Origin of the sequence: Yersinia hibernica, from assembly GCF_004124235.1 — a bacterium.
In the GTDB taxonomy this organism is placed as follows: Bacteria; Pseudomonadota; Gammaproteobacteria; order Enterobacterales; family Enterobacteriaceae; genus Yersinia; species Yersinia hibernica.
Window position 1 is genome coordinate 2,245,570 of sequence record NZ_CP032487.1, and the last position, 57,671, is coordinate 2,303,240.

Genomic DNA, 57,671 nt, shown 5'->3' on the forward strand with positions numbered 1-57,671 from the left:
ACCCCCGTAACGACACTTGAATATTAAGGATTAGAAATGGCAAGTATCAGTTCGCTGGGTATCGGTTCAAATTTGGAACTAGGCACTTTATTAGATAAATTAAGTGCTTCGGAGCAGACTCGTTTAACTCCACTAACCAACCAGCAGACCAGTTATAAGGGTAAACTCACCGCCTATGGTGTATTACAGAGCGCATTGGCTAAATTAGAAACTGCATCCGCTGCCCTAAAAAAAGCAGATACCCTAGCCACCACTTCTGTTACCAGCACCAATACAGCATTCGCCGCAACCACCGGCAGTGGTGCAACAGCGGGCAGTTACACCGTCGAGGTCACTAATCTGGCTAAAGCGCAATCACTGCTTTCTGGTGAGGTGCCCAACGCAACAGATAAACTGGGCAATAGCAACGACAGCCGTACTATAACAATAAAACAACCAGGCCAAACCAAGCCATTGGAAGTTAAGCTGACCAGCGAACAGACCTCTTTGACCGGAATTCGTGATGCGATTAATAAGCAAGAAGGTAGTGTTACTGCCAGTATCATGAAAGCGGATGATGACACTTATTATCTGGCCCTGACATCAAAGGAGACAGGGACTAAATCAGAAATGACTGTCAGTGTCAGTGGTGATGATACTTTAAATAATTTCCTAAATTATACGCCAAGCACTAGCGGTGGCAGCGGTGCAATGACACAGAAAGTGAAAGCAGAAGATGCCGCACTGACTGTTAATGGCGTGGCAATTACCCGTCAAAGCAACACCATTACCGACGCCCCACAAGGTGTAACCCTGACCTTAAAAGCAGTAACCAAGAAAGATGAACCTGAACAGCTGACAATTACTCGTGACTCCACAGCAACCAAAGCAGCGATTCAAACATTTGTCGATTCTTATAATTCACTGCAAACAACATTTGCCTCTTTAACTAAATATACCGCTGTTGAGGCAGGTAAAGATCAATCAACCAGCAATGGCGCATTAGTCGGCGATGGCACATTGCGCAGTATTCAGACCCAGCTAAAAAGTCAGTTGGCCTCAGCCCAGGCAGGGGATGTAAAAACGCTGGCGGCGATGGGTATAACTCAAGACCTTGATGGAAAATTAGTCATCGACGACAAAAAACTGGATAAGGCGTTGACTGACCAACCTAATAGTGTGACTGCATTTTTTGTCGGTGACGGTAAATCCACAGGTTTCGCCACTCAAGTAGATAACTTGTTAAACACCGCGCTCGATACCACTAAAGGCTCATTAAAAACAGCCACCGATGGGATAAACAAGTCACTCAAATCATTAGAAAAACAGGTTACATCGACCACTGATAGCATTAACGCCACCATTGAGCGATATAAAGCACAATTTACCCAATTAGATAAATTGGTGAGTTCATTAACCAATACAGGTAATTTCTTAACTCAGCAATTTTCTTCATAAGGGATAGGACATGTACAATCGGTCAGGGGTTCAAGCTTACGCCCAAGTGAGCATGGAAAGTGGTGTAATGAGTGCAAGCCCTCATCAATTGATCGTGATGTTGTTCGACGGGGCGCAAAGCGCCCTGGTTCGTGCCCGCATCTTGATGAATCAAGGAGATATACCCGCTAAAGGCGCTGCATTATCCAAAGCCATTAATATCATTGATAATGGACTAAGTGCTGGGCTGGATATGGAGAAAGGTGGTGAGCTGGCCGAGAACTTATCAGCCTTGTATGACTATATGACACGGCGCCTACTGCATGCCAACTTGCATAATGACGAACAGGCAATTACTGAAGTGCTCGCTTTGCTCGAAAATATTGCGGATGCCTGGCGGCAAATAGGCCCCAATTACCAACCTGATTAGGACCCCATTTAATGGAACGTCACCAGCACCTTTTGTCCGATTATCAACAAATCCTAACTCTCAGCGAGCAAATGTTAGTGCTGGCGACTGAGGGCCACTGGGATGCGCTGGTTGATCTAGAAATGACTTATCTTAAAGCGGTTGAAAATACCGCTAAAATCACTATTTCTTCATGCTCATCACTCGTGCTACAAGAGCTATTACGGGAGAAGCTAAGAGCGATTTTGGATAATGAAATTGAGATTAAACGTTTATTACAACTGCGCCTTGATGCATTGAGTACTTTGGTTGGGCAATCTTCCCGACAACAAGCAGTTAATAATACTTATGGTCAGTTTCCTGACCATGCATTGCTGCTAGGTGAAACACAATAATCTTCAGCAAGCGAAATCACCAAATATCGATGTGTTACTGAGTAGTCGCATGCAATTGCAATTATTAACGTGGCAATCTATTTTTATTGTCATTATTTTTAACATGGGATTATATTGACAGTAACAATTGCTCATATCTAACTGGCTATTATTCTCACTCCTAATACTTTTCGCAAAAATAGTCAGTTATAGTAAATTTTCTATTAAAATAAGTTGCTAGTCTGCTATTCAAAGCGTAAAGATATTCTCAGGCCAAAATTGTGAAATGAATATCGATGGAACGTACAATTAATTTTTGCCCCGGAGTGGGTAGCTCTGCACATGTTATTCAGCACACAGAGCTACTACTCACTTCAGTCTATATTGAGCATCCTTTGCTCATTATGGTCAATCGTGGGCATAAAATCATTCGCTGGGATAATCAAGAGTGTGTTATTCGAACGGGTGAAATAGTTGCAGTCAGCAGTGGCCAAACGGTTGATATAATTAATGGCTTATCTGATGAGGGGTTATTCTTTAGTCATCAACTCCGCTGTGACCCTCACCTGATTGCCACCTTTGCCAATCATCCTGCATCAGCGGCTCTTGGGGGGATTCCTGGGGTATTACCCATGCGTGATTTGGCACCTGAATTTATTAATACATATGGGAATACATTTAAAGCAATATCTGACTCTGGTGATATTCCCCCGAGTATCATTAGGCACCGTATGCTTGAACTGTTACTTTGGCTCGCTCAGCGCGGTGTTAAATTTAGAATCAAAGAGAGTCATTCATTAAGTGAAAAAGTACGGCGCTGTTTGGCCATTGATCCGCATAAAATATGGTCTGCAGCTGAAGTTGCCGAGCATATGGCAATGAGTGAAGTGGTATTGCGGCGAAAATTAGCAGCCGAAAATATACTCTTACGTGACTTGATGATTGATGTACGCATGACCAGCGCACTACGTTTATTGCAAGGTACTGATTGGCCTATTTCATTAATTGCCAATCAGGTGGGCTATGAAAGTGCATCACGTTTTGCCGAGCGTTTTCGTAAACGTTTTGGCTTTGTTCCGACTGCGATACGTGGGCATCATCGTTTACAACCTACCGATAATGATCCCGCACCGGTAAGCTATCATAACTATTTAAACCTAATTTAGGCCGATATGAACTCATTCAGCCTCTGTTACGGCCATCTTCTATATAGTTTGTTTATTTTTGCTCACCCATGCAGCCCTGCTCTATTCAGATATTCCACATCTTTTGTCGACAATCATCCGTACTGCTAAATACTGCTTTTAGATTTTCTGCGCGTTAAAACATTACATTTAACTCTATCACTAGTTTTTTCCTCCAACGATATTGGCTTAATATCAACAAAAGTAATCACAATCATAGAGTTAACTATAACTCACTGAAAGCAAGGAGAATATGTCACTTAGCCTAGTACATCCTATGATTAAAATTGATTAAATAATAATCTCGCGGGGTGACCATAATGCCCAGTAACCTGTTCGGACTAAAAAGTCGCTATCCATTGCATATCCAGATTGCGGCTCTCTTTACTTTGCTGATTATCTCAATCGGGACAGTCATTATTATTTTCGGTCATAGCCAACTGACTAAATTGACTGAGATTAGCACCAATAGGCAATACCAAAAAACCGGGGAAGCTATTGCAGCAGAATTGGAGGCGGTAACTCGCCCCATGATGATGTCTGTTAACATCCTCTCCAGTATGCAAATCACAGAATTATCGACACTGGAACAGCGCATGTCTTTTGTCGGTAAATTCATTGAAATTCTGCAACAGAATGACTACGCCAGCGCCGTCTATAGCGCCTATCCTAACGGCGATTTATTTATGCTACGCCGCCTGACAGACACTAACCGTAAATTATTTCATGCACCGACAGAAGCTGAATGGATGGTTCAAAGTAATCGTTTTCTCGATAGTATTCCGGAAAAAAGATTTATATATCTTAATGAAAAACAGCAAGTGATAGCTGTTATGCCCCGTGATAATGATAACTATGATCCGAGAAAACGGGATTGGTTTATTCTGGCCTCGGCAAGCCCGACACTCATCACCTCCCCTATCTATATTTTCAAAGGAACAGGTGAAGCTGGTTTTACCTATAGCCGCCGTTCTGAAAATAATCAGGCCGTCATTGGGCTAGATGTTTCACTGGCCTCGCTGTCACAGTTTTTAATAAGGCAAAATCTTCCTCCTGGTAGCCAAGCTATTATTATCAACTCACTTGGTGAAGTTATTGCGAGCCTACCTAAGACTAAAGATAATACTGCCGCATCAGTCAACATGGAGAAACAAACTCCGGTATTACAAACATTATTGAACACTCAGGAGAGCAGCCATAATAGCAATAATCTGGAAGGGAGTGGTAACAATCACAGCACCCTATTTGAAGCACAAAATAAGCGCTGGTATGGCTCAATTGTCGATATTAATAATGGTAGTAACAAATATCAGTTGGTTATTGCCACACCAGCCAGTTACCTTACTGCCGATGCGGACTCCATCCGTAATCATTCTACTTTTATTGCATTTATCCTCTTGATACTCAGTTTTCCGCTGGTTTGGTATTTCTCACGGAAAATATCTAATCCGCTGATTCGTCTTCGCCAAGATGCCGACGCCATAAGCCACTTGCATTTCGAGGATCGCGAGTCTGAAAACTCGATGATTGAAGAAGTCGATGAACTACACAAATCGATGTCAAAAATGAAATCGACACTGAAGCAGTTTATTTCAATGGGCAATATGCTGACGGCAGAAAATAACTTCTTTCGTCAGATGCAGGGGTTATTAAGTGAAACGACTGAAATTGCGGCGATGAACGGGGGGATTATCTTCCTCGCCAATAAAGATGAGGGGGGCTTCACACCAACAGCATTTCGCTGGAATGGCGAAAACATCTCTGTGGCAGAAATGTCTTCATTAGAAATAAAAGAAAATAACTTCGCGACCTTCCAGCCCGTGCTCGAGGGAAAAACTATTGCCGGCACACTAAATAAAGAAAATATATTCAGTCAATTACAAGAGTTTTTACAACCTTATTTACCTTTGCGGTTTGTTGCAGTACCGATGAAAACTCACGATAAACAACTCTTAGGGTTTTTACTGCTTTTTAGCCCCTATCAATTAAACGCTGAACGTGAACACTCAAAAATTCAGCTAGTTAACGCGCTGGTCGGCAGCTTATCCGTTTCAGTAGAAACGCAACAATTATTACAAGAGCAAAAAAACCTACTCAATGCCTTTATAGAGCTGATTGCGGGTGCCATCGATGCCAAAAGTGCGTATACCGGCGGGCACTGTCAAAGAGTGCCAGAAATAACCAAAATGCTTGCCAGAGCCGCAGTTAATACCAAAGAAGGGCCTTTCGCTGACTTTAGTTTATCTGAAAATGAGTGGGAAGAACTGCATACAGCATGCTGGTTACATGACTGTGGCAAGATAACGACACCTGAATTTGTCGTGGATAAATCAACAAAACTGGAATTAATCTATGACCGTATCCATGAAATACGGATGCGGTTTGAGGTCTTAAAACGTGAAAAAGAAATTGCTTTCTTGCGCCACCATACCACACTCAATGCCAATGAAGCCGAGCAGCAATTATTGGCGACTGAATTAAGTCAATTGGATGATGATTTTTACTTTATTGCACATTGCAATGTCGGCGGTGAATTTATGACCGATGAAGCAATTGCTCGTATCCATCGTATTGCCGAATATCACTGGACTCGCACATTGGACGATACTGCAGGGATTGCTCATGAAGAACAAGAACGTAAAGCACGACAACCCACCGCTTCATTACCAGTGCAAGAACCAATGCTAGCTGATAAAAAAGAGCATCTTATTTATCGTGATGATAAAAATAAGCGCCCAGAATATTATGATTTTAAAATCCCCGAGCCAACTTTGCTCTATAACCGAGGGGAGATTTATAACCTCAGCATTCGGCGTGGAACATTGACTGAAGAAGACCGTTATAAAATAAATGAACATATTATGCAGACCATTGTGATGCTAAAAAAACTCCCCTTCCCGCGCACAATGGCCAATGTACCCACTATTGCAGGTGGGCATCATGAGCGCATGGACGGTAAGGGATATCCTTATCAACTCACTTATAAACAGATGAGTATTCCTGTTAGGATGATGGCTATCGCCGATGTGTTTGAAGCATTAACAGCAGCTGACCGCCCTTATAAACCTGGCAAACGGCTGTCCGAAGCGCTAAATATCATGCTGAATATGGTGAATGAAAATCATCTGGACAGAGAACTATTTATTTTATTCCTGCAATCCGGTATCTGGCATGAATATGCCCTAGCTCATTTACAGGCAGACAAAGTGGATAATATTGATGTTTCAGTTTTACTGCAAAAAATTGGTCATCAAGAAATTTTGTTAGCAGAAACTGCATAGATACCGTTTCTTATTAAGCGGTGAGTGTTATTGTTGACTCACCGCTTTCTTTCCGATTCTTACTCTAACTTTACACCAGCACCACCATAGGATTCTCAGGCATGTTCTATCACTACGGCGAAACCGAAATTAATCATCTTAAACGGAGAGATAAAAAGATGGCAGCCGCTATAGAACGGCTAGGAATGATAACCCGCCCATTATCACCCGATTTGTTTGCTGCCCTGATAAGAAACATTGTTGACCAACAAATTTCAGTTAAAGCGGCGCTGACTGTCAATGCACGTTTGGTGGCATTATTAGGCCACGTGACACCACTAACCGTTGCGGCAGCACCGATAGAAGCCATCCAAGGGTGTGGGATGACCATGAGAAAAGCTGGATATATTAAAGGTGCAGCGGATGTCGCGCTTAATGGCTCACTCGATTTAGCGGCTATTTCTCAATTGCCAGATAATGAGGTGATTTCCCAACTATCGAGTCTTAATGGCGTGGGTATTTGGACCGCAGAAATGTTGCTTATCTCCTCATTATCCCGCCCAGATATTCTCAGTTGGGGAGATTTAGCAATCCGCCGCGGTATGATGAATTTATACCGCCATAAGATACTAACGCGAGAACGTTTTGAACGATATCGCCGCCGCTATACACCTTATGGCACAACGGCATCACTGTATTTATGGGCATTATCGCATGAAGAAATCGTGTGACACACTCGATAAAGATTATGTATATCTGGCCCTATCCTTCAAGATATTAACTGCCTATTCTCGCTACAGTGTTTAGCGACCTTTTACTATTAATAGCTGCTGGGTTTAGGCCGCCAAATTTAAAACACAGCTGTTTTTATTTGTTCAGCCTAATAAGCCTAAGAATCGATATATCGACTCATTTCATAGCGCGATCTGCTCTTTCATAACATATCAGTGTATTAATTATTGCTTATACACCCATATTCATCATGTGAAGTGGTTATTTTAAAGTTCGAGTAACTTTGCGGCAATTTTGCCCCATTCACTATTCCCACCTTAGAGGGCATCCCTGCCCTCTCATAAAATCTATATATCTTTAGTTCCAACTATGAAATGAAGTACTGAGTTGTACCAATCAATATATCGCGGATCATCACCTTCAACTTCTATAATTCATGGGAATATTTCCTCATCTTGAAAACAAGATAATTCAGCGATAACTTTTCCGCTCACGATTTGTATATATTTCATATTGAATACCCCGACGAATAAAAGTAACAACTGAAAGTAGAGGTGGTGCTACTCACTGCAATAGTCACTGAATTCGGCGTAGTGATTGGTACATTACTGAATGTTTGCGTTATGGGTTTCTGATGTTCCTAACTTAATAGATATCTACTCGCAATTTTATCCAGCATAACACCAAACTCAACAGGAGAAATGAACCCGTTGTCTTTACATATTTTTCCCACTTCACATGAAATCTTTTTTTCAGCGTATTGCTTAAAAAATCCCTGTTGGTTTTTGTTTAAAAAAACACGAGGAAACTTTAGTTGAGCGGATGAAATAACTGCAGTTACAAATGGATTTGCTCCAGCCCCGGTTGGAATAAAAGTATCGTTATTATCTATTTTACCTTCGAGACCCGCTTGCAGCGCTGCGGCCCCAACATCCTTAAGATAACCTGAAATATCAATGCCTTTTGAAATCATTTCTTTGCAAAAGACATCTTTTTTATTGCTATATACCGACGACAGCACGGCGTCACACGCCTGTTTGGCGTAAACAGGATCTTCTTTTGCCTTTCCTGGCAAATTTAACTCTAGTAACTTTTTGGTGATGAAATCCCTCGTAACTTTAGAGTCGATTACGTTATTCCTAATATCATTGTGGAATAATCCCATATTATTTAAGTTGTCTTTGCATGATGCTCCACCAAATAAATTGGCTTTAAGTTTAGTGCTACTATTTATTATTTTTTTCAACATCTTAATTAAAGTGGCTTTATTACCCCTATTACTTTTAGCATCAGTTGTTTTTATCTCGAAGGGCGTTTTGATAGTTTTTTGATATGATGTAATTTTAGTCATAGTTACTCTCTATTTCATGTTCGTTATATATATAATAAAATAAATAGCACACTGACTATATCAAGAAACACTTAAAATCATCACTGTAGAAGAATTTCAGGTAACGTTTTATTACGAAAAGATGAGTATACCATCATGAACTTCCCATAATGATTGGGGAAGCCCCATGGATATACAGTTTATTGATTGGGTATATTCTTGGGACGTGGGATTTCTATGATTTTTGCTAAGAAGCTGGGTAGGTTTTGTCGCATTAAGAAAGCGAGGTCGGCAAAATAGCCCTGCCTATTTTTTAAGTGGTCAACAGATAAAACTGTTCTGCCGGTGATAATCCGTCGCCTGCAGAATGATGAAGTTGTCCTTTGCGTATTATGTGTACCAGTTCGATGCCTGCCAACAGCGTCTGCGCTCGTCGGAACGAATTGAATCCCAGCATCGGACGTGTCCTTCTTTTGATATTTCGGTGTTCCTGTTCCACAAGGTTATTCAGGTACTTACTCTGCCTGATAGTGATGCTTTCTTCACGTTTGGCGGTCAGCAGGGAATCGATAGTTTGACCAGCAGTATCAGCGGCTCGGTACAGCTATCTCCAGTGATCTTTGATTTTTATGTAGGTTTCGTCCATGCGCCACCGACGTCCCGCGGGGCGTTTATGCCGGCGACAGGCCTTATCCAGCAACGGTACTAGGCGGATAACCCCAAATGCCCCACTCATGCCCTATAAGAAAGTCGTGTGACTGTTTTTATTATGTAATTCAATAACATTAACAACCTAAACACCCATATTCATCACGTCTTGATACGCCGCTACCAGCTTATTACGTACTTGGATCCCAAGCTGTAATGATACTGATGATTTCTGCATATTCACCATCACATCATTAAGGCCAACACCGGGCACACCTAATTCAAAATTTTGTGCCAAAGTACGGGCTGTCTGCTGGTTTTCACTGATTTTACCAATAGCCGCTTTTAATTCGCTGGCAAAACCGGCCTCAGCGGGCAGCGTTTTCGCTGAACCAGATGCTTGCAAGGCGGTGACCTGCAACTGCTGTAAAACCCCTTCAATACCTTGAACAGACATGCTCATCCCCAGAATGATTCAGTTGGTCAATAACTGTTTGGCACATAACGCAGTTACTGCGGTTATTTGCCATCAAATAAGTATCACTTTTTTCAGGATGACACCCTAACACATCATTTTTGCGCCAAAGCGGCTAAATAGAGACAAAAATACCGGCTTATTGAGCCATCAAATTCCCTACTTACAGCAAATAATGGCGTGCCCACAAAAGGGGATATCAGCTATTGATGCTTTATCGCTCACAGCATTTGGGAGTCTGTTTTGTTCCAACACATCAGTTACATAAAAAATACTAACTCAAACGCTATTCAGCTTGGCCAAGGACGTGTATGAATGCCTCGATAACTGGCGGTGAAAATCGTGAAAATACCTTTACGACGACGCTGGCACGCCTACGCGCGAATCCAAAAATCCCGCTACTGATTGCTGCGGCTGCGGCTGTTGCTATTATTGTCGCGCTGATGTTATGGGCTAAAAGCCCGGATTACCGCGTCCTTTATAGCAACCTGAGTGATCGTGATGGTGGCGATATCGTCACCCAATTAACACAACTGAATATTCCCTATCGCTTCGCTGATAATGGCGGAGCGTTGTTGATCCCGGCCGATAAAGTGCACGAAACCCGTCTACGTCTGGCGCAACAAGGTTTACCTAAAGGCGGTGCGGTAGGTTTTGAGCTGCTGGATCAGGAAAAATTTGGCATCAGCCAATTTAGTGAGCAAGTTAACTACCAGCGGGCCTTAGAGGGCGAACTTGCTCGAACTATCGGCACACTGGGCCCGGTGCTGAATGTACGCGTTCACCTGGCCATGCCGAAACCCTCGTTGTTTGTGCGTGAACAAAAATCGCCAACAGCCTCCGTCACACTCGCCTTGCAACCTGGCCGCACACTCGATGATGGTCAAATCAACGCTATCGTCTACATGGTTTCCAGCAGTGTCGCGGGCTTGCCGCCTGCAAATGTGACGGTGGTAGACCAAACTGGCCGCTTATTGACTCAATCTGATAGCGCTGGCCGCGACTTAAATGCGGCACAACTTAAATTTACCAATGAAGTTGAGAACCGCTTCCAACGTCGTATTGAGACTATCCTCGCCCCAATGGTCGGGAATGGTAATGTTCATGCGCAGGTCACCGCACAGGTTGATTTTGCCAGCCGCGAACAAACTGATGAAGAGTACAAGCCGAATCAAGCTGCCAACCAAGGCGCGGTACGTTCTCAGCAAGTCAGTACCAGTGAGCAACTGGGGGGGAACAATGTTGGTGGTGTCCCTGGCGCATTGTCCAATCAGCCATCAGCAACCCCAGTCGCGCCAATTGAAGTGCCGCAACCGGCTCCAGCCGCGGGTGCGGCAGCGAATACGGCCAATACCGCGAACCGCCCAGCGGCCACTACCGCCGCCAGGCAGACGGCAACCTCAAGCAATAGCCGCCATGACCAAACCACCAACTTTGAAGTTGACCGCACTATTCGCCACACCCAACAACAAGCCGGTATGGTGCAGCGCCTTTCTGTCGCGGTGGTCGTCAATTACGCTAGCGATAAAGCGGGTAAACCTATCGCGTTGACTAAAGATCAATTGGCGCAAGTGGAATCCCTGACGCGCGAAGCCATGGGCTTCTCTACGGTACGTGGAGATACGCTCAATGTGGTGAACACACCGTTTAATGCCACTAATGATGCTAGCGGTAATAGCCTGCCGTTCTGGCAGCAACCGTCATTCTTTGATCAGTTACTTAATATGGGCCGCTACCTACTCATCTTACTGGTGGCGTGGATCTTATGGCGCAAACTGGTACGCCCACTTATAGCCAAAAAACAAGTGGCGGATAAAGCCGCAGCGACGGTCAATAACATTGTACAGACCGCACAAGCGACTGAAACCGCAAAACAAAGCAAAGAAGAGCTGGCCCTACGTAAGAAAAATCAGCAGCGAGTGAGTGCTGAAGTTCAGGCCCAGCGTATACGCGAACTAGCGGATAAAGACCCACGTGTTGTCGCGCTGGTTATCCGTCAATGGATGAGTAATGACCAATGAGCCTGACCGGAACTGAAAAAAGCGCCATCATGCTGATGACTCTGGGTGAAGACCACGCGGCAGAGGTGTTTAAGCACCTTTCCTCACGGGAAGTACAGCAACTCAGTACCACCATGGCAAGTATGCGTCAGGTTTCTCACCAACAGCTGGTTGATGTATTGGCTGAGTTTGAAGACGATGCTGAGCAATATGCGGCCCTGAGTGTGAATGCCAGCGATTATCTGCGCACGGTGCTAATAAAAGCATTGGGCGAAGAGCGGGCCTCCAGTCTATTGGAAGATATTCTGGAATCGCGCGAAACCACCAGTGGTATGGAAACGCTCAACTTTATGGAGCCGCAAATGGCGGCCGACCTGATCCGCGACGAACACCCGCAGATTATCGCCACAATTCTGGTTCATCTAAAACGCGCTCAAGCAGCCGATATTCTGGCGCTGTTCGACGAGCGCCTGCGCAACGATGTCATGCTGCGTATCGCCACCTTTGGTGGGGTTCAACCTGCGGCATTGGCTGAATTGACTGAAGTGCTAAATAACCTGCTCGACGGTCAAAACCTCAAACGCAGCAAAATGGGCGGTATCCGCACTGCGGCTGAGATTATCAACCTGATGAAAACCCAGCAGGAAGAAACCGTCATGGACGCGGTTCGCGAATACGACGGCGAACTGGCACAGAAAATCATCGACGAAATGTTCCTGTTCGAGAATCTGGTCAGTGTCGACGACCGCAGCATCCAGCGTTTACTGCAAGAGATCGACAACGAATCGCTGTTGATTGCCTTGAAAGGTGCCGATCAGGCGCTGCGCGAGCGCTTCCTCAGCAATATGTCCCTGCGTGCCGCAGAGATTCTGCGCGACGACCTGGCCACCCGTGGCCCGGTACGAATGTCACTGGTCGAAAACGAGCAGAAAGCCATCCTGCTTATCGTCCGTCGATTGGCGGAAAGCGGCGAGATAGTCATCGGCGGCGGCGAGGATATTTATGTCTGATAGGATTAATGCCCTGCCCTGGCAACCTTGGTCACTGAATGATTTTGCCAGCCAATCTGAGCCGAGCGCTGCCACAGTGCCGCCGGATATCAGTGTGTTATTTACTGATGAGCCAGGCGTGCAGCCAGAACCAACGGAGGGGGATGAACAACAGGCGCTGATGAATCTGCAACTCGAAGCCGAGAAACAAGGCCGCCAGCAAGGATTTGCCAAAGGGTTGCAAGAAGGTCTGGATAAAGGTTACCAAACCGGTTTAGAAGAGGGGCATCAGCAGGCACTGGCCGATGCTGAAAAACAGTTGGCCCCGATCACCGCACACTGGCAAAGCCTGGTCGATGATTTTCAGCACACCCTTGATGCGCTCGACAGTGTGATTGCTTCAAGGTTAATGCAAATGGCATTGGCGGCAGCAAAACAAATTTTGGGGCAACCGGCAATTTGCGATGGCACTGCGCTGCTGACCCAAATCCAGCAAATGATTCAGCAAGAGCCGATGTTTGCCGGTAAACCGCAATTGCGCGTGAATCCGAATGATTTAGCCGTGGTTGAACAGCGCCTGGGTTCGACCTTGAGTTTGCACGGCTGGCGCTTACTGGGCGATAGCCAAATTCATCCCGGTGGTTGCAAAGTCAGTGCTGAAGAGGGCGACCTGGATGCCAGCCTAGCGACGCGCTGGCATGAATTGTGCCGTCTGGCAGCTCCGGGAGAATTATGATGACCGCCCGCCTTGGCCGCTGGCTCACCTCTTTAGATAAGTTCGAAGAGCGCATTAGCCAATCAACCACCATCCGCCGCTATGGGCGGTTGACGCGCGCCACGGGCTTGGTCTTGGAAGCCACTGGCCTGCAATTACCCCTCGGTGCAACCTGCTTGATTGAACGCCATGATAATGGCGAGGTGCAAGAAGTTGAGAGCGAAGTGGTCGGCTTTAACGGCCAGCGCCTGTTCCTGATGCCACTGGAAGAGGTGGAGGGCATTGTGCCCGGCGCGCGCGTTTATGCTCGCATCACCACCGGCGGTGCTTCCGCCAGCAAACAATTGCCACTTGGCCCAGAATTACTCGGCCGGGTATTGGACGGCAGCGCCAAGCCCCTTGATGGTTTACCCGCACCGGAAACCGGCTACCGGGCCCCACTGATAACCCCGCCCATCAACCCATTACAACGCACTGCGATTGAGCAGGTGTTGGATGTCGGCGTGCGCACCATTAATGCTCTGCTGACCGTAGGCCGTGGGCAGCGTATGGGGCTGTTCGCCGGCTCTGGCGTGGGGAAAAGTGTGTTATTGGGCATGATGGCCCGTTACACCCAGGCTGATGTGATTGTCGTCGGGCTAATTGGTGAACGTGGCCGTGAAGTCAAAGATTTTATCGAGAATATTTTAGGTGCCGAAGGGCGCGCCCGCTCGGTGGTCATCGCCGCCCCTGCTGACGTGTCGCCGCTTTTGCGTATGCAGGGCGCGGCTTATGCCACGCGAATTGCGGAAGATTTCCGTGACCGCGGTCAGCATGTGTTGCTGATAATGGACTCCCTGACCCGCTATGCCATGGCGCAACGTGAGATAGCGCTGGCCATCGGCGAGCCGCCGGCGACCAAAGGGTATCCACCGTCGGTGTTCGCCAAATTACCGGCGCTGGTGGAGCGAGCGGGTAACGGTGTTTCCGGTGGCGGCTCAATTACCGCATTTTATACGGTACTGACTGAGGGTGATGACCAGCAAGACCCCATTGCCGACTCGGCTCGCGCCATTCTCGATGGGCACGTGGTGCTATCACGCCGTCTGGCTGAATCTGGCCACTATCCTGCCATTGATATTGAAGCGTCTATCAGCCGGGCGATGACCTCGCTGATAGATGAAAACCACTACAGTAAAGTTCGCCAATTTAAACAGCTACTTGCCAGTTTCCAACGCAACCGCGATTTGGTTAGCGTCGGTGCTTATGCCGCCGGCAGTGACCCCTTACTGGATAAGGCCATTGCGTTATATCCGCAAATGGAAATCTTTTTGCAGCAAGGCATGTTTGAACGCAGCAGTTACGCAGATGCCTGCCAGCATCTGAAAAGCCTGTTTCCGGGGTAATCAGCCGTTATCTGGCTGGGTATAGCAGAACTCAGATGATGCCGACTCGACGACATGGCGGCCATCTTGTTATCAATGAGGAATACGATGAAAAGTCAGTCACCTCTCGTCACCCTGCGCGACTTGGCCCAAAAGGCAGTCGAACAGGCAAGTACCCAGTTGGGGCAGGTGCGCTTGTCCTATCAGAATGCTGAACAGCAACTCAGCATGTTGCTGTCCTATCAGGATGAATACCGGGTGCGGCTGAATGACACACTGAGTAACGGCATGGCCTCGTCGAGTTGGCAAAATTATCAGCAATTTATTCAAACCTTAGAGCAAGCCATTGAACAGCACCGAAATCAGTTGGCACAGTGGAATGTCAAAGTTGAGCAAGCTGTACAGCATTGGCAGGAAAAGCAACAGCGGTTAAATGCATTTGAAACGTTGCAAGAGCGGGCTGAAACCACGGCGCGTCTGCAAGAAAACCGCTTGGATCAAAAATTGATGGATGAGTTCGCCCAGCGCGCCTCACAAAGGAGTCTAAATTCATGAATCTGTCTCTATTGCCTGCTGTTGCAACCGCCGGTGAAGCTGAAGGCGCAGCAGCATCCTCGTCGATTGCGGCGCTGTTTACCGACGCAGGGCTGCCAGCTGATTTCGCCAAACTCTTGGGCGATCAACTGGGGAAAGAACTCACGGCCATGGATGCATCAACCCTGAAATCATCTTTGGCTGTGACGAGCGACCTCACGGCCGATGTTGATAGCGGTAAATCTGCCACCGGTAATAGCAAGTTGAATCAGCTGTTGGCTGCATTAGGGGATATCAGCGCCACACTGCCGGCCGGTTTAACTCATGCGGGGCAAACCGGTGATGCCGCAGGTATCAAAAAAACCACAGTGAATGATGACAGCCAACTGGACAGTTCCACGGATAAAACTGCCCCCACCGCATGGCAAACATTACTGGCAATGCTACCGCATCAGGTGGCTAATACTCTGGCTAGCGCCAATAATGGGCAAAAGACTCCGTTGGCGCAGGGCAAAGGCCTGACTGACACGACAAGCGCCCGACAAGATATTGCCACTCTCAACAGCCTCACTTCGCAAGATAAAGGTTTAGCTGCGCTGATTGGCGGCACCGTTGGCAGTGCAAAGAGTGATAAAACGGCGACCCGTGCTGACGCGCTTCCAGGCACCGCCACGAAAAGCAAAACCACTGGACAAGATAAGCTGGCACTGTCGAGCGCGAAAGAGACCGACAGCAGCGCCCTCAGTGCCAAAGTCGCGCCACTCGCGGCCAGCGCGGAGACCACACTGACAGCCGCAGCGGCGGATAAAACGCAGCTTAACTCTGGAACCGTGGCCCCCTCTTTGCCCCCAGTTTCCAGCCCGACCTTATCAACAACGATCAGCGCTCATTTCAGTGCCCCCGTCAGTGGCTATCTCAGTGCTCAATTGGGCAGTCAGGAATGGCAACAATCTCTGGGGCAACAAATGATTATGTTCAGCCGCAATGGCCAGCAAAACGCCGAGTTGCGGCTCAACCCCCAGGAATTGGGTGCCTTGCAGATTAGCCTGAAGATAGAAGATAACCAGGCGCAATTGCACTTTGCATCGGCCCATAGCCAAGTTCGGGCGGCGATTGAAGCTGCCATGCCAAGCTTGCGTACCGCTCTGGCTGAAAGTGGTATTGAGCTAGGCCAAAGTAGTGTTGGTAGTGAAGGCCAATGGCAGCAAGCGCAGCAACAGAGCCAGCAAAATCAGCAAGATTTCGCCTCTCGCGGCCAGTCGGGATACAGTGAAATCGCCGCAGGAGATGAAAGAGTTAACACGCCACTAGTCACGCCGGCTTCATTGCAAGCACTGGCTAACGGCAATGGCGGCGTTGATATTTTCGCCTAAAGTGGCGGTTAATTTCGCCAAACGGTGACAAACGGGCAAGTTAGGCCGTTTTTCTCCACCTATTCTGCCTATTGGGATTAAGGATACGCGGGATAATCATCAGTAATAATTCGGATAGCTTGGGGTCAGTTGCTCCAAGCTATTATCGTGATTCACCGGTTTGATACCGAAACAGGAATTTGCCTTCTCCATGTCTCAAAATACCTTCCCGGCCAAGCGTAAGAGTTCGATCTGGGTGATCCTGCTGGTGCTGATTGCTGTGGCAGCCACTGCGGGTGGTGGTTACAGCTGGTGGATACTCAATAAGAGTAAGCCGACCACTGCGAAAGCCGTTCCCGTGATCCCGGTGTTCATGCCACTGGAGACCTTCACGGTCAACCTGATTACGCCAGATAATAATCTGGATCGTGTGCTTTATATCGGATTAACGTTAAGACTCCCCGACGACAGCACGCGCGCTAAGCTCAATGACTATCTACCGGAAGTTCGTAGCCGCTTGCTGTTACTGCTCTCCCGTCAGTCTGCTGATAGCCTTGCTAATGAAGAGGGCAAACAGCGGTTAGTGGGTGAAATTAAAAACGTTCTTAGCCCGCCTATGGTTAAAGGTCAACCTAATCAGGTAGTCAGCGATGTGCTGTTTACCGCATTTATATTGCGATAATCATTATGGGCGATAGTATTCTTTCACAAGCAGAGATTGACGCACTGTTAAACGGTGACAGCGGGGGCGATGAGCCAGAAGCTGTTACCGGCAATGAAACAGACGTCAAACCTTATGATCCGACGACTCAGCGACGTGTGGTGCGCGAACGCCTGCATGCGCTGGAGATAATCAATGAGCGGTTCGCCCGTCAGTTCCGCATGGGGTTGTTTAACCTGTTGCGCCGCAGCCCTGACATTACGGTCGGCCCGATAAAAATACAGCCATATCATGATTTTGCACGCAACTTGCCGGTACCGACCAACCTCAATCTGATCCATTTAAAACCGCTGCGCGGCACGGCGCTATTCGTGTTCGCCCCCAGTTTGGTGTTTATCGCCGTTGATAACTTATTTGGTGGTGATGGCCGCTTCCCGACGAAAGTGGAAGGCCGTGAGTTTACCCACACCGAACAACGAGTGATTAACCGGATGTTGCGCTTGGCACTGGATGCCTACCGCGATGCTTGGGCGCCTATCTATAAAATAGATGTGGAATATGTCCGCTCTGAAATACAGGTGAAATTTACCAATATCACCACCTCCCCTAACGATATCGTGGTCACGACACCTTTCCATGTAGAAATCGGTGCGTTGAGTGGTGAATTTAACATCTGTATTCCGTTTGCCATGATTGAGCCACTGCGCGAGCTGCTGACCAATCCACCACTGGAAAACTCCCGTCAGGAAGACAGTCATTGGCGTGAAACACTGGTCAAGCAAGTTCAGCATTCTGAGTTGGAATTAGTCGCTAATTTCGTTGATATCCCACTAAGATTGTCGCAGATACTCAAGCTGCAACCGGGGGATGTCTTACCGATAGATAAACCGGACCGACTGATTGCTCATGTCGACGGCGTACCGGTACTGACCAGTCAGTACGGCACATTAAACGGGCAATATGCCCTACGTGTTGAACATTTGATTAACCCTATTTTGAATGCTCTGAATGAGGAACAGCCCAATGAGTGACCCTAAGCTTCCGTCTGATGATGGAAAGGAATCCGTGGATGACCTGTGGGCTGATGCGTTTAATGAGCAGCAAGCAGCGGATAAGCCCGCCGCCACCACCGAAGGTGTATTTAAATCACTGGAAGCACCAGACGCACTGGGTAACCTGCAAGATATCGACTTGATTCTTGATATCCCGGTAAAACTGACCGTTGAACTGGGCCGCACCAAAATGACCATCAAAGAATTGCTGCGCTTGTCCCAAGGCTCGGTGGTTTCCCTCGATGGCTTGGCGGGTGAACCTTTGGATATTCTGATTAACGGTTATCTGATTGCCCAAGGTGAAGTGGTGGTGGTCGCGGATAAATACGGCGTGCGCATCACTGACATTATTACCCCGTCTGAACGCATGCGTCGCCTGAGCCGCTAATGATGGCAACTGCATCTACTGACAGCACACCGGCGGCCGATGCTGCGCTGACCATCAGCCCTCAGGTGAGTGCGGTGCAAGCGCCCGTGACGGGGTTTGCGGCCAGTCACCCGGGGGCCACTTTGCAATCGGCGGCTCCAGCGCTGCCCGCAGGCTCCGTATTAACCCAAGTCGGTAGTGTGCTCGGCGGCATTTTACTGCTGATCTTGTTCGCCGCCTGGTTGGTTCGTCGTTTAGGTTTTGCACCGCAGGCCCGCAACAATAAGTTATTGAATGTACGAGCCAGTTGCCAGGTTGGGCAGCGGGAGCGGGTGGTGATTGTTGAGGTGGATAACACTTGGCTGGTATTGGGTGTTACCGCGCAACAAGTGACCCAACTCCAGACTCTGCCACGCCCAGCAGTTGACGAGACAAGCACTGATTTATCATCCGACCCTGCCAAACCGGCTGATTTTCGTCAGATACTGAATACCTATCTATTAAACAAGAAATCGAAACACCCGGAAAAATCGGCATGATGTCTCTGCGTCCACTCATCAATAAAGCCCCGTTGCTGCTCCTCGCCCTGCTCTGTGCGCCAGCAGCATGGGCTCAATTGCCCGGTATTATTAGCCAACCGTTGGCGAATGGCGGGCAAAGTTGGTCTTTGCCGGTACAAACGCTGGTGTTTATCACCACACTGAGTTTCCTGCCAGCCGCCTTGCTCATGATGACCAGCTTTACCCGCATCATTATTGTGCTGGGCTTGCTGCGCAACGCGTTAGGGACACCCTCCGCCCCCCCGAATCAGGTGATGCTCGGTTTGGCGCTGTTTCTAACTTTTTTCATCATGTCGCCGGTGTTTGACAAAGTTTATCAAGATGCTTATCTGCCCTTTAGTCAGGACAAAATAAGTATGGAAGTGGCCATGGATAAAGGCTCGCAACCCCTGCGTGAGTTTATGTTACGCCAAACCCGTGAATCTGACTTAGCACTGTATGCCCGCTTAGCCAACCTGCCGCCATTGGAAGGGCCAGAAGTGGTGCCGATGCGCATTCTGTTACCGGCTTATGTTACCAGTGAGCTGAAAACCGCTTTCCAAATTGGTTTTACGGTGTTTATTCCATTTTTAATTATCGATTTGGTGGTAGCCAGTGTGCTGATGGCGCTGGGTATGATGATGGTTCCCCCCGCCAGTATCTCGCTGCCTTTTAAGTTAATGCTGTTTGTCTTGGTTGATGGCTGGCAGTTGCTACTGGGCTCTCTGGCACAAAGCTTTTATAGCTGAGGTAGATACATCATGACACCCGAATCGGTAATGGCCCTTGGTGTTGAGGCAATGAAGATAGCCCTTGCACTGGCCGCGCCATTGTTACTGGCGGCCTTGGTCAGTGGTTTGATTGTCAGCCTGCTGCAAGCGGCAACACAGATTAACGAAATGACACTGTCATTCATCCCCAAAATACTGGCGGTGTTCGCCACTTTGGTCATCGCTGGCCCGTGGATGTTAAGCCTGATCCTGGACTACATGCGCAATTTATTCACCAGCTTGCCGACGTTGATTGGTTAAGCATGCTTTCTGTTGATACCACTCAACTTAGCGTCTGGGTCAGCCAGTATTTCTGGCCATTGATTCGCATTCTGGCACTGATAACCACCGCTCCGGTATTAAGTGAAAAACAGATAAACCGCAAAGTTAAAGTCGGTTTAGCAGTATTAATTACCTTTCTCGTGGCCCCGTCCTTACCTCCCGTCAATATTCCGCTCGTCTCGACCGGTGCCCTGTGGGTTGCGGGCCAGCAGATATTGATTGGGGTCGCTATCGGTTTAACTATGCAGTTTGCTTTCGCTGCTATCCGCCTGTCTGGCGAAGTGATTGGTTTGCAAATGGGATTATCATTCGCCACCTTCTTTGACCCCTCTGGCGGGCCAAATATGCCGGTTCTTGCTCGGCTATTAAACTTGCTGGCGATGCTGCTATTTCTGACATTCGATGGTCATTTATGGCTAATCTCGTTACTGGCCGACAGTTTTCATACCTTGCCCATCCAGTTCGAGCCCCTTAATGGCAATGGTTTCCTGGCATTAACTCAGGCCGGCTCATTAATCTTTATGAATGGCCTGATGTTGGCATTGCCGCTGATTACTTTGCTACTCACTCTCAACATGGCACTGGGTATGCTTAACCGCATGACACCGCAACTTTCGGTGTTCGTTATCGGTTTCCCACTGACATTGACGGTTGGTATCATTTCTTTGGGACTGATCATGCCGCTATTGGCGCCTTTTGCCGAGCACCTGTTTGGCGAATTGTTTGATAAGCTGGCTGGCGTCATCAGTGGCCTGGCAAGTTAATACCTCGGTACTGCTTGAGGATTGGCGGGTATCAGGTAAAAAAAGGTATGTCACCCCAAACCTTAGTGGGAAAAGGTGACACACCAAAAAGTGTACCCGGTTTAAGTACACTTAAGAGGGAACCTGCGGGCTGCCCCACAAGATTATTTATTCAGTTGGAACAGAGACAAGCCCTGCATATTGGTGAATGTGGTGTAAGAAGCCTGTAATGCGGCCTGCTGCATGACATATGAAGAGATGGCGGCGTTCCAATCCACATCTTGTAAGTCACTCAAGCGCTGTTTGTTGATTAAAGTACGATCAGCGCCCTGACTATCGAGGCTGTCTAACTCTTGTAACTGAGTCCCAATTTCGGCCTGCACTGACAACACATTATTCAGTGAATTAGCCATACCGCGAATCCCTTTATCCATATCATCCGAAGCCTGCGCTTTCACATCATCAGTTGCGCCTTGCAAAGGGGTCTTCAATGAATTTAATACGGTATCAATGGTATTGAAGATATTGGCTTCAGAGGCCACCGGAGCGCCATTGATATCATCAGGTTCTGGTTTCGCATTACTGGTCAAGGCCATAAAAACACTGGAACCGGTATGCCCAACCGTCATCGTACGGTTAGTGTCGACCCGCTGCTCAATCGCCACATCGCCCCCAGTATAGGTCACTTGGCCGCTACTGCTGACGGTGAACGGAGGTTTATCACTTTGAAAACCTGCAAAAATATAGCGGCCATTACCATCAGTGGTGTTCGCCTGGTTGATCAGTTGGTCTTTTAAACCCTGTAACTGAGTGGCATAAGAAGCACGATCATCATCACTTAAGATATCGCTTTTGGCACTGATAACTAGGCTTTGAATTGACTGAATGGTGGTGGTTGCCTGTTGCAGAACCGTGGTTTCTAATGACGAACTTTGGCGAGCATAGCTGCGGGCCAACGTGTATTGACCATTTTCGGCTTCAGATTGCGACACCATCACCGCTTGAGATGCCGCCATCGGGTCATCCGAGGGGTTAATGACCCGTTTACCCGTCGAAAGTTGTTGCCCTGACTGCATCCAAAGCGATTGAGCATTCGTGATGCCCTGCATATTTTGCTGATACAGCATGCTGGTACTTAAGCGCACGATGTCAGTTCCTTTTAGCAACAGTTTAGTCAGTCAATGCACATTAGCGGCAATACTGACTAAACCTAGAATGAGATAAGCAGCGGCACCGAGACCTGACCGCTGACCAAAACTTAACCGCGCAGGCTCAACAACGCATTAAACAGTGTCGAAGCCGTCTGAATCACTTGCGCATTCGCCAGGTAATATTGCTGGAAACGCTGTAAGTCGCCGTATTCTTCATCCAGATTCACTCCGGAAATAGACTGCTGCTCTGCGGTTAACTGTGTCACGATATTCGCCTGCGCCGTACTGTTGGTTTTGGCCGTCGCTGTCTGGTTACCGACATTACTGACCAGCCCGGCATAAGCTCCCGAAAACGTCGCCTTGCTATCGACCAGTTTCTTAGTTTGCAGATCCAATAATGCTTGTGCATTGACGTTGTCACTCGCACCGCCATCCTTGGTTCCGGCGGCAGCAATCATGCTGGAGTCTTTAATCGCAACCTGCAAATTGGCCGCAACATTAGAAACCGTTTTGATGGTAAATTTATCTTTGGCTTCAGGCCCTTGCGTACCGTTTGTGATACTAACTGCCACGCCGTCGAAATTCAGAGTCGGCTTACCATTGGCATCGGTACCGGCGGTGACCGGTATTTTGGTGTTATCCGACAAGCGCGTGACCTGCCAGTCAGTCCCGTCAAACTCCACGGTATAATCACTGGCTTTCACTTTAGAGGTATCGGTGTAAGCAACACTTAAGCTAGCATCACCTTGATTTTTAGAGTTTTTCACCACTGAAGGGTCAGCAAAGCTAAAGAAATCGGTGCCTGCATCGCCATTAGCATCAAACCCGGCTTTGTGCTGAGTATTAAAACTGTCGGCCATCACCAACGCTAATTGGCCCAATTGGTTACGTGCGCTGTCCAAGGCTTCACTGCGAAATTTCAAGGTTCCACCAAGCGAACCACTCGTCAGGCGGCTCTCGTCAATCTCGGTGGTATCACTGCTGCCATGCTTGTAGCCCAGTGTCAGGCGCGTTGCATCAGCGCTCGATGGAATGGCTTCAACTTTATAAGCATTCGGCCCCTGCACCAAAGAGAGACCACCAGCAAATGACACATTGTATGTATCACCGTCTTGCTGCGTCACTGTCACCGCCACAATCTGGTTTAACTCAGTCACCAATTGGTCACGTTGGTCGAGCAAAGCATTTGGCTCGCTGCCACCACTGCTACCCCGCAGGCGGGTAATTTGATCATTGAGCTTGGCGATTTGTTCGGCATAGTTATTAATCTGTGTCGCGCTGTCGCTTATTTTTTGATTAACACCGTTATCCATATCGCGCAGATATTTATCCGCGTTCTGGAATTGGTTAACTAGCCCCTCACCCTTGCCCAATACTGTTTTACGCGCCGCATCATCGCTGGCATTGCTCACCAAATTTTGCAAGTTACTGAAGAAGTCCTGCATGGTGGTTGAGATGTTATTGGAGGTGTTGGACAGTAAATTATCAATTTGCGAAATTTGTTGATAATAAGTCGTCAGGCCACTACTTTGTGTTTGTGAGGCACGTAACTGGTTGGTAATAAAGGCATTATACTCACGGTTAACCCCGGTCACTGTCACGCCATTACCAATAAAACCCGCCGGGCTTAAGGTGCCGCCGTTTTGGGCAAAAATTGTGTTCTGGCGGTTATAGCCGGCTACCTGAAAATTAGTGATGTTGTTACTCACGGTGCTCAGGGCATATTGTGCTGCGCTCAGACCACTCATCGCAGTATTCATTAAACTATTGGACATGAAGAAATCCTTTTACAGCAGGTGATAAATCACGCGAACCTGCATTTATTAATATTGGGATACTGCCTGAGGAAACCGAAGCTCCTGCACAGCTTGTAATGATTATCGGCCCGACATTGAGAAACTTGAGTGAAAATATGGGCATAACACAGTTCAATTCCCAAAATAATTGGCGTCATAGTTAGGCAACTAGCAAACGAATCCCGATGAGCTTACACAAGTAAGTGATTCGGGTTCGCGCGCAGCTAGCCCCCAGTGGCTTCAAGCACGAAGGGGATTTAGAACAATTGACTGAGGTCGCTGCTGTATGCTTTGACTGCTTGCTCCCCGGCGCTTTTCATTTGCTGGATAACACTGACCAATTTTTGAGCATATTGTGGGTCGGTCGCATAACCGGCTCGTTGCAGAGCATGTGCGCCTTGTTCAGGGCTTTGGGCCGTGGCCACATTGGCGTAGCGCGGATTTTGGGTCAGTAATTTGACATAATCACTGACGGCCTCGACGTAGGAGCCATAGACCCGGAAGCGGGCTTTGGTTTTCTTCGCCACCCCTTGCTCATATTCCGTGGTGGTGATTTCACTGACCGGCCCATCCCAGTTGCTGCCCGCTTTAATGCCAAACACGTTATAGCTGCTTTTACCCTCGGCGGTGGGGATCTCACGTTGGCCCCAGCCGGATTCCAGTGCGGCCTGCGCCATAATAAGCTGATGCGGAATACCGCTTTGCTGGCTAGCAATTTGTGCCGGAATTGACATCCGTGCCACGAAATTACCGGTGCTTTGCGCCAATGCTGCTGAACTGTTCGCCGATGGCGTCGGCATTGCTCGACGCACCATTTGCGCCAAAGCTTGCGCCGGCAGGGTTTGCAGGATGTCATTATCCAGCATCATTGGCTTTGTCCCGGCCGTTTCACTCGGTGACGTGGTACCGGAAAGCTGCTCCACCATCATGTCCGCCAGGCCTAGCCCCTTGACCGACATTTGCTGGGCAATCTGCTGGTCATACATTGAGGTATAGAGCCGGGTTTGATCACTGTTCATCACGCCATCTTGCGGCAAAGCAGAGCGCATGCTTTTTAGCATCATCTGCACAAACATCCCCTCCACCTGCTGGGCAACCTGCTTTAGGTTGCCATCGGGATCTCTTGCCGCATCGCGCTTTAAGCTATTCAGTGATTGGGCGTCATAAGCCGCCCCGGACATCGCCATCAAATCACTCATCAGATAATTTCCAATTTAGCCCGTAAGCAGCCAGCACTTTGCATCGCCTGCAAAATAGACATCAAATCAATCGGTGTTGCACCCAGTGAATTCAAGGCGCGCACCACATTATTCAGATTCGGGCTGGCATTAACGCGCTGCAATACGCCACCTTGTTGCTGCACGGAAATCTGGGTGTTCGGTGTCACCACTGTCTGGCCACCACCAAAAGGTGTATCCGGCTGGCTAACCGTATTTTGCTTATCCACCACCACGGACAGGTTCCCCTGCGCTACTGCACAAGAGTCAAGCATCACATTGCGGTTCATCACCACCGACCCCGTGCGCGAGTTAATAATCACCTTGGCGTCACCAGCATCAATATTCACCGGAATATTTTGAATATCCGCCAGGAAACGGACTTGTGAACTATTGCCGCGCGGCACCAAAACCTGAATGGTGCGGGCGTCGATGGCTGTCGCCGATCCAAAGCCGCGTTGGCGGTTAATGGCGTCACTGACCTGCTGTGCAGTGGTAAAATCTTCGGTATTCAATTGAAGATTAATCACACCATCAGTGCCGAAAGTGGTCGGTAATTCGCGCTCAATTGTGGCGCCATTGCTAATCCGTCCACCGGTCAATTGGTTGACCTGAACACTGCTACCACCGGCAGAAGCCCCAGCCCCGCCCACTAATACGTTGCCCTGTGCCAGCGCATAGACCTGATTATCGACCCCTTTTAACGGCGTCATGAGCAATGTACCGCCACGAATACTTTTGGCATTACCCATTGAGGACACCACCACATCGATGGTTTGCCCGGCCCGGGAAAATGCCGGTAATTTGGCCGTCACCATCACCGCGGCCACGTTTTTGAGCTGCATATTAGTGCCCGGCGGTACGGTAATCCCCAATTGCGACAACATGTTACTCAAGCTTTGTGTGGTAAATGGCGTCTGCATGGTTTGGTCACCAGAGCCATCCAACCCCACGACCAGGCCATAGCCAATTAATGCGTTATCGCGCACTCCCTGAACGGTCACCAAATCACGGATACGCTCGGCTGACGCCGGTGATGACACCAGCGTGAACAGCGCAATAAGCTGGATGATAAATAGGGTAATAAGTGACTGTTTACGCATTAATGGGCCTCTTAGTATGGCGAAACATTAAGGAAGAACCGCTGCAACCAGCCCATGGTTTGCGCTTCATTGATATAGCCGTTACCCACATACTCGATGCGCGCATCAGCCACTTGTGTTGACGTCACGGTGTTGCTGCCGCTGATAGTGCGCGGGTTGACGACCCCAGAGAAGCGAATGAATTCGGTTCCCTGATTAATGGCAATCTGTTTCTCACCCACCACATGCAAGTTGCCATTTGCCAACACTTGATTAACCGTCACTGTGATAGTGCCACTGAAAGTGTTGTTCGCGTTGGCCCCACCCTTACCACCAAAGGTGCTATCTCCCGATATATCTAAATCAGCACGGGCATTACCCAGTGGCCCCTCCAGATAGCGCGGTGCCGTTGCCACACCAAACTTGCTGGAGCCATTACGGCTGGCATTGGCGGAAGAACTTTTACTGGCACTGACATTTTCCTGCAAAGTAATGGTCAGCGTGTCGCCAACATTACGTGGGCGACGGTCTTCGAACAGCGGCTGATAACCATAGTTCATCGGCTGAGCAGCTTGGAAAATAGAGCCATTCGGCAGTGGCGCACTGGCGGGAGCGGGCTGCGCAGACGTCGAGCCATCCACCAGCGATTTATGCGGAATATACGCACAACCATTGAGCAGCAGCATCGCCATCAGCGGCGCTACCCCCCATCTCAACTCACCTAATTTTCGCAGCGGCGATGTATCCATCTCTGATTATCAATCCTGTAACCGGTTAGAGGCTGGCAAGGTCAGCCCCGAAACTCATTATTCTGCGCCTTTCAGGGGGCACCATTGCCCCCCGAGAGCGGATTTACAGCTGTGTCAGTTTTTGCAGCATCTGGTCTGAAGTTGAAACCGCTTTACTGTTGATTTCATAGGCACGTTGCGTCTGGATCATATTGACTAATTCTTCCGCCACATTGACGTTAGAAGTCTCCACATATCCCTGATACAACAACCCTCCGCCGTTCAAGCCCGGCGTCGTTTCATTTGGTGCACCGGAGCTGGCGGTTTCCTGATACAGGTTTTCACCCATGCTTTCCAGACCACTATTATTGATGAACGTGGTCAAGGTCAGTTGCCCCACTTGCTGTGTGGCGGTTTGCCCTTGCAAGGTCACACTCACTATCCCATCGCGGCCTACCGTCATGCTCAAGGCATTCGCCGGAATGGTAATAGCGGGCTGTACTTGGAAGCCGCCGGCGGTCACCAACTGACCATTTTGGTCGACCTGGAAAGAGCCGTCGCGAGTATAAGCATTGGTGCCATCAGGCATTTGCACCTGAAAGAACCCTTCGCCTTTGATAGCAACATCTTTGGTGTTATCGGTTTTGGACAGATTGCCCTGACTGTGCAAACGCTCAGTGGCGACCGGGCGCACCCCCGTACCAATCTGTAAACCCGATGGCAAAGTGGTCTGCTCGGAAGATTGAGCGCCTGGCTGACGCATGGTCTGGTACAACAAATCCTCAAAAACTGCCCGCTGGCGTTTAAAGCCATTGGTGCTGACGTTCGCCAGGTTGTTGGCGATGACATCCATATTGGTCTGCTGTGCATCCAAGCCGGTTTTGGCAATCCATAGTGATCGGATCATCAGTTTATTCCTCTGCGCCTGTGCGCTTAGCCCATTGCTAACAGCTGATTAGCGCGCTGTTCATTTTCATCCACACTGTGGATAACTTTCATCTGCATTTCGAAACTGCGAGCATTGGCAATCATGTCGGCCATGGCTTCAACCGCTTTGACGTTACTGCCCTCCAGCACACCCGGCATAATCTTGATAAGCGGGTCATTGGCCAACTGAGCACCACGCGCCTGCTGTGTTGCCGGTGTCAGATGAAATAACCCATCGTCACCGTGCATCACTTCGCCCGCCGTGGCCCTGACCCGTTTAATCTGGCCAAGCTGAGCAATGGTATTCGGTGAGTCACCAGCGTTCAGCGCCGAAATAGTGCCATCCGCCGCAATAGTCACCGCCGCTTGAGGGGGGACTTCAATCGGGCCGTTGTCACCCATTAACGGATAACCCTGCACGGTCATTTGTCCATCAGCCGAAACCTGAATATTCCCGTTACGGGTATAGGCCTCAGTCCCATCGGGCAGTTGCACTGCCAGATAGCCATCTTGCTGCAAGGCAACATCCAACGGGCGGCCGCTATAGTTCATCGTCCCTTGGCTGATATCCACGCCAGGGGTCGATGCCGTGACCATGGTGCGAGTGGCCATGCTTGGCCCATCAATAGGCACGGCCCGCATCGCCGCCAACTGCGCGCGGAAACCCGGCGTCGAGGCATTAGCCAGGTTATTAGCGGTGACCGCTTGCAGTTCAAGGGACTGCCTTGCAGCCCCCATTGCGGTATATATTGCGTGATCCATGAGCGAGTCCCGTCAGTTCGATTAACGCAGGTTAACCAGAGTCTGTAAGATCTGATCCTGAGTTTTGATAGTCTGCGCGTTAGACTGATAGTTACGCTGCGCCACAATCATGTTCACCAGTTCTTTACTCAAATCCACATTAGAGGATTCCAGTGCGCCACTGGTCAATGTACCAAAACCACCGCCGCCCGCCGTCCCGAGGATAGGGTTGCCGGAGGCGAGAGTTTCTTTCCAAACGTTATCGCCCTCCGATGACAAACCTTCAGGGTTAGCGAAGTTAACCATCACAATTTGGCCCAGCAATTGAGTCTGTTGGTTGGAGTAGGTTCCGACCACAGAGCCATCATTGTTGATTTGGAAGCCCGTGAATTCACCTGCTGCGTAACCGGTTTGATTCTGTGCGGTGATACTGTCAGTGCCGGTATTTTGTTGTTTGCTGCCCGCCACATTCAGCGCGAAAGTTTGCGCTGGAGCACCATTAACCACCCCCATTGGGATGGTCAGTGTAAAAGGCGTCGCGGTCGGGGTATCCACTGGCGTAGTGGCTGGCGGTGTTATCAGTGGGTAAGTGGTTTCAATCAGCGCACCATTGGTATCAAAACGCATCGAACCACGTTTCTCAGCAATTTGCGCTGGGTTGGCGCTGCTGTCGCGGGTGTAAACATCCCAAGAGTTGCCATTCACCGGGTCTTCAGAACGTTTAACATAGAACACGTTGATTTCATGGCGGTTACCCAAGCTATCAAAGGTGGTCATGTTATTCACAAAGCTGTAGGTATCTGGCTTATCGGGATCGAAAGTCGGAGTGACAACACCGGTGCTGCTGGTGGTGGTCGCAGGAATGATATCGTGGGTCGACGTCAAGTTAGCCACCATATTACCGGAGGTGGTCGCCTTCGCGGGGATCATGTCCTGCGGGATAGATAAAGGAACCGGGTTGGCCCCTTGCTGTACCGTCGGAGGCGTGCCTGTTGCCGGGTAGCCGGTCAGGTTCAGGCCCTGCATGTTAACAATATTGCGGTTCTCATCCAGTTTAAACTGACCATTACGCGCAAAGTAGATACCGCCACTGCTGTCTTGCATGCGAAAGAAACCGTTCTGGCTGATAGCTAAATCCAGGCGGCGGTTAGTGGTCGTTGCGGTGCCGTCATTAAAGTCCTGAGTAATCCCCGCAACCTTAACGCCCATACCGGTCTGAGAGCCTGCAAACATATCGGCAAAAGAAACTGAGCCGGATTTGAAACCTGAGGTCGCCGAGTTGGCGATGTTGTTACCGATCACATCCAGATTGCTGGATGCTGCGTTCAAACCGCTGACTGCTTGAGAAAAGCCCATTTTCTTCTCCGTTAAATTCGGGGTCTGTGTAAGACCTTGAGCATTGATGACATATCAAACGCGTTTAAAAATGATGGCGAGTCAGTCTGACTGATTGGCTCACCGTAATGTTGTGCTTACTGCATCAGCCCTATGACCGGCTTACAAAATCTGACGAACTTTATCCATCGTGATAGTACCCGCCAGCCCGAGATCCAGTTTGGAACCATCACTGCCACGGGTCACACCATTAACAATGGCATAGCTCAATGGTGTGGCGACCACTGAAGCGCCCCCATTGGTGGCGGTAATTGCCACGGTATAAGCACCATCTGGCGCATTGCCACCGGCGTCCAGCGAACCATCCCAGGTAAAGGCATGCACACCCGCCGTCAAACCGCCAATCTCAATGGTGCGAATGGCCACGCCATTACTGTCGCTGATAGTGGCCGTCACTTTGTCTGCGGCGCGCTCCAGCTCAACACCAAATGGTGTGGTAGTCACAACCCCATCTTTGCTGCCAGCCAGCACATTGGTGCCTGGAATCATCACACCGCGCCCAATCAGACTGCTGGCTTGCAGGGATTGGCTGCTATCAATCTGGCCGGAGATAGACCCCAGTGTCGTATTCAACTTCTCAATGCCGCTGACGGTGTTGATCTGCGCCAATTGCGTAGTCAACTCGTTGTTTTGCATTGGATTAGTCGGATCCTGATTTTTTAACTGCGCCACCAACAACGTCAGGAAACTGTTTTGCAAGTCTTGACTGCTACTGCCGGTCGTCGAGCTGGTACCGGTGGTGCTGTTAATTCCGTAATCGCTATCGGTCAGGGAATTGGTAATGGCCATTTATGCAGGCTCCTGTTATTGACCCAGTGTCAGCGTCTTGAGCATCAGAGATTTAGTCGTGTTCAGCACTTCAACATTGGCCTGGTAGCTGCGCGAAGCTGAAATGGTGTTCACCATTTCGCCGGTGACATCAACATTTGGCATCCGAACATAGCCCTTGGCATCAGCCAGTGGGTTACCGGGTTGAAAAACCAAACGATCTGGCGCGGGGTCATCAACTATTTGGGCGACACGTACACCGCCAGTTTCTTGCCCCGGCTGAGCCGCAACCTGAAATACCACTTGTTTAGCGCGATAGGGTTGACCATCCGGGCCGGTCACACTGTCGGCATTCGCCATGTTACTGGCACTGACGTTCATCCGCTGCGACTGAGCTGATAATGCTGAACCGGCAATATCAAAAATATTCAGTAAAGACATACGTCTTATCCTTGTTGTAACACTGAAATCATCCCTTTAATCTGACTGCCAAGAACGGTCAAATCGGTCTGATATTTCAGGCTGTTATCGGCAAAATTCGTACGTTCACGATCCATATCCACGGTGTTGCCATCCATGGATGGCTGGTCTGGAACACGGAATAACAGATCAAGATCAGGTGGGGCAACGGTACTTGCCGGGATATGACGGGCTGACGTTAAACTGAGCGACACCCCTGTACCACTGGCACGTCCTTGCTCCATCACTTTTTTCAGCTGGCTGGAGAAATCAATGTCACGGGCCTGAAAGCCGGGTGTATCCGCATTTGCAATATTGGAAGACAGGATCTCTTGGCGTTGAGCACGCAAATTAAGCGCCTCTTGTTGGAAACGCAAAGCACCGTCCAGTTTATCGAGCATAGTCCCCCCGCAAGGTTAGAATTTGGAGCCGACAGCATAAACGCCGTACAGGGAAGCCTATCGTCAGAATAAGAGCAAAATGCGTCGCTATTTGTCCCCTTAACCTCACCAAGGTACAGGTACACTAGTGCGCAAATGGGCTGTGATGGGTCAAAATGCAGAATCTGGCTGAGCAGATGAATAAGCGGGGTGGAGAGAAAATTGATGGCAATAAAAAGAAATGACGCCGTGACATTCGCTTTAGGGCTGCTGATCATAAGTCAGATATGTGCACATCAGGTGCTGGCGGCAGATTTATCTGCGCAGGTAAATCAATTCTTCCGCCAGCAATATCCCGACCCAAGTCGCCAGGTTAACGTCATCATTAAAACGCCACAAAACCAGTGGCCACAATGCGAAATGCCGGAGATAACACTGCCAGCCAATGCTCGCCCTTGGGGGAATATCAGTTTGTCGGTGCAGTGCGAGGGGGTACGGCGCTTTATCCAGACCCAAGTACAGGTCAGTGGCCATTATGCCGTGGCCGCTCGTCAACTCACTGCGGGGGCGAAAATCATGCCGCAAGATATTGCAATCAAACAAGGCCGGCTTGATACCCTCCCCCCTGGCGTATTATTAGAACCCGGCTTTGCCCAAGGTGCGGTCAGTTTACGCCACATCAATGCCGGGCAACCACTGACCCGCAATATGTTAAGACGCTTGTGGACAGTGAAAGCCGGGCAAGATGTGCAAGTTTTAGCTCAGGGGGAAGGATTTAATGTTAACAGCTACGGTAAGGCCATGAATAATGGCGCTATTCAGGATAACGTTCGCGTGCGAATGGCCTCGGGTCAAATCGTCAGCGGCACGGTGGCCGACGATGGCTCTGTCCACATTATGTTATAGTGATTAAAGTTTTTTTAACCTTTGCCGATAACTCTGATATGCAGTTATTTGCGGGTAAAATAGTGACAATCCCGCCATTCTTTTGCTGAAAAATAAAAGTCTTGCGGGTCGATAAATGACAATCCCGCGATAAAGGGAGCAACATAACATGAGTATTGATCGCACTCAGCCGCTATTACCGGTAACTCAAGTGCAACCACGGGAAACCAGTGATATTGCACAACAAACGCGTAAACCCTCCACTCAAGTAAAAACATCAGTGAGTGGTACTGAGGTTAAATTGAGTGATGCGCAGGCAAAATTGATGCAACCGGGCAGCCAAGACATCAATGTAGAACGTGTCGAAACCTTAAAACAGGCTATTCGCTCAGGACAACTGACCATGGACACCGGCAAAATTGCTGATGCCTTGCTCAAGAATGTCGCGGATGACCTGAAAAATAGCTAACTCCAAAAACAATCGTTAACCGTAAAAGGATACGTGGTGGTGGAAAGACTGCAAACCAATTTGGACCAGCAACTGGAACTGCTTGAATCCCTGAAAACTGTGGTAGCGCAAGAGCAGCAATTACTGTGTTCCGGTCGGATTCAAGGTATCGTGTTGCAAGGTGTCACCGAACAAAAGAGTTCAATATTGGCTACCCTGGCTTATCTGGACCAGACTCGGCTCACCACCGAAAAAGCATGTAATATTGCCGCGCCCTACAGCGGGGTGAATCAGTTGGCGCTGCGCTGGCAACGTATTTTAGAACTGGCCGAAGGGCTGCGATACCGTAATTTGCATAACGGATTGTTGCTACAACAGCATATTGAGCATAATACTCAAGCCCTTAGCATATTAAACACCCGCCATGGTCAGTCACTGTATGGGCCGGATGGCCACTCTAAAGGTGCCAGTTTGCTGGGCCGCAAGATTGGTATTTAGCGCTATCTGATCCACAGAAATAAACTGTCGCACTGCGGGGTTTATTTCTGTGTGAGCCGCCCTGTCTTGCATCCGTCAGGTTTCAATCTTATCTAGCATTATAACACCCTGAACAAAAAAGGATTTTTTCTCTTTTTAGCCGATACGCTAATCTGGCATGGCTAGGCAAATACGAGCTTAGTTTAAAGGAGGAAATATGAAGAAACAGGGTGTATTATTTGGCTTGGTTTTTTGTGGTCTTATGGCGATGTCAGCACATTCAATCGTGCAGGCCAAAGAACTAAATAGCCATCCACCGACCCCTTACTGCTATCACTGCTTTTCCCCGTGGTGGATTTAATCCGATTTTAACATTAGCGATAATTGACGATGACCTGATTGCTAATCACTTGCAGCGGCGGGTTTACCCGACCTTTTCCTGCAATAAAGTAAACAAAAGTCAGTTGAGTCGCAGCGGCTTCCCCTGCTAGCCCGCGACTCTGTCCACTGCCTCCCTCAAGTGGCATGCAACGGGTTGGAGTACACAACTTTACTTGTAAACCGTCTGGTGCTGCTGACATCAATTGGTAGCGCCAGCTTATCGAAACAATCCGCGCGTTCTCTGGTGCCAGAGCCACAGGGGATTGCAACGGTTTAGCCGATATTGCGACCCCGCGAAAACTCTGAGTAACGCCGATATCATCAGCCACCCACGAACCCGAAGCCGCAGCAGTCAGTGGCCACAGCCCGAGCACCCACAAACTGCTCAAAATCACACGGGAAAGCCGGGTCAGCATTAGGCCGCTCCTATTGTTGACGTCATCCGAATCTGACGATTATCACCAATTTCCAGATTAGACAGCACCACCATCTGCGGTAAACTGCGGCGCAAGAAACGGGCGAGTAAGGCACGCAACGCATGGTTAACCAGCAACACCGGCGGCGCGCCCAGCATTTCTTGGCGCTGCAATGCTTGTTTAGATTGTTCCAATAACCGGTCAGCTAACCCCGGCTCCAGCCCACTCCCCCCTTGAAGTGCCTGCAATAACAAGCGCTCTAATGCCGCATCCAGCCCAATAACTTGAATCTCGCCCGTGCCCGGGAACCACTGCTGCGCAATTGAGCGCCCCAGCGCCACACGCACTACAGCGGTTAACTCGTAAGGGTCGGTTTGATTTGGCGCGTGCTCAGCCAGGGTCTCAATAATGGTGCGCATATCGCGAATGGATACTCGCTCCATTAACAGGTTTTGCAACACTTTATGCAGTGTGGTTAAGGTCACAACGCCTGGAATAAAATCTTCGGTCAGCTTCGGCATCTCTTGTGAAACTCGGTCTAGCAGTTGCTGGGTTTCCTGACGGCCGAACAATTCACTCGCATATTGGCTAATCAGATGGTTCAAGTGGGTGGCAACAACGGTACTGGCCTCAACCACAGTAAACCCTTGAATTTGCGCCTGTTCACGTAATGCACTTTCAATCCACACCGCCGCCAAACCAAAAGCGGGGTCATGAGTCGCTTCACCGGGCAGTGTTCCAACGGCGTTGCCCGGGTTAATGGCTAACCAGCGGCCGGGATGGGCTTCGCCGCTGCCAATTTCGACCCCTTTCATTAATATCCGATAACTGGCGGGCGGCAGTTCCAGATTATCGCGGATATGAACCACCGGCGGCAGGTAGCCCATTTCTTGGGCAAACTTTTTACGAATACTGCGAATTCGGCCGAGTAATTCGCCATTTTGTTGGAAATCAACCATTGGAATCAGGCGATAACCGACCTCCATACCCAGTGGGTCTTCCAACTGAACATCTGACCAGGTGGCTTCCGTAGCTTGTTGCTGGTCTTGTACTACCGGCGCTTCTGCGGCGGCCGGTTGCTGCGATTGATTACTGCGCAAGCGCCAAGCTAATGCCAATAGAGCCGCAGTAAACAGCAAGAAGACAAAGTTAGGCATACCCGGCACCATGCCGAGCAAACCTAACACTGCGGCACTCAATACCATCACCCGCGGGTTGTTGAACAACTGGGTGACCATTTGCTGGCCCACGTCTTGATCGGTACTCACGCGGGTCACAATGACCCCCGCCGCCGTGGATATCACCAATGCCGGGATTTGTGCCACCAAACCATCACCGATGGTCAATAAGGTATAGGTTTCTGCTGCATGGCCCACCGGCATATTGTGCTGCAATACCCCGACTAACAGGCCACCGACCACGTTAATCACCATGATAAGCAGCCCGGCTACCGCATCACCGCGCACAAATTTACTGGCCCCGTCCATTGAGCCGTAGAAGTCCGCTTCCTGAGTGACATCAGAACGGCGTTTTTTCGCTTCGTCCTCACCAATTAATCCGGCGTTTAAGTCAGCATCAATCGCCATCTGTTTGCCGGGCATCCCATCAAGGACAAAACGTGCGCCCACTTCGGCTATGCGCCCGGCCCCTTTGGTGATGACCATAAAGTTGATGATAACCAAAATGATAAAGACCACGATGCCGATGGCGAAGTTACCGCCCACCAGGAAGTGGCCAAAAGCTTCAACCACCCGCCCCGCCGCCGCCGCACCAGTATGGCCATCCATCAGAATGATACGGGTGGAGGCAACGTTCAGAGATAGACGCAGTAAAGTTGAGAACAGCAGAATGGTCGGGAAGGCGGCAAAATCTAAAGTCCGCTGGGTAAACATGGCAACCAGCAACACCATAATGGACAGCGCGATGTTGAAGGTGAAGAGCAAGTCCAACACGAAAGGTGGTAACGGCAACACCATCATCGACAGGATCATTAAGATCAAGATTGGCCCGGCCAGAATTTGCCACTGCGTATCTTTGAAGTTGCCCGGTAAACGAAGCAGGGCGGCCAAATTAGCCATTAGTCAGTCTCACTCTCTGTTGCAAAATCCAGACCTTCCGGTACCGGGAGATGTTCAGGTTTTTTCGGGATTAATCCACCTTCCCGCTTCCAGCGCTTTAGCTGATACACCCAAGCAAGGACTTCAGCCACCGCGGCGTATAAGGTGGCTGGAATATGTTGGCCGACTTCACTGTGCCGAAAGAGTGCCCTGGCCAGTGGCGGTGCTTCTAATAAAGGAATGCGATGTTCAGCGCCCAGTTCACGGATGCGCAATGCCACCGCCCCCGCCCCTTTCGCCAACACTTTGGGCGCACTCATTTTGGCTTCGTTGTACTGCAAGGCGACGGCATAGTGAGTCGGGTTAGTCACTATCACATCCGCTTTAGGCACATCCGCCATCATTCGGCGGCGGGCCATCGCCCGTTGCTGCTGACGAATGCGCCCTTTCACATGCGGGTCACCCTCTTGATCTTTGAATTCATCACGTATTTCCTGTTTGGTCATACGTAATTTTTTAATATGGCTGGTTATCTGGAAAAACACATCGAACCCGACCATCGGGGTCAGGCCAAGCACCACGACCAATCCGCAGAAAATAATCAAATGCAGCGCGTCACCTAATGCTGCGACGGGAGGAGCGGCCATTAAGCGCATCATATCTGGCCAGTTATGCCACAAGAATATACCGGTCACCCAGCCAACCAGCGTCGCCTTCAAAATCGCTTTTAGCAGTTCAGCTAGCGCTTGCGAGGAAAACATCCGTTTTAAGCCCGCAATGGGGCTCATCCGCTTCAGGTCAAACTTGATTGATTCACCGCTAAATAGCACGCCGCCCAACAGCATCGGTACGGCCAGCGCCACTATCACCAATCCGGCAAAAATCGGTACCAACGCCATGAGTGTTTGGCGCAGTAACATGCCAATTTGGCGTAGCATTTGTTTGTCATCACTGATGATGCCGTGATCAAAGTGCAGCCCTTGGGCAATCATGGCGGCCAGTTGTCGCGCCATCGACTCCCCCGAAACCCACAAAATAGCCAAACCGGCCCCGAGCATCAGCATCGAGGTCAGTTCGCGCGAGCGCGGGATTTGGCCTTTCTCGCGAGCTTTCTCCAGCTTGTGGGCTGTGGGTTCCTCGCTTTTGTCTGCATCGCTATCTTCAGCCACAGCAGGTTTTCCTGTTCAGCGTAAGCGTTCCCATCCAAGAGAAAATTAATATGCGTAGCATGACAAACATTTAGATAGCCTATGGATGGAACAAAGCAGCAATTAGGGGGTTATTTCTCGGTTCAAGGCGTTCGGGCGGTTGGCTGGGTGTTTATTGCCTGGCTAAGTGACAGGAGTGGGTAGATGAGAGCGGCCTCTCACCTACCGATTAAGGTTTCGGCCAGCTTAGAAGCCCAGGCTGTCAAGCAGGTCATCAACCTGATCCTGACTGGCAATCACGCCCGCGCCATTTTTATCCAATTGTGGTCCATTGAGTAAACTGTCGGCCTGTTTCTGCGGTTTTGACGGCATATCAGGAATGTTTTCCATCAATACCATCAATAACTGTTTCTCAATTTCCTGCACCACATCCATCATGCGCTTGATAACCTGGCCCGTCAGGTCTTGGAAATCCTGCGCCATCATGATTTCCAATAATTGCGCATTGGTAAATGATGTATGTTGGGGCACCACATCCAGATAATCTCGGGTATCGGTGACCAAAGAGCGGGCGTCTGATAACTCGATTGGGTTTGCGAACCATTCATCCCAACGAACTTTGAGTGCCTTCGCCGATGACTCCAGCTCATTTTGGCGCGGTTGCGCTGCTTCAACACAGTTCAATGCTCTTTCAGCCGCCTGTGCCGTCATATGAACCACATAGTCCAGGCGGTCGCGGGCATCAGGAATGGCTTCTGCCGCCTGAGCAATGGCTTGATCCAAGCCTAACTCTCGCAAACTGTCACGTAGCATCCGCGTCAGTTGCCCAATACGGCTAATTATATCACTGGCAGATGCCGCATCTGTTGCGGGCATTTGATGGTTACTCATCTCGCCTCCTTACATACCCAACTTTTCAAAAATCTTATTGAGCTTCTCTTCCAAGGTAGCGGCAGTGAAAGGTTTCACTACATAACCACTGGCACCGGCTTGTGCTGCTGCGATGATATTCTCTTTCTTCGCTTCGGCAGTGACCATCAGAACAGGCAGAGAGCCGAGAGAACCATCAGCACGAATCGTTTTCAACAGGTCCAGGCCATCCATATTGGGCATATTCCAGTCAGAAACCACAAAATCAAAACCACCCGTACGTAATTTATTCAATGCGTCTACGCCATCTTCGGCTTCTTCCACATTGTTAAAACCCAGCTCTTTCAGTAGGTTTCTGACAATACGACGCATGGTCGAAAAATCGTCTACCACCAAAAATCTGAGATTCTTATCCGCCATACCAACTCCTAAGGTTTGTTGCTCACCGCTGAGCGATTAACTATCAACGCCCGATTTCCACCGGAAAATAAATGCCCAAATCGCTATTTATATACGCAGGGCTTGGCCACTACTGATTTGCGCCAACATCCGTTGGCTTATCTGGTTCAACTCCAACACTTCATTTACCCCGCCCATCCCAATGGCTTCGCGCGGCATACCAAAGACCACGCAACTGGCCTCATTTTGGGCGATGGTATAAGCACCTGCCCGATGCATTTCCAATAACCCGGCAGCACCGTCATTACCCATGCCGGTCAGAATCACACCGACCGCATTGCGCCCGGCGTACTGCGCCACTGAACGGAACAGCACATCGACCGAAGGACGATGGCGATTAACTGCCGGGCCATCATGAATACGCACCTGGTAGTTTGCCCCGCTGCGCGCCAATTCCATGTGCCGATCACCGGGTGCAATATAGGCGTGTCCGGGCAATACCCGCTCGCCGTCTTCTGCTTCTTTCACGGTAATCTGGCACAGTTTGTTGAGCCGCTCGGCAAATGAACGGGTAAAACCCGGTGGCATATGCTGCGTAATCAACAGGGCCGGACTGGTCGGCGGCAAAGGCTGCAATACCGTACGGATGGCTTCAGTCCCCCCGGTGGATGCACCAATCGCAATTAACTTTTCACTACTGAGTAACGGCGTATGGCTGAGCATCACTGGCGCATGTTCTGGGCCACGTTGTGGCAAACGCGCTTTCGCTGCGGTGCGAATTTTCTCGGCAATCAGCTCACTGTAAGCCAGCATCCCCTCTCTGATACCCAACTGAGGCTTGGTCACGAAATCAATCGCCCCCAACTCCAGCGCCCGCATGGTTATCTCGGAGTTTTTACCGGTTAAGGATGAGACCATGACCACCGGCATGGGCCGTAATCGCATCAATTTTTCAAGAAAATCCAAGCCATCCATCCGCGGCATTTCAACATCGAGGGTTAATACCTGCGGATTGAATTTTTTAATCAAATCACGGGCGACCAGCGGATCAGGTGCCGCTGCAACCATTTCCATGTCTGGGTGACTGTTAATAATCTCTGTCATTAACTGGCGCATCAATGCAGAATCATCAACGCACAATACTCTGATTTTACTCATCACCTCTCCTTGGTCAGTCCATAAACGGTCTGCCCACGCAAATAGAATTCCCGACTAATTTGACTGAAATTCTCCGAGTGGCCTGCAAACATCAAGCCACCGGGTTTTAGCAAAGGGACAAAGCGACGCAAGATGCGCTCCTGCGTTTCTTTATCAAAATAAATCATCACATTACGACAAAAAATAGCGTCAAATTGCCCGGGCAATGCCCATTCGGGTGCCAATAGATTCAGTTGCTGGAAATGAATCATATTGGCAAGCTCTGGCCGCACTCTTACCATGCCCTGATGAGGGCCGGTGCCACGCAGGAAATAGCGTTGCATTTGTTGCGCAGACAAAGAGCGCAATTCATCTTGCCGATACACCCCATTGGTGGCTTTCTCCAGCACTTGCGTGTCAATGTCACTGGCCAAAATCTGGCAAGATCCCGACCTGTTTCCCAGCACATCACATAATGTCATGGCAATGGAGTAAGGCTCTTCACCGGTTGAGGCCGCCGTACTCCAGACTGCATAGCTGCCCGAGCGCTGGCGAGCATGCTCAGCCAGAATCGGGAAATGGTGCGCCTCACGGAAGAATGCCGTCAGGTTAGTGGTCAATGCATTAACAAATGCCTGCCACTCTGCACTATTTGGGTCAGTCTCCAATAACGCCAAGTATTGGCCAAAATCATCAATTCCCAGCAACCTTAACCGCCTGACCAGGCGGTTATAGACCATTTCCCGTTTGTGATCCGCCAGGACAATCCCGGCCCGTTGGTAAATAAGTTGGCAAATGCGTCGAAAGTGAACATCCGACAGCGGGAGCCGTTGAATCATCTGGGTCAGGAGAGACCCAGACTCCAGGGGTGATGGTTTCATCCGGTTTCACCCCACAATACCGTCTTTGTTACGCCGTTTGACAATCTGGGGTTTCCTTTGCAGCCGCTGTTTTCACAACAAATTGCTTACCACTGCCCGCTGCTGCTTGCCCCTCCCCGCTGTCGCTATCCTGCTCCAAACGAAAGACAGACACTGCATCGGAGAGCATACCTGCTTGCTCTTCCAGTGCATTAGCTGCAGCTGCAGCCTCTTCCACTAATGCGGCGTTTTGCTGAGTGACCTGATCCATCTGTGTTACCGCGAGTGAAACCTGCTCAATACCTCGGCTTTGTTCATCCGAGGCGGAAGCGATTTCACCCATAATGTCGGTAACCCGAGTCACTGAGCGAACAATCTCTTCCATGGTGGTACCCGCATCTTCGACCAGTGTGGAGCCCTGGCGAACACGGCTAACCGATTCATCGATAAGCCCTTTAATTTCTTTTGCGGCTTGTGCACTGCGCTGGGCTAAGTTACGCACTTCACCGGCAACAACTGCGAACCCCCGCCCTTGCTCACCAGCACGGGCTGCTTCCACTGCAGCATTCAGTGCCAGAATGTTAGTTTGGAAAGCAATACCATCGATAACACTGGTAATAGCGCCAATCTTCTGTGAACTGGTGGCGATGTCGTGCATTGTTGTCACCACACTCCCTGCCAATTCCCCCCCTTTGGCCGCGGTTCCCGATGCCTCTTGCGCCAGTTGGGTCGCTTGACGAGCATTATCAGCATTTTGTTTCACCGTCGCGGTCAATTGCTCCATGCTGGCGGCAGTTTGCTCTAATGATGCGGCCTGCTGCTCAGTTCTTGCGGATAAATCATTGTTACCGGCAGAGATTTCCTGAATGCCGGTTAACATTGATTCGGTGCCGTCGCGCACATGGCTAACCGTGGTGATCAGCGACTGTTGCATCGTGCGCAGGCTGGCAAACATCTGGCTGATTTCATTACGACCCGAAACTGAAATCTGGCCGGATAAATCTCCTTTTGCGATGCAGTCAAAATGGTCGCGCATCATCTTCAATGGCGACACAAACATGGTGCGTAGCCAGACCAGTGAAGAGATGGCCATCGCGATTACCATTAAAATCGCCCCGGCAAAGATCCACATTGAGAGGTGATAAGCCTGCTGGTTTTCCGTGCCCGCTTGGGCAATCACTTCATTGGCATACTGTAAATACTGCAAGAAATCAGCTTCGAACAAATCTTGAGTTTTTTGAGTGGGTTGGTCCATAAAACTCTGCAAATTGCCGGCTTCTAGGAAATCAATTAATTCCCGCAATGAATGCCGTAAGTTCTGATAACTGTTTTTGGTCGCATCTAACAACTCACTACCGGTGTCACTCTCGTCAAGACGGGGGACCGCCAGAAACTGATTAAAATAGAGATCTGCTTTCTGTAATGAGCTACGCGCATTACCCATTAACGCGTTGACTTGCTCCTGAGGGACTTTGAGAGCCGAGCGAGTCCCCGCTCGGTTTAAGGTATTACGCGCCTGAAGCAAGGATACCCAACTAAGGCTTAATGCATCCCGTTGCTGACTGCTGAGGTCCACACGGTTTAAATTTTGGTAGTCTGAGCGAAAAGCCGTAAATGACAGACCACTTGAAATTAACTGTATTGAACAAATCAACATGAGTAACAGGAAAAAGCTGGTAGAAATCCGGATTCGGCCAAACATCGTAACCTCTTCTCAGCCGGCTCATTGGCCGGCTTTATTTATTCCCGTCATACTTCAAGCTGCATATGCGTTGGCGACCTGCATTCACCCCAGTCACTTACCAATGGAAGCGCTTGGGGATCTTCTTCACCGCCGCCGTCCGACAACTCGAACTATTGAGGGTATGTTTTGTGTAGGGGTCTAGAAAGTTTCCCAATTCTCTTGCAGGTCACTTCCCAGTGTTTTTTTAGCAGTTCCGCTCTTATCCTGTGTCGGCTGCTTTGGTTTTCTGACATCTTTTGTGGTACTACCGTTGTCCATATGCAAAACAAATACGGACATGGATTGGGTTAACATGCTGGCTTGTTCTTCCAGCGCGGCGGCGGCAGAAGCTGATTCTTCTACCAAGGAGGCGTTCTGTTGGGTTACTCGGTCCATTTCCGTCACGGCCTGACCAACCTGATCAATACCCCGGCTTTGTTCATCAGAGGCGGAAGCGATTTCACCCATGATGTCAGTCACTCGGGTCACGGCATTGACGATATCGCCCATGGTTTCACCGGCACTTTCTACCAGGACAGACCCCATATCGACACGGCTAACGGAGTCTTCAATCAACCCTTTGATTTCTTTTGCGGCTTGCGCACTGCGCTGAGCCAAGTTCCGCACTTCACCAGCCACGACAGCAAAACCACGACCTTGTTCACCAGCACGGGCGGCTTCAACCGCGGCATTCAATGCCAGGATATTAGTTTGGAAGGCGATACCATCAATAACGCTGGTAATGTCAGCAATTTTCTGCGAACTACCGGCAATCTCATGCATGGTTTGCACCACATTGGCCACCACTTTCCCGCCTTTTTGCGCGGTTTCTGATGCACTCAATGCCAACTGGCTGGCCTGACGGGCATTTTCAGCATTCTGTTTTACGGTAGCCGTTAGCTGCTCCATGCTCGCCGCAGTTTCTTCCAGTGATGCCGCTTGCTGTTCGGTACGGGCAGACAGATCATTGTTGCCAGCGGCAATTTCTGACGCGCCACTGTAAATAGCATCAGCCCCCAAACGTACATCGCTGACGGTAGTAATCAATTCAGATTGCATATGTTTCAAACTGGCCGCCAACGTGCCCATTTCATTGCGGCTCTGCACTTCGATTGTCTGAGTTAAATCACCATTTGCGATGTGTTTAATATGTTCAATCAAATATTTAAGTGGGTTAATCAAGATATGTTGCATACCCAGCCAAACAATGACAATCACGACAAATACTGCAATCAGGACGAAAACAATCACACTCATCGCATAAGTAAAGGAGCGGTTGCTATCCTCTACTGCACCGGCGTACAGGCGATCATTTTGTGTCAGATAGGTGTTGTAATCATGCTCAAAAGCATTTTGGAAGCTTGAGGTGGGTTGATCGAAGAATTCATTGATCTTGCCTGCTTCCATTAACTGGATAAGTTCTGTCAGCGCGCCAAAATATTGGTCATAGGTCTGTTTTAATTTTTTAGCCGATTCAGGGTCTTGCTGGCTATCCAGTGGAATTTGTTCATAACTTTTAAAACGTTCCGCTGCCACATCCAATGTCCCTTTGGCTGAAGCCAAAAGGTCATTCACTGTCGGGCCACTGCCCGTGTGGTTGACATCCATCATGTAGCGGATGCCCGCACGGTTAAGCGTATTACGTGTTTGCAGTAGATTGACCCAGCTTTCATTTAAGACCGACTGTTGCTGGCGAATAACTTGCAAAACCGCGAAGTTTTCTTTGTCATTTTTTAGAGAGTTGAAGAAAAGCCCGCCGGAAACCAGTTGTAAGGCACCAAATAGCACTAACACCAGCAGCAGGCTGGTGACCACTTTCATACGCTTGAACATGTTATCCCTTCATAAGTACGTCAAAACACAGGTACGCCAAAACATAAGACGTTTAATTAACTGTGTTATCGGCACCGAAAGGGGGAACTTTACCGAGGAGAGGGATTATTTTACCGGGGAGATACTGGGTATTAACATTTCGGATTGTATTTTTAGCACGCTGTTGAGCACAAGATGAGCCGCCAATGCCTGTGGTTTTATGTGTTAGCAACAGACCTCAGATCAAGCTAATCGGAGGCCTGTGCATATAAGCCGCGGTAATATAACCCCAAAATGCATGGCATTTGAAATCCGGCCTTTACCCTTTGGTCACTGCATCAATCAATGACATCTCTTCACTGCTCAGCAACTTCTCAATATCAACCAGAATAAGCATGCGCTCACCCAAGGAGCCTAAACCGGTCAGATACTCGGTCGCCAGAGTCACGGCAAATTCAGGCGCTGGGCGAATCTGTTCAGCAGTCAGTGACAGTACATCAGACACACCATCAACCACAATACCGACGACGCGCTGACCAAAATTGAGCACGATCACTACCGTATTTTCGTTATAACTGACGCCCTGTTGAGCAAATTTAACCCGTAAATCAATAATAGGAACAATAACGCCGCGTAAGTTAGTGACACCTTTAATGAACGCCGGGGTATTAGCGATACGGGTCACTTGGTCATAACCCCGGATCTCCTGGACTTTCAAAATATCAATGCCGTACTCTTCAGCACCCAGCGTAAAAATCAGGAACTCTTGTCCTACCGTTTCGCCAGCCAGCTTCGTGACGGTTGCTAGTCCTGCCATGTTTTTACCCTTAAATCAATAGGTTGAATTTATGTTTGTTTTCAAGGCCAGGAACAAACTCCGTGCCCTCTACCTGTTTTCGTACAGGTTCCACACCGGCGCTACAAAAGTACATCTGTTACGCAATGGCAACATCATCCGCCGTGACACGCTTTTCTCGGTTTAAGGCCTGCAATGCCGACACATCGACAATTAATGCCACACTGCCATCGCCCAAGATGGTAGCGGCGGAGATCCCCGGAACTTTCCGATAATTACTTTCCAGGTTTTTCACCACCACTTGGTGCTGACCAATTAATTGGTCTACTAGCAGTGCATAACGACGACCAGCACTTTGCAGAATCACCACAATACCTTGAGTAGCTTCAGTTTTTGCATTTTCAACATCAAAGACACGGAACAATTCTACCAGTGGCAAATATTCACCGCGCACTTGTAATACGCGCTCACCGCCAGCCAGTGGATGTAAATCCTCAGCTAATGGTTGTAGTGATTCCATTACTGCATTCAATGGCAAAATAAACACTTCATCACTAACTTTGACAGACATGCCATCAAGGATAGCCAGCGTCAATGGCAGCAAGATACGGATAGACGTGCCCTTGCCCGCCTGGAAACTGACTTGCACATGGCCGCCCATCTCCTGAATATTTCGCTTGACCACGTCCATCCCCACACCACGGCCGGAAACGTCCGTCACCTGCTCAGCAGTCGAAAATCCGGGTGCAAAAATCAGCATCCCGACATCTTCATCACTCATATGTTCATTTACCGCCATGCCCTGAGACTGCGCTTTCGCCAGAATTTTCTGCCGGTTAAGCCCGGCCCCGTCATCAAGGACTTCAATACAAATATTGCCACCTTGATGTTCTGCAGACAGTGTCAGATTACCCACCGGTGCTTTGCCCGCCGCAATACGCGTTGCAGGATCTTCAATGCCGTGATCCAGACTGTTACGCACCAGGTGAGTTAATGGGTCAATAATGCGCTCAATCAGACTTTTATCCAGCTCAGTCGAGCTACCAAGCAGTGTCAGTTCGACCTGCTTATTCAGCTTACTGGCCAAATCGCGCACCAAACGCGGGAAACGGCTGAAGACATATTCCATCGGCATCATACGAATCGACATTACCGACTCTTGCAAATCACGCGCATTGCGCTCCAACTGCCCCATACTATTAAGCAAATCGCCATTAATCACCGGGTCTAAGGTACTGGAGCGCTGGGCCAGCATGGATTGAGTGATAACCAATTCGCCCACCAAGTTAATCAATTGGTCGACTTTCTCAACCGCCACACGAATACTGGTCGATTCACTGGCTTTCGCTTTAGGTTTTACATGCTCAACACTGGCAGGCGGGGCAATAACGGCCTCAACCGGACGGGTATTTTTTATCTCCGCGACAGGCGTTTGAGGGACTTCAGCGGCCACCGGTACGATAAGCGCAATCTCCGGTTCTGCCGCAGATTCGGCCTGTACGAAACTAATTTGATCAGGCTCCAGCACAAAACACAATACGGCGCTGATATCATCTTCACTGACAGAGGTAATCAGGGTCGTTTCAAGGCTGTCTACACCTTGGTGGGTATCTTTGATTTCCCCTAAATTACCCAGCTCTTCCAGCATCAGTGGGATTTCTGGCTCTTTCAACCCAGACAGGCGAATCCGCATTCCGCCCTGAACCAAAGCGGGAGACTTAGTGCTGGCCTTGGTTTCTGCCGAAGGAGTCACTGCTTGCTCAGCTGTCGCAACATTATGTGTAGTTTGTGGTTCTAACGCTTCAAGTGCCAGTTGGCGCAATGCGTGACAAATATACTCAAAGCTTTCTGCGTTAGGTTCTTGAGAGGTTTTATAGGCGTCCAACTGTTCCTGCATAATATCTTTCGTTTCCAAAAACAGGTTGATGATATCAGTGCTCAAGCGCATCTCGTCACGGCGGGCACCATCCAACAGGTTTTCCAACAGATGGGTTGTCTCTTGTAATACCGTAAAACCAAATGTTGCAGCGCCGCCCTTGATTGAGTGAGCAGCGCGGAAAATGGCATTGAGTTGTTCATTGTCTGGTGCCAGCGGATCCAGCAATAACAAATGCTGTTCCATATCTGCCAGCAATTCATCTGCTTCATCAAAGAAAGTCTGATAAAACGCGGTAATATCCATGCTCACGGTGTCACCTCTACTGTGCGTCGCGGCTTGTCGGAGAGACCGGGACATCACTGGCCGGTGCCGCTGGCAACGATGTCGTTGGCCGGTTGGCTGCCGGAGTTATGTTCCCCGTGCTCAATGGTTGTGTTTGTGGTGCTGTTGCTGGCGGTTCTGCCACTTTCACCGGCTCAGTCACGGGTGTCACCGGTATTGTTGCCGTCGCTGAACCGGTAGTCACAGGTTGCGCCGCTGGCTTAGCCGCACCCGCGGTCACTGCGGGGTGAATCGCCCCCGTTGTCGCCGCTGCTGGAGCGGCCATCGCAGGCGTTGTCCCAGTGGCATCAATCTGTTTTAAGCTCTCGGCTTTTTCTATATCGAGCGCTTTATTATCTAAATTCTCGTGCTCAATATCGTGTTGAGTCTGCTTATTCAGCACCAAAATGCTGATACGACGGTTAACCGGATCATCGGAGGCTTGCTCTTTTAATCGCATTGTCGAGGCCATACCCACCACACGTAATATCTTGCCTTCATCTAAACCACCGGCCAGTAATTCACGCCGTGAAGCATTGGCCCTATCAGCTGATAGTTCCCAGTTACTGTAACCTCGCTCACCCGATGCATACGGTAAATCATCGGTGTGTCCAGACAGGCTTAGTTTATTGGGGATGTCATTCAGAATCGGCGCGATAGCACGTAAAATATCGCGCATATACGGCTCGACCTGAGCACTGCCCATCTTGAACATCGGCCGATTTTGACTATCAATAATTTGAATTCTCAGCCCTTCATCCATCATGTTAATCAACAGATGTGGCCGTAGCGCTCTGAGCCTCGGATCGGATTCAATTAATTGATCGAGTTTTTCCCGTAACTTATTGAGTCGATACTCTTCTTTTCGGCTCTCTTCAGAATCAATGTGCTTGCGCACCTCCCCCACTTGTTGGGTCGGGTCATCACCGCCCCCCGGAATAGGGCTGGTGCTATCACTACTTTTCTCACCATGGGTCAGCGCGACTTTCAAGGGGGTGCGAAAATATTCTGCAATTTGTGTTAGCTCTTGCGGGCTGGAAACCGACAGCAACCACATCACCAAAAAGAAGGCCATCATTGCGGTCATAAAGTCAGCATAAGCAATTTTCCATGACCCGCCATGGTGGGCTTGGCCATGTTTGGCCTTGCGCTTTTTGACCAGAATAACGGGGTGGTTCTGATGCTTCATGCGTCCTCTTCTGTCGCTTGCGGTGCCGGCGCTTTCACTCTGCGCACATGCTCTTCCAGCTCAATGAACGAAGGACGTTCCGTGGTGTAGAGCGTTTTACGACCAAATTCCACGGCAATTTGCGGTGCATATCCGTTGAGACTAGAAAGCAGAGTCACCTTGATGCACTGCATCATTTTGGTCGTTTCTGCACTCTGTTGACGTAATAACGTCGCTAACGGCGAGATAAATCCATACGCCAATAAAATCCCCAGGAATGTCCCTACCATCGCATGGGCAATTAATGCCCCAAGTTCTGCCGCGGGCCGGTCTGCTGATGCCAGGGCATGCACGACCCCCATAACTGCGGCAACAATACCAAATGCCGGTAACGAATCGCCGACCATCGCCAGACTACCGGCGGGAATTTCACATTCTTGCTCGTGAGTTTCTATTTCTTCATCCATCAACGCTTCGATTTCAAAAGCGTTCATATTCCCACTGACAATTAACCGCAAATAGTCGGTAATAAATTCCACTAATATCTTATCGGCCAAAATCCGCGGATAATTAGAAAAAATTTCACTTTCTAAGGGACTTTCTATATCCCGCTCTAATGAAAGCATTCCCTGTTGGCGGGATTTTGCTAATAAACGGTACAACAGCGCCATTAAGTCCATATAGAGAACTTTGTTATATTTAGAGCGCCGCATCAGCTTTGGCAGCGCTTTCATCGTGGCTTTTATCGCTTTACCATTGTTACCCACAATAAACGCGCCAATACCAGCTCCGCCGATAATTAAAAATTCGGCTGGTTGATATAATGCGCCTAGGTGACCACCGACAATGATGTAGCCGCCAAAAACCGCACCTAAGACCACGATATAACCCAAAATAACTAACACGCGATATCCTTAGCAAAGTGTGTGGGTGGAAGGTGAGGCGTTAGCACCCTTTGAGAGCCGAGAATTGCCACTAACGAGTTACAGGAGCGGTATCCATACCGCTGCTGTAACCCAAAATGCTAGCAACTCAAAGAAACTCAAACTGCGCGTCTAACCTGCTCATCCAGCAGTTGTGAAGTTATATCGGCAGATTGCGGAGAAAGTTTACGTTTTTTTACTGCGCGGGAAGGTGGCTGGCAAAGACTGCAAACAAAGCTGTTTCGTGGTTGGTGAGCATGGGTGATAAAAGTCCCACCGCAACAGTTACAACCAGAGAGCTGCAACATACCACTGTCGACGAAGCGAACCAAAGTCCAGGCACGGGTTAACGCCAGTAATGGCGGTATTCCAGACTGATCCGGGCACTGTTCGAGATAAAGACGATAAGCCTTAATAACGGCCTCAACACCGGTGCATTGCCCGCTTTTTAGCAAGAAACTATAAGCGTTATAAAACATCGATGAGTGAATGTTTTGTTCCCAAGTCATAAACCAATCGGTCGAAAACGGTAACATGCCTTTAGGCGGAGGACTGCCTCTCAGCTCCTTATAAAGCTTGATTAAACGCCCTCGGCTGAGTTGCGTTTCGCTTTCTAACATCTGCAAACGCGCACCTAAAGTTATCAACTCCATGGCCAAATGAATATCTTTGGCTTCCTGAACAATACTTTTCTCAACCATCGGTCATGCTCTTTTCTTAGACGCACTACCGTCTTTTAACGATAGCTCGTGGAGTAAGTGACTCGACAATAAAATTCCGGTGTGGATTTGCTGCAAGTCATCCACACGAGATTCTTTCGTCAGATGATGAATTGTATTGTGATCACTGAAACGGAAATGACAGACCAATTGGTTAGTCTCAGCTAATTTAACCATCTGCGGTAATGTTAACTGCGATAATGCATCGGCCATGTTATCTGTAATACCCAGACGAAACATCGCTGAGGGTTTCTCATCGTTAATTAACCGTTGCGCTAAAAGCAAGTATGACAAATTAATATCATAAATATGTTTGAGTAATTCAGACGTACTCATTTTACACATCCCGACTGATTATGTTTTAAAACATAAGTTGGATGATAGTATTTTTCACCCAAGACCTGGGATCCTTCCCGTTATACAGTTAATTAGAACCCATAGAGCTAAAAGTAATTGAAACCTACTGGTGCTACATTACAAAAATACCGTTTTGGTATGAAATAACATGTCTTCTGATTGTCAGCTTGATTTTACGCTGCTCTGATATTGCATCTTCGACATGAAACTTTTCTTACAAAATATTGGGATTATTCCTAGTGAGGGCCAACTCTACTCCCGAATCGTTAGCACATACAATGTGACTAGTGATTCATTTTAAATGTAATGTGATATGCGTCACAAAAATAAAATATAAATTCATCTATTGCACATTTTTTTGTGCGTTTTTTAACCTCTCTGGCGTTCAAAAAATAGCCAGAAGTCAGAAAATAGCTAAAAAACTAAGGATATAGGCCCAATTCTTAGTGTTTTTAGATCAATTCGAACAAAAGCATTACTAAAGCAAAATAGCAGAATATAAATCTGTCATAACAGCAAATTATCAGCATTAAGGGCTAAAGTAACCCTTTATAACTCGGTAATCCTACATATAACCGCCCAAAACTATTTTGTTTTAACGAATACTTATGCGATGAAAAAAAGTGCTTTTCATTGTTTATTTATTAACCTATTTGCATTTTTTCGACAAAAAGATCGGCAATGCGTATTAAAAAAGACAATAGAGGTAACTGCATGTTTCACTCTAACTCCCCACCGGGATTTTTATCATGTGCATTCTCAACTTTGGTTCATATACGCGTATTTGCAAGGGAATTGTAAGTGAAATGTAATTAAAATTAATTAATAATGTTTGAAGCATAAGTTTCACATATCATTTTATTTAATCACCTTTATTTAACTATCTGCTGTGGTTGGTTTTTTTCTTGGCTACAATCAAATGTGATTAACATCTCATTTCTTAAAGATGCGATCCCCTAACCTTTACACTATAGCCACGCTTATGGGAGCTCAATAATGGGATACAGGAATGTCTTGGTTGCAGTGGCCCTTTCACCGGAGAGCCAACAATTGGTGGATAAAGCCGTTTCTATCGTTCGGCCTTATGACGGCAGAGTTTCATTGATTACACTGACAACAGAACCTGAAATGTATAGTAGCTATGCCGCCCCGATGCTGGGTGATTTGCGTTCTGTTTTAGAAGAAGAGGTGCTGTTATTTATGGACCAACTGGCAATCAATGCTGATTATCCTATTGAGAACCGAGCTGTTATTCATGGTGAGTTCGCCGACAGCATGGGCTATTTTTGTCAGCAGCATCATATTGACTTGGTAATATGCGGCAACCACAGCACAAGGCTAATGAATAAATTCTCCTGCTCAGCGGCCCGCCTGATTAATACCAGTACTGTAGATGTGCTAATCGTCCCGCTTTGAAAGCCCCTACTTTCATCTAATGGCGCTGACCCGAACCCGCGCTTTTTCGCACTATTACCAGACTGCACTAACAATGACCCAGATTGTTTGCCGCGGTGACAAAGCATTATTTTGCGGCAACGAATTCAGATGTACGGGCTTATTATTTCGTACGAACATGGCCAATATTTTGATGATTTCCTCCAGCAAAACATCACTTGGTACAACCAAGGAAAATCAAGTTTTGCGAGGATTTAGCTGCAGGGCTTGAAAATACACCACCCAATTTATTGGGCTATTGGCGGGAAAGAACTTTGGCTAGCATGAGATTTTAATCATCATTCCGGGGCCAATTATGGCCCCGGATATCTTCATGTTAGAACCATTTACCGAAGCGGCGGATATAAAACTGCTTCATCAGTTGGGCAACAACACAGTAGCTGATTAAAGTGCCAGCTAACCATGGGAAATATTGCCATGGCAACGGCTGCAAGCCGACCAATGCCCCTAATGGAGAGAATGGAATATAAATACCTATCGCCATAATCACCCCAGTGGTTAATAGCACCGGTAGCGCGGCAGTACTTTGAATAAACGGAATTTTTTGCGTGCGTAGCATGTGAACAACCAGAGTCTGTGACAATAACCCCTCAATAAACCAGCCTGATTGGAACAGCGCCTGATGCTCGACACTGTTGGCCGCAAATACAAACCACATCAAGGCAAAGGTTGTAATATCAAAGATTGACGACGTCGGCCCAATCCACAGCATAAAACGGCCAATATTTTTAGCATCCCACTTACGGGGTTTGCGTAAAAACTCTTTATCCATTTTATCCCACGGCAGAGAGAGCTGGGAAATATCATACATCAGGTTTTGCAACAGTAAGTGAATGGCAAGCATCGGTAAGAATGGAATAAATGCACTGGCCACCAAGACGGAGAAGACATTACCGAAATTTGAACTGGCCGTCATATTCAGATACTTGATGATGTTGCCGAAAGTTTCTCGCCCTTTAATCACGCCCTCTTCCAACACCATCAAATTCTTCTCAAGTAAAATGATATCAGCTGACTCTTTGGCTATATCAGTACCGGTATCAACGGAAATCCCCACATCAGCATCGCGCAACGCCGGCGCATCATTAATACCATCCCCAAGAAAACCGACGGTATGGCCGTTGCTTTGCAACATTTTCAGAACACGTGATTTTTGCAACGGAGTCAGTTTGGTGAACACCGTGCGCAATTCCACCTCGCGCGCCAGCATTTCATCATCCATCTTCTCGATATCCAGGCCACTCAGTGGTTCTCCCGGATCCAGCCCAACATCACGACAAATTTTAGCCGTAATAATCGGGTTATCGCCGGTTAATACTTTTACTGCCACACCATTCTCGCGCAATGCCGTAATCGCCGCCTCGGCACTTTCTTTCGGCGGATCCAGGAAGGTCAGTAACCCCTGAACAACTAATTCGCGCTCATCGTCAATATTTAAAGGCAATTCGCTAACTTTAGTGCCCAACTCGCGGGTGGCCAGCAGCAGCACGCGAAAACCATCTTCATTGTATTGCGTGGCGAGTGCCAATAATGAGGCTCGGCGCGTTTCATCCAACAGATAAATGTCATCGCCTTCGCGCACATGGGTGCAAATACTTAGCATCTCTTCCACGGCACCTTTGCAGATCAGTTTCTGCTGTTGCTGCTCATCTTTCACCACAATAGATAAACGACGACGAATAAAATCAAACGGTAATTCGTCAACCTTATTAAAACTGCGCAAAGCATCAATTTCGGGCTTGCCACGGCTGAATTTGATAACAGCCTGATCCATCAAGTTGCGCATGCCACTTTGATGGAAACTATTCAGCCACGCCAACTGTAATACTTTGCCGTCATGACTGCCGCGCGCATCTAAATGATGCTCAAGAATGATGCGGTCTTGTGTTAATGTCCCGGTTTTATCAGTACATAGCACATCCATTGCGCCAAAATTTTGTATGGCATTCAATCGCTTGACGACAACTTTTCGGCGTGACATAGCAATTGCGCCTTTAGCCAGGTTGGAGCTGACAATCATCGGCAGCATCTCTGGCGTCAAGCCAACCGCCACCGCTAAGGCAAATAGCGCCGCCTCACTCCAGTCCCCTTTAGTGAAACCATTAATCAGCAATACAATCGGTACCATCACCAACATAAAGCGGATCAATAACCAGCTAACACTGTTAACCCCCCGATCAAACGCAGTTTGGGCGCGGTTACCCACAATCGACTTAGCAAGAGACCCGAAATAAGTATTTCCCCCCGTGGCGACAACAACCGCCATGGCGGTTCCGCTGGCAACGTTGGTTCCCATTAGGCAAATATTAGATAATTCAAGTAGTTTGCTCTCACTGCTGGCATCAGCATCCACAGATTTTGATGTAATCGCCCCCATTGCATCATATTTCTCAATGGGTATGGCCTCTCCGGTCAGAATTGCCTGGCTGATAAACAAATCTCTGGATTTGATCAGTCGCAAATCAGCCGGAATCATATCTCCAGCGGATAATAAAATAATATCGCCCGGCACCAATTGCTTAATTGCAATTTCCTGTTTGGCAGGCTGAGCACTGTGACTACTGCGGCGCAGCACTGTCGCTGTGGTGCGAACCATCGATTTCAGCGCTTCGGCAGCTTTATTGGTGCGATATTCCTGCCAAAAACGCAATAACCCACTGATCAAGACCATTGTGACAATAATACTAACGCCAACAAGATCAGTTTCTTCGCCATGTTGCAATGGCAGCCAATAATCAGTCACAAAGCTGATTGCCGCCAAGATCATTAAAACAAAAATAAAAGGATTATTGAATGCAGCCAATAATTGAATCAGTGCCGGCGGTGCTTTCTCATGTGCAACTTCATTGATGCCGTATAATTCCAGGCGCTCTTGGGCATCTTCTTCAGTTAGCCCGTTCAAGTTAGCATTCAGCTTGGATAATGTTTGATCCAAGCTATTTTTAGCCTCTAATGCAATAGTAAAAGGTTTCTTATTATTATTGCTACGGCCTGTACCTGTCTTTTGAAATTTGGTCATAACGCTTCTCTTTTAATTCTAAACGCACAAGGTTTATCCGCTCAGTGATTGAGAGATAATGTGCAGAACTATTATTGCGCTGCCAATTTTGTATTTATATTTAATCAGCAGCGACTCATTACGTTAACTCTGGGGTGATCGTCCATAACAACTCCTTACTACCGCATGGGTCAGTATTATTTATTATTGCTAATTTTAAAATTATATTAACTGCCTAAGTTATACTGGTAATTCAGATGCAATACGCCAATGAATAGCACTGACACTTCGCTCCAAACTGACACGGCAAACAATACCTTCAATTTCTTTTTGTGCCGCTGGTGTTGCCATTATTTCAGCACAGACTTCCAACTGGCCGGGCTTTGCAATATCGGCACTGCATAATGATTGCAACCGTAATGCTACACCATTAAGTGCTTGTAAAATTAGCGTACGAACTAGCACCTCATCTTCTGCACCACAAGTGACTTGAATGCGGTAACGCACTTCTAAATCAACGGCTTGTTGTTGAGGTTGCATATTAATACGTTGTGCTGCCTCGCGGAGCAATATATTGGCGCACAGAATAACGGCGGTTGCTACAACAGCATTCCAATATAATCCCAGACCACAAAGCACGCCAATACCCGCAGAGCACCACAAGGTCGCGGCCGTATTTAAGCCTCTAATATTCATGCCTTCGCGCATGATAACGCCAGCACCCAAGAAACCAATTCCTGAAACAACTTGAGCAGCAATACGACCCGGACTATCAGGAGATGTTGCATAAGAGCTAAGAATAAAAACGGCCGCCCCCGTTGCAACTAATGCATTGGTCCGTAAACCGGCCATACGTTGACGCCATTGTCTTTCGGCACCAATTAACGCGCCCAAACACATCGCCAGTAATAAATTTATGACAAAAGGAGTTAATGCCATGATTCTCTCCATGAATTAATCATTGGTAGAATAATCATGTGCTATTTAGCACACAGGTAATTGTGCTGATATACCTCAATGGAAATCAGCAGTAACCAGTGTTCGTGCCTGGAGGAAATAGAGCGTGGTTGTTAAATACCATAATAAAAACCCGAATTAATATCCTCGATGATTCTTTCATCGAGTGAGAATATCATATCCTATTTAGTTCGAGATATAGCCAGTAATTTGGGTAAATAAGCATCGCCCACACTGCTACAACTTTAAATAAAAGGATTTTTTTGGGTATGCACAGCTCAGGAAATATAGAGAGGGTGCTGCCCGCCATGTTTCGGCAAGCAACAAATCGGTTGGGAGATGAGTTAGCTTGCCTTGCTTATTTGACTACTACTTTGCGTATCCATTAGTTTCTCCACCGAAATTTTCCAAGAGTATAGTTGCCGATGATAACTATGTAAAGGTTATATTTCTAAACAAAACTTAAACCAATTAGAATCAATTAAATAATATGGAATAGTATTAATAAAGGTCGCTAATAATTTATTATTTATCGGTGGATATCATATTGCTAAAAATAAGGCCTATCCAGCAAAGTATTCAGCTTGTTGCTACACAGCAAACGCGGGGTTGCCACTGGATTTTTTCATGGAAATACAGCAGGCCGTGATCAATATATAAGTCATCAGTGCAGATTATCTGCCGCCCCATATCCTCACCAATCACTCTATGCTATTGACGGCTTGCTGCCTCAGGACAAGAAACTGCACAGTGACTTCAATAGCTCCGCCGGCTTCCTCGCTAATCGGTCGCGAGCTGGGAATATCAAGTCCTTGACGTTATTACAGAAATGTAGTGAATCTTTAATCCAAACTGAGATCGTGATCTCATTAATAGTGCTAACTATTTTAGGGCCATTGCCGATAGGTTCTTAAAGGACTGTTGAGATGACTTTAGATATAGAGGTGGATTAATTTTAAGTAGCGATGCCTACACCCAATTATTGAAGTGGCCGTCCGGTAGCTCACCACACAACAACTTCAAGTATATGGGTATATCAGGCAAGGGCCTTTCCTCGAGCGACTATAGAAACGGAACTAACGATGAAACGTGGAAGTACGCATAAGCCATTAGAGATGAAAATAACGCCAGAGCATAATAAAGATACGAAAGTATTATTTGTTAATAATGTGCGCCTGGTCACTTTGTTTATTGCCATCTTGGCAGGAATACTGCTTTTATTTGCAGCAGCAATTGGCACCTCAGGCTATTTCTTAAAACAAAGTAACCAATCGCTGGAAGAAGCGACGCAAGAACTGGATATCCGTCTTGGCCTGTCTAACAGCTCGAACCATTTACGTACTGCACGCCTTATTTTGATTCAAGCGGCATCATCAGCGCGTATTGGTGATGCCGCAGGCTACCAGCAAGGGCTGAAAAATGCAGAGGATCTTATTTCTCAGTCGCAACAAATGTTTGACCTCTACTATAACCGCCCGATTAAGTCCGAAACTGACACTGCCTTAGACGGCCCACTGAAAAAAGCTTATGAACAGTATCGCGATGATGGGATGAAACTCATGTTAGAGGCGACCAAAGAGGGGCATTTCGAAGAAGTTATCTCCTTAGAAGCCGAAAAACTCAATCCGTTAGATGATGCTTATAA

55 protein-coding genes and 1 pseudogene (1 of these 56 running past the window's edge) are annotated in these 57,671 nt (G+C 48.4%); 25 read left to right on the forward strand and 31 right to left on the reverse strand.

All coding sequences use genetic code 11. The annotated features are described in order from the left end of the window. The first annotated feature begins 36 nt into the window (after window positions 1-36). The 6 genes from fliD to D5F51_RS10645 all read left to right on the forward strand — a co-directional run bounded on the left by fliD (window position 37) and on the right by D5F51_RS10645 (window position 7,374). Window positions 37-1,437 carry a flagellar filament capping protein FliD gene (gene fliD / locus D5F51_RS10620; protein ID WP_025377935.1) on the forward strand — a complete coding sequence of 467 codons (1,401 nt, stop codon included), beginning with the start codon at window positions 37-39 and terminating at the stop codon, window positions 1,435-1,437. 10 nt (window positions 1,438-1,447) lie between these two features. Further along, window positions 1,448-1,846 (forward strand): flagellar export chaperone FliS, encoded by a 399-nt coding sequence (fliS, locus tag D5F51_RS10625; RefSeq protein WP_025377934.1) that lies wholly within the window; start codon window positions 1,448-1,450, stop codon window positions 1,844-1,846. A gap of 11 nt (window positions 1,847-1,857) precedes the next feature. Further along, window positions 1,858-2,220, forward strand: a complete 363-nt coding sequence (gene fliT / locus D5F51_RS10630; protein WP_025377933.1) for a flagella biosynthesis regulatory protein FliT — start codon at window positions 1,858-1,860, stop codon at window positions 2,218-2,220. Window positions 2,221-2,495: 275 nt separating this feature from the next. Then, window positions 2,496-3,365, forward strand: coding sequence for a helix-turn-helix transcriptional regulator (locus D5F51_RS10635; RefSeq protein ID WP_129196658.1), 870 nt, complete (start codon window positions 2,496-2,498; stop codon window positions 3,363-3,365). 338 nt (window positions 3,366-3,703) lie between these two features. After that, window positions 3,704-6,664, forward strand: coding sequence for an HD domain-containing phosphohydrolase (locus tag D5F51_RS10640; protein WP_129196660.1), 2,961 nt, complete (start codon window positions 3,704-3,706; stop codon window positions 6,662-6,664). Between the two features lie 101 nt (window positions 6,665-6,765). Continuing rightward, window positions 6,766-7,374, forward strand: a complete 609-nt coding sequence (locus D5F51_RS10645; protein ID WP_129196662.1) for a DNA-3-methyladenine glycosylase family protein — start codon at window positions 6,766-6,768, stop codon at window positions 7,372-7,374. Window positions 7,375-8,015: 641 nt separating this feature from the next. On the opposite strand, the gene D5F51_RS10650 is transcribed toward D5F51_RS10645, so the two are convergent. The 3 genes and pseudogenes from D5F51_RS10650 to fliE all read right to left on the reverse strand — a co-directional run bounded on the left by D5F51_RS10650 (window position 8,016) and on the right by fliE (window position 9,810). Further along, window positions 8,016-8,726, reverse strand: coding sequence for a hypothetical protein (locus D5F51_RS10650; RefSeq protein ID WP_129196664.1), 711 nt, complete (start codon window positions 8,724-8,726; stop codon window positions 8,016-8,018). A gap of 292 nt (window positions 8,727-9,018) precedes the next feature. Then, window positions 9,019-9,423 (reverse strand): annotated as a pseudogene (locus D5F51_RS10655) (IS6 family transposase); the annotation flags it as partial. Window positions 9,424-9,498: 75 nt separating this feature from the next. Continuing rightward, the gene (gene fliE / locus D5F51_RS10660; RefSeq protein WP_050075385.1) at window positions 9,499-9,810 is read right to left on the reverse strand and encodes a flagellar hook-basal body complex protein FliE; all 312 of its coding nucleotides are present in this window, start codon (window positions 9,808-9,810) and stop codon (window positions 9,499-9,501) included. Window positions 9,811-10,139: 329 nt separating this feature from the next. Between fliE and fliF the strand changes: the two genes are divergently transcribed. The 13 genes from fliF to fliR all read left to right on the forward strand — a co-directional run bounded on the left by fliF (window position 10,140) and on the right by fliR (window position 21,217). After that, the gene (fliF, locus tag D5F51_RS10665; protein WP_129196666.1) at window positions 10,140-11,849 is read left to right on the forward strand and encodes a flagellar basal-body MS-ring/collar protein FliF; all 1,710 of its coding nucleotides are present in this window, start codon (window positions 10,140-10,142) and stop codon (window positions 11,847-11,849) included. Further along, a complete protein-coding gene (fliG, locus tag D5F51_RS10670; protein WP_025377924.1) occupies window positions 11,846-12,838 on the forward strand; it encodes a flagellar motor switch protein FliG in 993 nt (330 codons plus the stop codon). Before fliF ends, fliG begins: the two co-directional genes overlap by 4 nt. Beyond that, on the forward strand, window positions 12,831-13,553 hold the full coding sequence (fliH, locus tag D5F51_RS10675; protein WP_025377923.1) for a flagellar assembly protein FliH: 723 nt from the start codon (window positions 12,831-12,833) through the stop codon (window positions 13,551-13,553). Before fliG ends, fliH begins: the two co-directional genes overlap by 8 nt. Beyond that, a complete protein-coding gene (gene fliI, locus D5F51_RS10680) occupies window positions 13,553-14,917 on the forward strand; it encodes a flagellar protein export ATPase FliI (protein ID WP_129199309.1) in 1,365 nt (454 codons plus the stop codon). The genes fliH and fliI overlap by 1 nt, the downstream gene beginning before the upstream one ends. Window positions 14,918-15,004: 87 nt before the next feature. Next, window positions 15,005-15,451 (forward strand): flagellar export protein FliJ, encoded by a 447-nt coding sequence (fliJ, locus tag D5F51_RS10685; RefSeq protein WP_025377921.1) that lies wholly within the window; start codon window positions 15,005-15,007, stop codon window positions 15,449-15,451. After that, complete coding sequence (locus tag D5F51_RS10690) at window positions 15,448-16,803, forward strand: flagellar hook-length control protein FliK (RefSeq protein ID WP_162301720.1); 1,356 nt, start codon at window positions 15,448-15,450, stop codon at window positions 16,801-16,803. Before fliJ ends, D5F51_RS10690 begins: the two co-directional genes overlap by 4 nt. Before the next feature lie 190 nt (window positions 16,804-16,993). Continuing rightward, the gene (fliL, locus tag D5F51_RS10695) at window positions 16,994-17,464 is read left to right on the forward strand and encodes a flagellar basal body-associated protein FliL (protein WP_025377920.1); all 471 of its coding nucleotides are present in this window, start codon (window positions 16,994-16,996) and stop codon (window positions 17,462-17,464) included. A gap of 5 nt (window positions 17,465-17,469) precedes the next feature. Then, window positions 17,470-18,474 carry a flagellar motor switch protein FliM gene (gene fliM / locus D5F51_RS10700; RefSeq protein WP_025377919.1) on the forward strand — a complete coding sequence of 335 codons (1,005 nt, stop codon included), beginning with the start codon at window positions 17,470-17,472 and terminating at the stop codon, window positions 18,472-18,474. Next, window positions 18,467-18,883 carry a flagellar motor switch protein FliN gene (gene fliN / locus D5F51_RS10705; protein WP_025377918.1) on the forward strand — a complete coding sequence of 139 codons (417 nt, stop codon included), beginning with the start codon at window positions 18,467-18,469 and terminating at the stop codon, window positions 18,881-18,883. The genes fliM and fliN overlap by 8 nt, the downstream gene beginning before the upstream one ends. Continuing rightward, the gene (gene fliO / locus D5F51_RS10710) at window positions 18,883-19,401 is read left to right on the forward strand and encodes a flagellar biosynthetic protein FliO (protein ID WP_129196668.1); all 519 of its coding nucleotides are present in this window, start codon (window positions 18,883-18,885) and stop codon (window positions 19,399-19,401) included. The genes fliN and fliO overlap by 1 nt, the downstream gene beginning before the upstream one ends. Further along, window positions 19,398-20,150, forward strand: coding sequence for a flagellar type III secretion system pore protein FliP (gene fliP, locus D5F51_RS10715; protein WP_087769208.1), 753 nt, complete (start codon window positions 19,398-19,400; stop codon window positions 20,148-20,150). Before fliO ends, fliP begins: the two co-directional genes overlap by 4 nt. A 12-nt stretch (window positions 20,151-20,162) precedes the next feature. Next, window positions 20,163-20,432 carry a flagellar biosynthesis protein FliQ gene (gene fliQ, locus D5F51_RS10720; RefSeq protein WP_005160414.1) on the forward strand — a complete coding sequence of 90 codons (270 nt, stop codon included), beginning with the start codon at window positions 20,163-20,165 and terminating at the stop codon, window positions 20,430-20,432. Between the two features lie 2 nt (window positions 20,433-20,434). Continuing rightward, on the forward strand, window positions 20,435-21,217 hold the full coding sequence (gene fliR / locus D5F51_RS10725) for a flagellar biosynthetic protein FliR (protein ID WP_025377915.1): 783 nt from the start codon (window positions 20,435-20,437) through the stop codon (window positions 21,215-21,217). Between the two features lie 143 nt (window positions 21,218-21,360). Here fliR and flgL read toward each other — a convergent pair whose 3' ends face one another. The 11 genes from flgL to flgB all read right to left on the reverse strand — a co-directional run bounded on the left by flgL (window position 21,361) and on the right by flgB (window position 31,861). Further along, window positions 21,361-22,341: a flagellar hook-associated protein FlgL gene (gene flgL / locus D5F51_RS10730; RefSeq protein ID WP_129196670.1), complete on the reverse strand. Its 981-nt coding sequence runs from the start codon at window positions 22,339-22,341 to the stop codon at window positions 21,361-21,363. 113 nt (window positions 22,342-22,454) lie between these two features. Beyond that, window positions 22,455-24,122, reverse strand: a complete 1,668-nt coding sequence (flgK, locus tag D5F51_RS10735) for a flagellar hook-associated protein FlgK (protein WP_025377913.1) — start codon at window positions 24,120-24,122, stop codon at window positions 22,455-22,457. Between the two features lie 278 nt (window positions 24,123-24,400). Beyond that, the gene (flgJ, locus tag D5F51_RS10740; RefSeq protein ID WP_129196672.1) at window positions 24,401-25,342 is read right to left on the reverse strand and encodes a flagellar assembly peptidoglycan hydrolase FlgJ; all 942 of its coding nucleotides are present in this window, start codon (window positions 25,340-25,342) and stop codon (window positions 24,401-24,403) included. Next, a complete protein-coding gene (locus D5F51_RS10745) occupies window positions 25,342-26,463 on the reverse strand; it encodes a flagellar basal body P-ring protein FlgI (RefSeq protein ID WP_129196674.1) in 1,122 nt (373 codons plus the stop codon). Before D5F51_RS10745 ends, flgJ begins: the two co-directional genes overlap by 1 nt. An 11-nt stretch (window positions 26,464-26,474) precedes the next feature. Continuing rightward, the gene (gene flgH, locus D5F51_RS10750) at window positions 26,475-27,191 is read right to left on the reverse strand and encodes a flagellar basal body L-ring protein FlgH (RefSeq protein ID WP_087769209.1); all 717 of its coding nucleotides are present in this window, start codon (window positions 27,189-27,191) and stop codon (window positions 26,475-26,477) included. Window positions 27,192-27,294: 103 nt separating this feature from the next. Further along, window positions 27,295-28,077, reverse strand: coding sequence for a flagellar basal-body rod protein FlgG (flgG, locus tag D5F51_RS10755; protein ID WP_025377909.1), 783 nt, complete (start codon window positions 28,075-28,077; stop codon window positions 27,295-27,297). Between the two features lie 26 nt (window positions 28,078-28,103). Next, complete coding sequence (locus D5F51_RS10760; protein ID WP_025377908.1) at window positions 28,104-28,859, reverse strand: flagellar basal body rod protein FlgF; 756 nt, start codon at window positions 28,857-28,859, stop codon at window positions 28,104-28,106. Window positions 28,860-28,880: 21 nt separating this feature from the next. Beyond that, window positions 28,881-30,194 carry a flagellar hook protein FlgE gene (gene flgE, locus D5F51_RS10765; RefSeq protein WP_129196676.1) on the reverse strand — a complete coding sequence of 438 codons (1,314 nt, stop codon included), beginning with the start codon at window positions 30,192-30,194 and terminating at the stop codon, window positions 28,881-28,883. Between the two features lie 141 nt (window positions 30,195-30,335). Continuing rightward, window positions 30,336-31,022: a flagellar hook assembly protein FlgD gene (flgD, locus tag D5F51_RS10770; RefSeq protein ID WP_025377905.1), complete on the reverse strand. Its 687-nt coding sequence runs from the start codon at window positions 31,020-31,022 to the stop codon at window positions 30,336-30,338. A gap of 15 nt (window positions 31,023-31,037) precedes the next feature. Next, window positions 31,038-31,442, reverse strand: a complete 405-nt coding sequence (flgC, locus tag D5F51_RS10775) for a flagellar basal body rod protein FlgC (RefSeq protein ID WP_004715415.1) — start codon at window positions 31,440-31,442, stop codon at window positions 31,038-31,040. A 5-nt stretch (window positions 31,443-31,447) separates the two neighbouring features. After that, window positions 31,448-31,861 carry a flagellar basal body rod protein FlgB gene (gene flgB, locus D5F51_RS10780; RefSeq protein ID WP_025377904.1) on the reverse strand — a complete coding sequence of 138 codons (414 nt, stop codon included), beginning with the start codon at window positions 31,859-31,861 and terminating at the stop codon, window positions 31,448-31,450. A 204-nt stretch (window positions 31,862-32,065) separates the two neighbouring features. Between flgB and flgA the strand changes: the two genes are divergently transcribed. From flgA to D5F51_RS22595, 4 genes are all read left to right on the forward strand, one after another. Continuing rightward, window positions 32,066-32,746: a flagellar basal body P-ring formation chaperone FlgA gene (flgA, locus tag D5F51_RS10785; protein ID WP_129196678.1), complete on the forward strand. Its 681-nt coding sequence runs from the start codon at window positions 32,066-32,068 to the stop codon at window positions 32,744-32,746. Between the two features lie 148 nt (window positions 32,747-32,894). Continuing rightward, window positions 32,895-33,194 (forward strand): flagellar biosynthesis anti-sigma factor FlgM, encoded by a 300-nt coding sequence (flgM, locus tag D5F51_RS10790; RefSeq protein WP_025377902.1) that lies wholly within the window; start codon window positions 32,895-32,897, stop codon window positions 33,192-33,194. Window positions 33,195-33,230: 36 nt separating this feature from the next. Then, window positions 33,231-33,671 (forward strand): flagella synthesis protein FlgN, encoded by a 441-nt coding sequence (locus D5F51_RS10795; RefSeq protein ID WP_129196680.1) that lies wholly within the window; start codon window positions 33,231-33,233, stop codon window positions 33,669-33,671. Between the two features lie 196 nt (window positions 33,672-33,867). Then, entirely contained in the window at window positions 33,868-34,011 is a 144-nt protein-coding gene (locus tag D5F51_RS22595; RefSeq protein WP_167480525.1) for a hypothetical protein, read from the forward strand. Between the two features lie 13 nt (window positions 34,012-34,024). On the opposite strand, the gene D5F51_RS10800 is transcribed toward D5F51_RS22595, so the two are convergent. From D5F51_RS10800 to flhD, 15 genes are all read right to left on the reverse strand, one after another. Next, window positions 34,025-34,447 carry a flagellar protein FlhE gene (locus D5F51_RS10800; RefSeq protein ID WP_129196682.1) on the reverse strand — a complete coding sequence of 141 codons (423 nt, stop codon included), beginning with the start codon at window positions 34,445-34,447 and terminating at the stop codon, window positions 34,025-34,027. Further along, complete coding sequence (flhA, locus tag D5F51_RS10805; RefSeq protein WP_025377898.1) at window positions 34,447-36,525, reverse strand: flagellar biosynthesis protein FlhA; 2,079 nt, start codon at window positions 36,523-36,525, stop codon at window positions 34,447-34,449. Before flhA ends, D5F51_RS10800 begins: the two co-directional genes overlap by 1 nt. After that, entirely contained in the window at window positions 36,525-37,673 is a 1,149-nt protein-coding gene (gene flhB, locus D5F51_RS10810) for a flagellar biosynthesis protein FlhB (protein ID WP_025377897.1), read from the reverse strand. The genes flhA and flhB overlap by 1 nt, the downstream gene beginning before the upstream one ends. A gap of 225 nt (window positions 37,674-37,898) precedes the next feature. Beyond that, on the reverse strand, window positions 37,899-38,543 hold the full coding sequence (cheZ, locus tag D5F51_RS10815; protein ID WP_025377896.1) for a protein phosphatase CheZ: 645 nt from the start codon (window positions 38,541-38,543) through the stop codon (window positions 37,899-37,901). 9 nt (window positions 38,544-38,552) lie between these two features. Continuing rightward, window positions 38,553-38,942: a chemotaxis response regulator CheY gene (gene cheY / locus D5F51_RS10820; protein WP_025377895.1), complete on the reverse strand. Its 390-nt coding sequence runs from the start codon at window positions 38,940-38,942 to the stop codon at window positions 38,553-38,555. Window positions 38,943-39,029: 87 nt separating this feature from the next. Next, window positions 39,030-40,079 (reverse strand): protein-glutamate methylesterase/protein-glutamine glutaminase, encoded by a 1,050-nt coding sequence (locus D5F51_RS10825; protein ID WP_100273893.1) that lies wholly within the window; start codon window positions 40,077-40,079, stop codon window positions 39,030-39,032. Further along, window positions 40,079-40,939 (reverse strand): protein-glutamate O-methyltransferase CheR, encoded by an 861-nt coding sequence (gene cheR, locus D5F51_RS10830; RefSeq protein ID WP_129196684.1) that lies wholly within the window; start codon window positions 40,937-40,939, stop codon window positions 40,079-40,081. The genes D5F51_RS10825 and cheR overlap by 1 nt, the downstream gene beginning before the upstream one ends. A gap of 28 nt (window positions 40,940-40,967) precedes the next feature. Then, window positions 40,968-42,620 (reverse strand): methyl-accepting chemotaxis protein, encoded by a 1,653-nt coding sequence (locus D5F51_RS10835; protein WP_025377893.1) that lies wholly within the window; start codon window positions 42,618-42,620, stop codon window positions 40,968-40,970. A 180-nt stretch (window positions 42,621-42,800) separates the two neighbouring features. Beyond that, window positions 42,801-44,474, reverse strand: coding sequence for a methyl-accepting chemotaxis protein (locus tag D5F51_RS10840; protein ID WP_025377892.1), 1,674 nt, complete (start codon window positions 44,472-44,474; stop codon window positions 42,801-42,803). Window positions 44,475-44,772: 298 nt separating this feature from the next. Beyond that, window positions 44,773-45,270 (reverse strand): chemotaxis protein CheW, encoded by a 498-nt coding sequence (cheW, locus tag D5F51_RS10845; protein ID WP_025377891.1) that lies wholly within the window; start codon window positions 45,268-45,270, stop codon window positions 44,773-44,775. A gap of 118 nt (window positions 45,271-45,388) precedes the next feature. Next, window positions 45,389-47,431, reverse strand: coding sequence for a chemotaxis protein CheA (cheA, locus tag D5F51_RS10850; RefSeq protein WP_162301839.1), 2,043 nt, complete (start codon window positions 47,429-47,431; stop codon window positions 45,389-45,391). Window positions 47,432-47,447: 16 nt separating this feature from the next. Further along, the gene (gene motB, locus D5F51_RS10855; RefSeq protein ID WP_087769213.1) at window positions 47,448-48,638 is read right to left on the reverse strand and encodes a flagellar motor protein MotB; all 1,191 of its coding nucleotides are present in this window, start codon (window positions 48,636-48,638) and stop codon (window positions 47,448-47,450) included. Continuing rightward, window positions 48,635-49,522: a flagellar motor stator protein MotA gene (gene motA / locus D5F51_RS10860; RefSeq protein WP_025377889.1), complete on the reverse strand. Its 888-nt coding sequence runs from the start codon at window positions 49,520-49,522 to the stop codon at window positions 48,635-48,637. The genes motB and motA overlap by 4 nt, the downstream gene beginning before the upstream one ends. A 137-nt stretch (window positions 49,523-49,659) precedes the next feature. Beyond that, a complete protein-coding gene (gene flhC / locus D5F51_RS10865) occupies window positions 49,660-50,241 on the reverse strand; it encodes a flagellar transcriptional regulator FlhC (RefSeq protein ID WP_005164496.1) in 582 nt (193 codons plus the stop codon). Between the two features lie 3 nt (window positions 50,242-50,244). Continuing rightward, on the reverse strand, window positions 50,245-50,595 hold the full coding sequence (gene flhD / locus D5F51_RS10870; RefSeq protein ID WP_162301721.1) for a flagellar transcriptional regulator FlhD: 351 nt from the start codon (window positions 50,593-50,595) through the stop codon (window positions 50,245-50,247). Window positions 50,596-51,612: 1,017 nt separating this feature from the next. Here flhD and uspC point away from each other — a divergent pair. Then, on the forward strand, window positions 51,613-52,032 hold the full coding sequence (gene uspC / locus D5F51_RS10875; RefSeq protein WP_025377887.1) for a universal stress protein UspC: 420 nt from the start codon (window positions 51,613-51,615) through the stop codon (window positions 52,030-52,032). 355 nt (window positions 52,033-52,387) lie between these two features. On the opposite strand, the gene mgtA is transcribed toward uspC, so the two are convergent. Further along, window positions 52,388-55,090 (reverse strand): magnesium-translocating P-type ATPase, encoded by a 2,703-nt coding sequence (gene mgtA / locus D5F51_RS10880; RefSeq protein ID WP_025377886.1) that lies wholly within the window; start codon window positions 55,088-55,090, stop codon window positions 52,388-52,390. A gap of 219 nt (window positions 55,091-55,309) precedes the next feature. Further along, complete coding sequence (locus tag D5F51_RS10885) at window positions 55,310-56,008, reverse strand: MgtC family protein (RefSeq protein ID WP_025377885.1); 699 nt, start codon at window positions 56,006-56,008, stop codon at window positions 55,310-55,312. 1,100 nt (window positions 56,009-57,108) lie between these two features. Between D5F51_RS10885 and D5F51_RS10890 the strand changes: the two genes are divergently transcribed. After that, on the forward strand, window positions 57,109-57,671 hold the beginning of the coding sequence (locus D5F51_RS10890; RefSeq protein ID WP_129196691.1) for a methyl-accepting chemotaxis protein. Its footprint extends 1,177 nt past the window's final position; 563 of the gene's 1,740 nt are visible here — the first part of the coding sequence; the start codon lies at window positions 57,109-57,111; the stop codon falls past the right edge of the window.

Coding starts and splice junctions, on each gene's coding strand:
- fliD (WP_025377935.1), top strand. CDS start 37: ATGGCAAGTATCAGTTCGCTGGGTATCGGTTCAAATTTGGAACTAGGC.
- fliS (WP_025377934.1), top strand. CDS start 1,448: ATGTACAATCGGTCAGGGGTTCAAGCTTACGCCCAAGTGAGCATGGAA.
- fliT (WP_025377933.1), top strand. CDS start 1,858: ATGGAACGTCACCAGCACCTTTTGTCCGATTATCAACAAATCCTAACT.
- D5F51_RS10635 (WP_129196658.1), top strand. CDS start 2,496: ATGGAACGTACAATTAATTTTTGCCCCGGAGTGGGTAGCTCTGCACAT.
- D5F51_RS10640 (WP_129196660.1), top strand. CDS start 3,704: ATGCCCAGTAACCTGTTCGGACTAAAAAGTCGCTATCCATTGCATATC.
- D5F51_RS10645 (WP_129196662.1), top strand. CDS start 6,766: ATGTTCTATCACTACGGCGAAACCGAAATTAATCATCTTAAACGGAGA.
- D5F51_RS10650 (WP_129196664.1), bottom strand. CDS start 8,726: ATGACTAAAATTACATCATATCAAAAAACTATCAAAACGCCCTTCGAG.
- fliE (WP_050075385.1), bottom strand. CDS start 9,810: ATGTCTGTTCAAGGTATTGAAGGGGTTTTACAGCAGTTGCAGGTCACC.
- fliF (WP_129196666.1), top strand. CDS start 10,140: ATGAATGCCTCGATAACTGGCGGTGAAAATCGTGAAAATACCTTTACG.
- fliG (WP_025377924.1), top strand. CDS start 11,846: ATGAGCCTGACCGGAACTGAAAAAAGCGCCATCATGCTGATGACTCTG.
- fliH (WP_025377923.1), top strand. CDS start 12,831: ATGTCTGATAGGATTAATGCCCTGCCCTGGCAACCTTGGTCACTGAAT.
- fliI (WP_129199309.1), top strand. CDS start 13,553: ATGACCGCCCGCCTTGGCCGCTGGCTCACCTCTTTAGATAAGTTCGAA.
- fliJ (WP_025377921.1), top strand. CDS start 15,005: ATGAAAAGTCAGTCACCTCTCGTCACCCTGCGCGACTTGGCCCAAAAG.
- D5F51_RS10690 (WP_162301720.1), top strand. CDS start 15,448: ATGAATCTGTCTCTATTGCCTGCTGTTGCAACCGCCGGTGAAGCTGAA.
- fliL (WP_025377920.1), top strand. CDS start 16,994: ATGTCTCAAAATACCTTCCCGGCCAAGCGTAAGAGTTCGATCTGGGTG.
- fliM (WP_025377919.1), top strand. CDS start 17,470: ATGGGCGATAGTATTCTTTCACAAGCAGAGATTGACGCACTGTTAAAC.
- fliN (WP_025377918.1), top strand. CDS start 18,467: ATGAGTGACCCTAAGCTTCCGTCTGATGATGGAAAGGAATCCGTGGAT.
- fliO (WP_129196668.1), top strand. CDS start 18,883: ATGATGGCAACTGCATCTACTGACAGCACACCGGCGGCCGATGCTGCG.
- fliP (WP_087769208.1), top strand. CDS start 19,398: ATGATGTCTCTGCGTCCACTCATCAATAAAGCCCCGTTGCTGCTCCTC.
- fliQ (WP_005160414.1), top strand. CDS start 20,163: ATGACACCCGAATCGGTAATGGCCCTTGGTGTTGAGGCAATGAAGATA.
- fliR (WP_025377915.1), top strand. CDS start 20,435: ATGCTTTCTGTTGATACCACTCAACTTAGCGTCTGGGTCAGCCAGTAT.
- flgK (WP_025377913.1), bottom strand. CDS start 24,122: ATGTCCAATAGTTTAATGAATACTGCGATGAGTGGTCTGAGCGCAGCA.
- flgJ (WP_129196672.1), bottom strand. CDS start 25,342: ATGAGTGATTTGATGGCGATGTCCGGGGCGGCTTATGACGCCCAATCA.
- D5F51_RS10745 (WP_129196674.1), bottom strand. CDS start 26,463: ATGCGTAAACAGTCACTTATTACCCTATTTATCATCCAGCTTATTGCG.
- flgH (WP_087769209.1), bottom strand. CDS start 27,191: ATGGATACATCGCCGCTGCGAAAATTAGGTGAGTTGAGATGGGGGGTA.
- flgG (WP_025377909.1), bottom strand. CDS start 28,077: ATGATCCGATCACTATGGATTGCCAAAACCGGCTTGGATGCACAGCAG.
- D5F51_RS10760 (WP_025377908.1), bottom strand. CDS start 28,859: ATGGATCACGCAATATATACCGCAATGGGGGCTGCAAGGCAGTCCCTT.
- flgE (WP_129196676.1), bottom strand. CDS start 30,194: ATGGGCTTTTCTCAAGCAGTCAGCGGTTTGAACGCAGCATCCAGCAAT.
- flgD (WP_025377905.1), bottom strand. CDS start 31,022: ATGGCCATTACCAATTCCCTGACCGATAGCGATTACGGAATTAACAGC.
- flgC (WP_004715415.1), bottom strand. CDS start 31,442: ATGTCTTTACTGAATATTTTTGATATTGCCGGTTCAGCATTATCAGCT.
- flgB (WP_025377904.1), bottom strand. CDS start 31,861: ATGCTCGATAAACTGGACGGTGCTTTGCGTTTCCAACAAGAGGCGCTT.
- flgA (WP_129196678.1), top strand. CDS start 32,066: ATGGCAATAAAAAGAAATGACGCCGTGACATTCGCTTTAGGGCTGCTG.
- flgM (WP_025377902.1), top strand. CDS start 32,895: ATGAGTATTGATCGCACTCAGCCGCTATTACCGGTAACTCAAGTGCAA.
- D5F51_RS22595 (WP_167480525.1), top strand. CDS start 33,868: ATGAAGAAACAGGGTGTATTATTTGGCTTGGTTTTTTGTGGTCTTATG.
- D5F51_RS10800 (WP_129196682.1), bottom strand. CDS start 34,447: ATGCTGACCCGGCTTTCCCGTGTGATTTTGAGCAGTTTGTGGGTGCTC.
- flhA (WP_025377898.1), bottom strand. CDS start 36,525: ATGGCTAATTTGGCCGCCCTGCTTCGTTTACCGGGCAACTTCAAAGAT.
- cheZ (WP_025377896.1), bottom strand. CDS start 38,543: ATGAGTAACCATCAAATGCCCGCAACAGATGCGGCATCTGCCAGTGAT.
- cheY (WP_025377895.1), bottom strand. CDS start 38,942: ATGGCGGATAAGAATCTCAGATTTTTGGTGGTAGACGATTTTTCGACC.
- D5F51_RS10825 (WP_100273893.1), bottom strand. CDS start 40,079: ATGAGTAAAATCAGAGTATTGTGCGTTGATGATTCTGCATTGATGCGC.
- cheR (WP_129196684.1), bottom strand. CDS start 40,939: ATGAAACCATCACCCCTGGAGTCTGGGTCTCTCCTGACCCAGATGATT.
- D5F51_RS10835 (WP_025377893.1), bottom strand. CDS start 42,620: ATGTTTGGCCGAATCCGGATTTCTACCAGCTTTTTCCTGTTACTCATG.
- D5F51_RS10840 (WP_025377892.1), bottom strand. CDS start 44,474: ATGTTCAAGCGTATGAAAGTGGTCACCAGCCTGCTGCTGGTGTTAGTG.
- cheW (WP_025377891.1), bottom strand. CDS start 45,270: ATGGCAGGACTAGCAACCGTCACGAAGCTGGCTGGCGAAACGGTAGGA.
- cheA (WP_162301839.1), bottom strand. CDS start 47,431: ATGGATATTACCGCGTTTTATCAGACTTTCTTTGATGAAGCAGATGAA.
- motB (WP_087769213.1), bottom strand. CDS start 48,638: ATGAAGCATCAGAACCACCCCGTTATTCTGGTCAAAAAGCGCAAGGCC.
- flhC (WP_005164496.1), bottom strand. CDS start 50,241: ATGGTTGAGAAAAGTATTGTTCAGGAAGCCAAAGATATTCATTTGGCC.
- flhD (WP_162301721.1), bottom strand. CDS start 50,595: ATGAGTACGTCTGAATTACTCAAACATATTTATGATATTAATTTGTCA.
- uspC (WP_025377887.1), top strand. CDS start 51,613: ATGGGATACAGGAATGTCTTGGTTGCAGTGGCCCTTTCACCGGAGAGC.
- mgtA (WP_025377886.1), bottom strand. CDS start 55,090: ATGACCAAATTTCAAAAGACAGGTACAGGCCGTAGCAATAATAATAAG.
- D5F51_RS10885 (WP_025377885.1), bottom strand. CDS start 56,008: ATGGCATTAACTCCTTTTGTCATAAATTTATTACTGGCGATGTGTTTG.